Annotated in this window: 42 protein-coding genes and 2 pseudogenes; 9 read left to right on the top strand and 35 right to left on the bottom strand. The window is 61.7% G+C overall.

The features are described 5' to 3' along the window. Window positions 1–362 precede the first annotated feature (362 nt). The 10 genes from ABDB81_RS25970 to ABDB81_RS25925 form a co-directional block, all read right to left on the bottom strand. The gene (locus ABDB81_RS25970; RefSeq protein ID WP_346813976.1) at window positions 363–596 is read right to left on the bottom strand and encodes a type I toxin-antitoxin system ptaRNA1 family toxin; all 234 of its coding nucleotides are present in this window, start codon (window positions 594–596) and stop codon (window positions 363–365) included. Window positions 597–659: 63 nt separating this feature from the next. Continuing rightward, on the bottom strand, window positions 660–917 hold the full coding sequence (locus tag ABDB81_RS25965; RefSeq protein ID WP_346813975.1) for a hypothetical protein: 258 nt from the start codon (window positions 915–917) through the stop codon (window positions 660–662). Between the two features lie 2 nt (window positions 918–919). After that, complete coding sequence (gene trbL / locus ABDB81_RS25960) at window positions 920–2,563, bottom strand: P-type conjugative transfer protein TrbL (protein WP_346813974.1); 1,644 nt, start codon at window positions 2,561–2,563, stop codon at window positions 920–922. Further along, the gene (trbK, locus tag ABDB81_RS25955; protein WP_346813973.1) at window positions 2,560–2,829 is read right to left on the bottom strand and encodes an entry exclusion lipoprotein TrbK; all 270 of its coding nucleotides are present in this window, start codon (window positions 2,827–2,829) and stop codon (window positions 2,560–2,562) included. The genes trbL and trbK overlap by 4 nt, the downstream gene beginning before the upstream one ends. Window positions 2,830–2,844: 15 nt before the next feature. Further along, window positions 2,845–3,630, bottom strand: a complete 786-nt coding sequence (trbJ, locus tag ABDB81_RS25950; RefSeq protein ID WP_346813972.1) for a P-type conjugative transfer protein TrbJ — start codon at window positions 3,628–3,630, stop codon at window positions 2,845–2,847. A 265-nt stretch (window positions 3,631–3,895) separates the two neighbouring features. After that, window positions 3,896–4,267, bottom strand: a complete 372-nt coding sequence (traJ, locus tag ABDB81_RS25945; RefSeq protein WP_346813971.1) for a conjugal transfer transcriptional regulator TraJ — start codon at window positions 4,265–4,267, stop codon at window positions 3,896–3,898. Window positions 4,268–4,588: 321 nt separating this feature from the next. Beyond that, entirely contained in the window at window positions 4,589–4,870 is a 282-nt protein-coding gene (locus ABDB81_RS25940) for a TraK family protein (RefSeq protein ID WP_346813970.1), read from the bottom strand. Between the two features lie 629 nt (window positions 4,871–5,499). After that, the gene (gene repC / locus ABDB81_RS25935; RefSeq protein ID WP_346813969.1) at window positions 5,500–6,369 is read right to left on the bottom strand and encodes a replication protein C, IncQ-type; all 870 of its coding nucleotides are present in this window, start codon (window positions 6,367–6,369) and stop codon (window positions 5,500–5,502) included. Continuing rightward, window positions 6,359–7,234, bottom strand: a complete 876-nt coding sequence (locus ABDB81_RS25930; protein WP_346813968.1) for a helicase RepA family protein — start codon at window positions 7,232–7,234, stop codon at window positions 6,359–6,361. Before ABDB81_RS25930 ends, repC begins: the two co-directional genes overlap by 11 nt. Before the next feature lie 3 nt (window positions 7,235–7,237). Then, window positions 7,238–7,471, bottom strand: coding sequence for a DNA-binding protein (locus tag ABDB81_RS25925; protein ID WP_346813967.1), 234 nt, complete (start codon window positions 7,469–7,471; stop codon window positions 7,238–7,240). A gap of 91 nt (window positions 7,472–7,562) precedes the next feature. Here ABDB81_RS25925 and ABDB81_RS25920 point away from each other — a divergent pair, with 91 nt between their 5' ends. Beyond that, window positions 7,563–8,543 carry a LuxR family transcriptional regulator gene (locus ABDB81_RS25920; protein WP_346813966.1) on the top strand — a complete coding sequence of 327 codons (981 nt, stop codon included), beginning with the start codon at window positions 7,563–7,565 and terminating at the stop codon, window positions 8,541–8,543. 79 nt (window positions 8,544–8,622) lie between these two features. Beyond that, window positions 8,623–8,880 (top strand): AlpA family phage regulatory protein, encoded by a 258-nt coding sequence (locus ABDB81_RS25915; protein ID WP_346813965.1) that lies wholly within the window; start codon window positions 8,623–8,625, stop codon window positions 8,878–8,880. 83 nt (window positions 8,881–8,963) lie between these two features. On the opposite strand, the gene ABDB81_RS25910 is transcribed toward ABDB81_RS25915, so the two are convergent. The 4 genes from ABDB81_RS25910 to guaB all read right to left on the bottom strand — a co-directional run bounded on the left by ABDB81_RS25910 (window position 8,964) and on the right by guaB (window position 14,354). Next, window positions 8,964–10,175, bottom strand: a complete 1,212-nt coding sequence (locus ABDB81_RS25910; protein ID WP_346813964.1) for a tyrosine-type recombinase/integrase — start codon at window positions 10,173–10,175, stop codon at window positions 8,964–8,966. 307 nt (window positions 10,176–10,482) lie between these two features. Beyond that, window positions 10,483–12,102 carry a glutamine-hydrolyzing GMP synthase gene (guaA, locus tag ABDB81_RS25905; RefSeq protein WP_137924620.1) on the bottom strand — a complete coding sequence of 540 codons (1,620 nt, stop codon included), beginning with the start codon at window positions 12,100–12,102 and terminating at the stop codon, window positions 10,483–10,485. Beyond that, the gene (locus tag ABDB81_RS25900; protein ID WP_137924619.1) at window positions 12,077–12,778 is read right to left on the bottom strand and encodes a hypothetical protein; all 702 of its coding nucleotides are present in this window, start codon (window positions 12,776–12,778) and stop codon (window positions 12,077–12,079) included. Before ABDB81_RS25900 ends, guaA begins: the two co-directional genes overlap by 26 nt. A 112-nt stretch (window positions 12,779–12,890) precedes the next feature. Further along, window positions 12,891–14,354: an IMP dehydrogenase gene (guaB, locus tag ABDB81_RS25895; protein WP_137924618.1), complete on the bottom strand. Its 1,464-nt coding sequence runs from the start codon at window positions 14,352–14,354 to the stop codon at window positions 12,891–12,893. A gap of 113 nt (window positions 14,355–14,467) precedes the next feature. On the opposite strand from guaB, the gene ABDB81_RS25890 reads away from it, so the two are divergent. Together ABDB81_RS25890 and ABDB81_RS25885 are read left to right on the top strand one after the other, a co-directional pair. Beyond that, window positions 14,468–15,427, top strand: a complete 960-nt coding sequence (locus ABDB81_RS25890; RefSeq protein WP_160472493.1) for a DMT family transporter — start codon at window positions 14,468–14,470, stop codon at window positions 15,425–15,427. A 97-nt stretch (window positions 15,428–15,524) separates the two neighbouring features. After that, on the top strand, window positions 15,525–16,094 hold the full coding sequence (locus ABDB81_RS25885; RefSeq protein WP_160472494.1) for a DUF4124 domain-containing protein: 570 nt from the start codon (window positions 15,525–15,527) through the stop codon (window positions 16,092–16,094). Window positions 16,095–16,107: 13 nt separating this feature from the next. Here ABDB81_RS25885 and ABDB81_RS25880 read toward each other — a convergent pair whose 3' ends face one another. After that, a complete protein-coding gene (locus ABDB81_RS25880; protein ID WP_137924615.1) occupies window positions 16,108–16,467 on the bottom strand; it encodes an RnfH family protein in 360 nt (119 codons plus the stop codon). Next, a complete protein-coding gene (locus ABDB81_RS25875; protein ID WP_137924614.1) occupies window positions 16,451–16,891 on the bottom strand; it encodes a type II toxin-antitoxin system RatA family toxin in 441 nt (146 codons plus the stop codon). Before ABDB81_RS25875 ends, ABDB81_RS25880 begins: the two co-directional genes overlap by 17 nt. A 189-nt stretch (window positions 16,892–17,080) precedes the next feature. On the opposite strand from ABDB81_RS25875, the pseudogene smpB reads away from it, so the two are divergent. Then, window positions 17,081–17,539, top strand: a pseudogene (gene smpB, locus ABDB81_RS25870) (SsrA-binding protein SmpB); the annotation flags it as partial. A gap of 62 nt (window positions 17,540–17,601) precedes the next feature. On the opposite strand, the gene ABDB81_RS25865 reads toward smpB, so the two are convergent. The 3 genes from ABDB81_RS25865 to ppsA form a co-directional block, all read right to left on the bottom strand. Next, window positions 17,602–18,537, bottom strand: coding sequence for an SPFH domain-containing protein (locus ABDB81_RS25865; RefSeq protein WP_137924612.1), 936 nt, complete (start codon window positions 18,535–18,537; stop codon window positions 17,602–17,604). Between the two features lie 49 nt (window positions 18,538–18,586). Further along, entirely contained in the window at window positions 18,587–19,012 is a 426-nt protein-coding gene (locus tag ABDB81_RS25860) for an NfeD family protein (protein WP_137924611.1), read from the bottom strand. A 172-nt stretch (window positions 19,013–19,184) separates the two neighbouring features. Continuing rightward, window positions 19,185–21,569, bottom strand: coding sequence for a phosphoenolpyruvate synthase (ppsA, locus tag ABDB81_RS25855; protein ID WP_137924610.1), 2,385 nt, complete (start codon window positions 21,567–21,569; stop codon window positions 19,185–19,187). A 259-nt stretch (window positions 21,570–21,828) separates the two neighbouring features. Between ppsA and ABDB81_RS25850 the strand changes: the two genes are divergently transcribed. Next, complete coding sequence (locus tag ABDB81_RS25850) at window positions 21,829–22,758, top strand: pyruvate, water dikinase regulatory protein (protein ID WP_137924675.1); 930 nt, start codon at window positions 21,829–21,831, stop codon at window positions 22,756–22,758. Between the two features lie 89 nt (window positions 22,759–22,847). Here ABDB81_RS25850 and ABDB81_RS25845 read toward each other — a convergent pair whose 3' ends face one another. The 16 genes from ABDB81_RS25845 to rpsB form a co-directional block, all read right to left on the bottom strand. Continuing rightward, window positions 22,848–23,624: an RNA methyltransferase gene (locus ABDB81_RS25845; protein ID WP_346813963.1), complete on the bottom strand. Its 777-nt coding sequence runs from the start codon at window positions 23,622–23,624 to the stop codon at window positions 22,848–22,850. Window positions 23,625–23,632: 8 nt separating this feature from the next. Continuing rightward, window positions 23,633–24,325 (bottom strand): ribonuclease HII, encoded by a 693-nt coding sequence (rnhB, locus tag ABDB81_RS25840; RefSeq protein ID WP_137924608.1) that lies wholly within the window; start codon window positions 24,323–24,325, stop codon window positions 23,633–23,635. Then, window positions 24,325–25,533, bottom strand: a complete 1,209-nt coding sequence (gene lpxB, locus ABDB81_RS25835; protein WP_137924607.1) for a lipid-A-disaccharide synthase — start codon at window positions 25,531–25,533, stop codon at window positions 24,325–24,327. The genes rnhB and lpxB overlap by 1 nt, the downstream gene beginning before the upstream one ends. A 12-nt stretch (window positions 25,534–25,545) precedes the next feature. Then, window positions 25,546–26,349, bottom strand: a complete 804-nt coding sequence (lpxA, locus tag ABDB81_RS25830; protein ID WP_137924606.1) for an acyl-ACP--UDP-N-acetylglucosamine O-acyltransferase — start codon at window positions 26,347–26,349, stop codon at window positions 25,546–25,548. A gap of 43 nt (window positions 26,350–26,392) precedes the next feature. Then, window positions 26,393–26,845 (bottom strand): 3-hydroxyacyl-ACP dehydratase FabZ, encoded by a 453-nt coding sequence (gene fabZ, locus ABDB81_RS25825; RefSeq protein ID WP_137924605.1) that lies wholly within the window; start codon window positions 26,843–26,845, stop codon window positions 26,393–26,395. Further along, window positions 26,842–27,951, bottom strand: coding sequence for a UDP-3-O-(3-hydroxymyristoyl)glucosamine N-acyltransferase (gene lpxD / locus ABDB81_RS25820; protein ID WP_137924604.1), 1,110 nt, complete (start codon window positions 27,949–27,951; stop codon window positions 26,842–26,844). Before lpxD ends, fabZ begins: the two co-directional genes overlap by 4 nt. Window positions 27,952–28,002: 51 nt before the next feature. Beyond that, complete coding sequence (locus ABDB81_RS25815) at window positions 28,003–28,530, bottom strand: OmpH family outer membrane protein (RefSeq protein WP_137924603.1); 528 nt, start codon at window positions 28,528–28,530, stop codon at window positions 28,003–28,005. A gap of 20 nt (window positions 28,531–28,550) precedes the next feature. Then, a complete protein-coding gene (gene bamA, locus ABDB81_RS25810; protein WP_171020362.1) occupies window positions 28,551–30,890 on the bottom strand; it encodes an outer membrane protein assembly factor BamA in 2,340 nt (779 codons plus the stop codon). Window positions 30,891–31,033: 143 nt separating this feature from the next. Further along, window positions 31,034–32,431: an RIP metalloprotease RseP gene (gene rseP, locus ABDB81_RS25805; protein WP_137924601.1), complete on the bottom strand. Its 1,398-nt coding sequence runs from the start codon at window positions 32,429–32,431 to the stop codon at window positions 31,034–31,036. Window positions 32,432–32,472: 41 nt separating this feature from the next. After that, window positions 32,473–33,651, bottom strand: a complete 1,179-nt coding sequence (gene ispC / locus ABDB81_RS25800) for a 1-deoxy-D-xylulose-5-phosphate reductoisomerase (protein ID WP_137924600.1) — start codon at window positions 33,649–33,651, stop codon at window positions 32,473–32,475. A 25-nt stretch (window positions 33,652–33,676) separates the two neighbouring features. Beyond that, on the bottom strand, window positions 33,677–34,498 hold the full coding sequence (locus ABDB81_RS25795) for a phosphatidate cytidylyltransferase (protein ID WP_137924599.1): 822 nt from the start codon (window positions 34,496–34,498) through the stop codon (window positions 33,677–33,679). Between the two features lie 45 nt (window positions 34,499–34,543). Then, a complete protein-coding gene (locus tag ABDB81_RS25790; protein WP_346813962.1) occupies window positions 34,544–35,314 on the bottom strand; it encodes an isoprenyl transferase in 771 nt (256 codons plus the stop codon). A 51-nt stretch (window positions 35,315–35,365) separates the two neighbouring features. Continuing rightward, window positions 35,366–35,926 (bottom strand): ribosome recycling factor, encoded by a 561-nt coding sequence (gene frr / locus ABDB81_RS25785; RefSeq protein WP_137924597.1) that lies wholly within the window; start codon window positions 35,924–35,926, stop codon window positions 35,366–35,368. Between the two features lie 109 nt (window positions 35,927–36,035). After that, entirely contained in the window at window positions 36,036–36,746 is a 711-nt protein-coding gene (gene pyrH, locus ABDB81_RS25780; protein ID WP_137924596.1) for a UMP kinase, read from the bottom strand. 305 nt (window positions 36,747–37,051) lie between these two features. Beyond that, entirely contained in the window at window positions 37,052–37,930 is an 879-nt protein-coding gene (gene tsf, locus ABDB81_RS25775) for a translation elongation factor Ts (protein WP_137924595.1), read from the bottom strand. A gap of 165 nt (window positions 37,931–38,095) precedes the next feature. Beyond that, window positions 38,096–38,839 (bottom strand): 30S ribosomal protein S2, encoded by a 744-nt coding sequence (rpsB, locus tag ABDB81_RS25770; protein ID WP_137924594.1) that lies wholly within the window; start codon window positions 38,837–38,839, stop codon window positions 38,096–38,098. Window positions 38,840–39,184: 345 nt separating this feature from the next. On the opposite strand from rpsB, the gene map reads away from it, so the two are divergent. The 3 genes and pseudogenes from map to ABDB81_RS25755 form a co-directional block, all read left to right on the top strand. Next, entirely contained in the window at window positions 39,185–40,003 is an 819-nt protein-coding gene (map, locus tag ABDB81_RS25765) for a type I methionyl aminopeptidase (protein WP_137924593.1), read from the top strand. 78 nt (window positions 40,004–40,081) lie between these two features. Continuing rightward, window positions 40,082–42,655, top strand: coding sequence for a [protein-PII] uridylyltransferase (locus ABDB81_RS25760; RefSeq protein WP_346813961.1), 2,574 nt, complete (start codon window positions 40,082–40,084; stop codon window positions 42,653–42,655). Window positions 42,656–42,691: 36 nt separating this feature from the next. Next, window positions 42,692–43,135 (top strand): annotated as a pseudogene (locus tag ABDB81_RS25755) (16S rRNA pseudouridylate synthase); the annotation flags it as partial.

Here is a 43,135-nt window from a genome sequence, read left to right as displayed (position 1 = left end):
AAAAGTGGGAGGCCACCATACCCGTTTACAAAGCGAACAGGAAAGTCAATGAAATCAACGGTCTACCCAGACCACCCCCGCGCCAGTGCTAGCTTTGCGTACCGTCACTTATTGCACTGAAAACGAGGAGACCCCAAATAGCGAAGCTGGCCAGCATCGCTATTTCTGGCGGTGCTGCAGGTAGATCTCATCGCCGGAATTGACGATGCGAGATCCACGCCAAGGGAAAGGTGCAGGGCGGCCGTCATCGCTCGATCTGGCGATGCTCGAGCACGCCGGCGCGCATCGTCGCTTCCGGCGATGCAGGCCCGAAAACGACAAGGGCGGCCACCGGCCGCCCTTGCTGCTCTTGGTGCGCGAGGCTACGCGGAGAGTGACTGCCGCACCGCATCCAGGGCCTGGCGGAAGTCGTCCCGCGTGGCCCGGCCCGTCTCGGCCTGGTAGTACAGCACCATGAACATATTGGCGACAGCCTCGGCCATCGGTGAGAGCTGCCGCGCCGCGTCCTGGTCGATCCAGTCCAGGGCCGCGAGCTGCGCAGCCGCATGATGAACTGCCTGGGTTGCGATTGCATTGGTAGGATTCAAGGTTGCCATGATTCACCTCTGTGGTAGGTGGGTTGTGGAAGTGTCGGCCGGCCCCACGCCGGCCGGCGCGCTTTACCGCTGGCCGCTGCTGTAGAAGCCGGCAGCTTCTGCCAGCGGCGTGTTCCTGTTGCTGCCGCTGTAGCTGTTGCTCGATGACCTAGCCGCCGGCCTGGTGGCCTCGATGGCAGAAGGAGCAGAGCGATCAACAAAGGCCGAGACTTCCGCCGCTGCATCAAGCTCGGTTGATTGATCGCCAGGCCGCTCAAACTCCACCGCCTGACGCTGCACCTGGTCGAACGCCAGGCAGTCGAAAAAGCCACTACGCTTCATAGTCACGCCTCCGATTTACCGTGCTCGCGGTTGGCGAACGCGGCCACTTCATCATGCGGGTCGGCAGCGGCCGAATCAGCTCCTGCCAGGTTGTTGCCGCTGAATGTCGGCACCGATTCGGCGGCGGCCTGGTCTTTCTCTGCACTCGCTCTGATAGCCGCCGCGATCTTCCCGCCGGTGGTGTCCGCGATGCGTTCGACAGCGGCATCGCGGATGCTGGCGGCCTTGGCTTTCGCAACCTCGCCGACGCCTTGCATCAGGTTCGCGCCGGCGTCGGCCGTCACGCGGCCCGCTGCGCCAAGCGCCGATGCCAGCATGCCGGGGCTGCCTGGTGCGGCCTGCTGGCCGCCTTGCTGGGTTTTCTTGCTGCCGGCTTCGTCGCCATCCTTCGAGCTGGAACCTCCACCCGATTTATCGGACTGCTGCCCATTGCCGCCACCCGAGCCACTGGCACCGCTGCCCGAGCTGCTGCCGAAACCGGCGGCCTGTGCAAGTGGTGTAGTGGTGCCCGCACCTGAGCTTGACCCGCCACCAAAACCGGCAGCTTGCGCAAACGAGCCTGCATCGCTGCCGGAGTCGGAGCCACCGCCGAGCATGGGCATTCCACCCGACTCGCCGCCGGCGCTCGACCCCGCTTTCTCGAACGCTGCTTTGACCGCTGACATACCGCCGGCGGCCGAGGCTGCACCACCCATCACGGCCGCACCGGCCACGCTTGCCGCACCGACGGCCATGCTCGCCGCGCCCATAGCCGCACCGATGGCAGCACCCGCGCCGAAGTTGCCGATGCCACCCGCGCCACCGATACCCGACCCGGTGATGATGCCGGCGATGAGAGGGGGCACACGATTGACCAGCATGAGCAACGCCACGCAGAAAACCAGCATCACGCCCAGCTCTTCAAAGTTCAGCGTGCCGGTGTTCATCCTGGCGTAGAAGCTGGAAAGCAGGTCGTTCCCGATGCCGACCAGTAGCACCATCGTCATGATCTGCACGGCCACGCCCAGCACGGTCTTGTAGTAGTTGATCGCCATGTCGGACGTCCAACGCGAACCACCGAAGCCGAGGAAGAAAATGCCGGCGTACATCAGCAGCCAGCCCGAGACGAGCAGCAGCAGCATATTCACGGCGACAACTGCCAGCAGGATCAGGATGCCAACGCTCAAGGCCACACCGATGAAGCTATCCACGGGCGACCAGATCGACGAGTTTGTGAACGCCTGCTTCAAGATCATGAAGCCGATATCCACGATGCCCGAGGGTGTCACCGAGGACACCCCGGATGCCTGCTCACCGATCCGGGCCAGTGACTGGATGATCGAGTTGGCAAAGGCCGGGCCGTTGCGCAGCAGCCAGAGGAAGAAGCCGAAGAACAGGATGAACCTGATGAACTCGGCAAAGAACTCGCCAATGTCGGCCTTGCGCAGCGCCATGAAGCCGAACGTGAAAACCAGCGAGATCGTGCCCAACGTCCAGAACAGGAACATCGCGGCATTCATCACCACGGTCTGCCAAGCGGCTGCTCGCGTGGCGAACTCCGTCACCACCTGGTCAAGCATCCCCTGGTTGGTGAGCTGGGCCGATGCGGCGGTGGAGTAGAGCGCGAGGGCGACGCCGATCAGCGCCGCCTTGTGCAGTGCTTTCATGGCTTCGCCTCCTTCTGGTCTTTCGGGTCGGCCAGTTCGAGCCAGTTCATGGGCTTCTCGGTCGGCGCGATGCCGCCGGCGGCCGGTGACCGGCGCGAGCACAGCCCGGCGAATTTCTCGCGCGTGGCCCTGTCCTCGATCTTCCTGATCGCCTCGATCTGGCAATTGGTGTCATTGACCTCTGGCATGGGCGGGATGGCCGGCTTGTTGTCGCAGCCGGCCACCAGCACTACCACGAGGCCGGCAAGCAGCATCGTTTTCTTCATGGTGCAGGGCCTCCGTCAGCGGGTCAGTTCAAGCCAGTTTCTCGGGCTGGCCGTGCGCTCGATCCTAGATTCCCTGGAAGTCGCGCCGGCGGCCTGCTGCTGCGCCTCAAGGTCGGCCTGCGCCTGCATCCTGGCGGTCGCGGCGTTCTGCTGCGCGATCAGCAAGCCACGGATTTGCAGGAGCTGGTTTGCCTGGTTGGCGGCGAGCTGGTTGGCGAAGCCGATGGCCTGCATCTGGCCGGTCGCGCCCTGTGCCGCCGACTGGAGCCGTTCGAGCTGGCGAGCATCGGCGGTCAGGTTGCGCTGCTGTTGCTCCAGACCCTTGAAAAGCGCGTCGTTCGCCTTCTTCTGGCTCTCGCTCGACAGGCGGCGGTTTTGCTCCATCGCGGCGCGCTCGGCATCCGAGCACCCGGCGGCCGAGAAGCACGGCGAGCTGCGGTAGTAGCTCACGTCCTGGAACTTGCCCAGGTAGGCGTCGAGACTGCCGAGCTGGTTCTTGTAGTAGTCCAGCGTGTTGACGGCATTCATCAGCCCGTTGATGGTGGACTGCGCCTGATCCCAGATGTAGGCCGCCGGGGCCATCGTGTTTTGCAGCATGTTCTCGTACTGCTGCAATTGGGTCTGGTACTGCTCAATCTGCTTGAGCGTCTGCGCCACCGACTCGATGGCCGTCATGACGTTCTGCACCAGGTTGCCGCCGTCGATGACGGGAATGCCGGCCTGCGCCGGGGTGATGATGATGCTGCCGGCCAGGACGGCAGCGAGCGCGGTTTTAGCCGCTAAAAAACGGACGTGCTTCATGGTTGCAATCTCCATTCGATGAAAGAAAGGCAATGCCTTGACCAAGCTCGCGCTTGCCCACAGCAAGGTTTCATCGAAGAGCTACGCCACTAGCCAATCGGTATCGCCCTTGGCACTGAGGCCCGGACTTCGGTGTTTCTGTTCTCGGCCCTTATGGGGTGTCCCTGGCCTTATGCGTCCTCCCGAGGGTTGATAACGCTCAGGCCGGTGGCCTGGAAGGGCCTTGTGTCGCGTCCAGCACACAGAAATTTAGCCGCTAAAACTCTCAACGTTCAGCCCTCGGCTGCACTACTGATTTCATAAGCCGGCTCATTTCGTCCTGGGTGGCCTCAATCCGACCCAGCAGGGCAAGGATCGTGGCATCGCCGAAGCGGGCCGTGCGCGGGTCGTCGGTGAGCCATAGTTTGAGCAAGCCGCCCAGGCGGCCAAGGTCGCCATTCACGCGCACCAGCTCGCGCACGTAGTGGTAGTCCATGACGCCCTTGACCTGGTAGCCCTGGCCCACGTCGCGCAGGTAACGCGCAACGCTAATCCCTGCCCTCTTGGCGTTCTCCTCGATCAGCTCGCGCTCTTCGGGAAGGCAGTACACCTTGATGGGCGGGCTGTTCTTCCGCGTGACCTTCTTCTCGTCGTCCATTCGTTCTCCAGCCGGCGGTAGCCGGCAGCCTCGCAGAGCAGGATGCCCCGTTGAGCGCCCCCGGCGCGAATAAGGGGAAGTGAAGAAGGACAACCCGCTTGCGGGTGGGCCTACTTCACCTATCCTGCCCGCCTTACGGCGTTGTTTTTGTCTCGTATGACTCATCGAATTTCGCGCTGTAACCGCACCGTTGCTTCGCAACAGCGCGCCAGCAGCGCGAGAATCGACGGAAATGTCCCATTTCCGCGCGCTTGCAGCGATCCAACAACCGATAACAGTGTTTCAGCCGCGCACTTGCAGCGATTGAACACGGGCCTTTCCTCACTTCGTGCTGCTCTGACTCATGGAGCCAGGTGGCGCATTGGTGATGTGCTGGCGAACGTATTTCAGGAACGTCTCATATCGAAAAGGGATACGGCCGGTTTCGCGCATGTGCTCCCAGATGATCTTGAGCGCGTAGCCGGCCTCCATCGCTTCCTTCACGTCAGCACGTGCTGCCATGAAAGCGACCAGGTAGTCCCTGCGCTTGATTTGCGAGGTCTGCTGCTGGAGAGCGAGCCGTGCGGCCAGCTCGTCGGGATAGCTGCTTTCTGTCGTCGCCATGTCCGTAAACCTCCGTTATCAACTGAACTACTCCGAAGGTTACGGAGTGGCGGCCTACACAACATTCCAATAATTGGCCAAATTGGTTGACATAGAGCCGATGGTACGGACACACCCATCGAAATTGCGATGGCAGCCCGGCATCACGGAAAAGTTGAACGCCAAGAGGGGGAGTACCCCCGAGCCCCCGCGTGGCCCCTCAAGTGTCAACAAACAGTTCGGGCCGCCATCTTGGGAAATGGTGATGGTGGCCAGCCTCGCCAGAAATGACGATGCTGCAGCTCGGTCGGCGCGCGAAAAATGGGCCAGCCTCATGTCGCGGGCGGGTAACGAATGGCACTGTTGTATGTTGTAGCGCGCTACAACATACAACATACAACGCCAGTCATTGACACTTGAGGGGCGCAGCGTTTTAGCCGCTAAAAAGAGCGGTCGGAGCTGACCACCCTTCTGGCGTAAAACTTAAAGACCGAATGGCCGTCCCATCGGCAAGGGCTTGGCGTCGCCCTAAAGGGCGGCGGCAAGTGCCGCGCCTAGTGGATGATCTTGGAAGATCATGGATGGAATTCACGAACTAGCCGTAAACCCGCACCGTTGCTGTGTTTTTCGGTTTTGGCCGGGGAACGTTGCTACGGGTGAAGGGGAGCGTTGCTACGGAGGTTGGGGAACGTTACTACGGGCTTTGGCCTGCCGATTTCCCACTTCCCTGTCGCATACTCGCTCACCTTCCAGCCCACGGCGGCAAGCTCGGCCAGAGCCTTGCGAGCCTTCTGGCGGCGCTTCTTCATGGCCTCGGCGTTCGCCTCGTCCGGCCAGACGTAACCAGAAAGAGTATCCAGCTCCACGCGCCCAGCTTTGCCTGGGTCAATCCAGCCGCATAGACGCTGGTGAATCAAGCGGGCCGGGTCGGTTTGCAATGCCCGTACCTCGGCCATGTCGATGCGGGTATGCGGCCGCCTTCCAAGAATCGCCTCCGTAATCTGAGGGTTCAGCGCGACGAATAGCCGCCCATCTTCCTCATCGAAGTCATGGCTCATCAGGTGAAAAGACTTGTGCCTAATCCCTTTGGTAACCATCACTGTCACGTTTGTCATGCGTAGCAAACACGCCTTTATCGCCCTGATGTTGTCGCCGCCATCAGTCAAACCGATCTCGCCTAGCAGACTGGTCATGCTCTCGCGCACGACAAGCGCATCCTCCCCTGCCGCATCGAACTTCGGTTCAAGAAGTAGACGGAGCTGCTTCGGCAAGTCCGCTGATGGCTCTGGCGTCAGGATGATGCCCTTCGGCCCTCCAAGAGCCACAAGACCTTGCAGCAGCCGCATGTCATCAGCACCAAGAGGCTCGAAGCCGACGAACCGCGCTTGTGCATTCTCGGCGTAGTGATATGTCACATCGAGCTTTAGCTTCTTCCGCTCACCGCGCTTGAGACTGCGGAACAAGCCGGGAACCAAGCAGTGCATTGGATCGTGCCTGGCATGGGTGAGGTCAAAAGCCATCGCCTCGCCTCCGGTCATCGCGCCCCTTCTCATTCCTGCTGACCTCATGCAGCTCCACCGGCACCAGAACGCCGCCAGTCTGCCGCATGTACCAGCGATCAAGCGGCGTGGCGTCGTAGTTCTGCTTGCTGACGCCGAAACGCACGAAGTAGCCGCGGCGCTCATTGCCGATGGGCTGCCGGTCGTGGGTGCGGTCGCTGAGGCGCTTTGCTTCGTCCTCGGTCATGCGGGCGACGTAACCGCACCACCTGGCATTGTCGATCAGTGCGGACGCACCACGCGCGGCCTGCTGCTGGTCGGTCTGCCCTTCGCGGGCGCTTCCCTTGCTGACGTGGTGCAGGTAGAGCACGGATGCGCCCGTGGTAGCCGCAACATGCTCCAGCACGGCCACGAGGTGGGCCATGTTGCCGTTGCTGTTCTCATCGAGGGTGTGAATGCGGCTCAGGGTGTCCAGCACGATCAGTCGCGCCCCTGCACCGTCCTCAATAACGCGGCGCAAGTGGGCCTTTTTCATGATGTCCAGGCGCTTGCCCATGATCGGCTCAAGCACGAGGTTCTCCGCGATGGTTTGACGAGCCGCGTGCCCGAGGTGCTGACCGATGGCGTGAATGCGCCGCACCAGCGCGGGCGGAGGGTCTTCCCCAGCCAGATAGACCACGCGCCCGGTGTGCGCGGGAGCAAGGCCAACGAGGTCGCCACCCGCAACGCTGCATGCGATGCTCATGGCCGCTTCCAGCGCCCAGAAGCTCTTACCCGTGGCCCCTGGGGCGACAAGCGCGCCGACAGTTCCCGCGAGGAAGCCGGGCCATATGAAGTCCAGCACCGGCGGTTCGTGCTCGAACGCCGCCAGTACATCAATCGCCATTCCTCAGTTCCCCGTTCCGTACAGGGACTCGTCGCTCAACGCCTCGGCGATCTGCGAGGTTCGGAAGTAGACCCGCCGGCCGATCTTCAAGCGGGCCTTGTTGATTCGCTGCGTCCAATCGTTCGTCGCGCGCAGGCTGATCCGCAGTCCGTCCGGTGATCGATCCAGGACATTGGCGAGCTGCGCCATGCTCAGCAGCGGGCCGAAGCGTTGCAACAGCGTGTCTTCTATCGTCATTGCGTAAACCTCCGTTATTAACTGAATGGCTACGAAGGTTAGGTGCTATTGGGGGTTGCCTACATCTTATTAGTTGTCCAAAATGGTTGACATGAAGACCGATTCGACCATTGTCATCTGGGAAGGCTGCGATCCCGCTGTCTCGAAGGCCATCGAGCAGTTTGAGGATTGCTGGCGGCCGTATTCCGCTTCCTCGCGGCGCTACCCCATCGTTCGGCTGATACAGGAACTCATTGACCCCGCCGTGGCTGCGTACACGGCGGCGCTGCCGCAACGCTACTTGGGCCATATCCCCGGAGCAGGGACAGGGGTGAGCCTCAGCGGGATCATTCGACTGGTGGGACTTGATGCGATGGTTCGCATGCAGCGGCAGTTGCTGCGCCAGTTCATCAAAACGGAAGACAGGCAGACCCCAAGAGATCAGCGGTTTGTTGCGACACTCGAATCGTTGATCGGGCTTGTATGGGACTGCGCCTGCAAACGGCCGACGAAGTCAAAGGTGCGGGACACCCGATTGAATGGCGAACGCCTCCAGGGGTTCTGCCGGTTCTGCGGATCACTCGCCGAACTGACCTCATTCGCCGGTGGGAACGATGATCCGAAGGCGGACGATCCAGAGGAAAAACTTCGACTTAGCAGCCTGTATTGCCTAGATCACCGGCCTAAATTGCCGAGCGGCGCATGGAACCCTGTCTACAGACAAGCAAGGCGATCCCTGGCGCAATTCGACCTCGAACTGGCGAGGCTCAGCCAGCAATGCGCGAAGCCGGCCACTTCCCAAGTGAAATCGGGCGATCAACTGGTTGACAGCTACTTCTTCCACTACGTCGCGGGCCAGACCTTACAACCAGCGGACAAGGCAGAGTTGCGCAATCAAGCGCGCCTAATGGTGGACTCGAAGCTATCGGACCGTAAGAAGCAGATGCTGATGCTCCAGTGGTCTGGATTCAATCAGTCGGAGATTGCGCGAAAGCTAGGCATCGAGCGCCAGGCGGTATCGAAGGCGCTGGCGTCGATCCCCGCAATGTTCCACTTGCGTGCAAAATCGCGCTCTCGGCGTCAACCTAATTGACCAACTAATAGGACGAAACAATCCGCATTGCCAGGCACTATCAGGCACATGTTCGCAAGTGACTGAAAGAGGCCAGGGGATGCAGGCAACGACAAGTAAGACGCTCATCAATCGCAAGAAACTGCTGGCGATGATCCCGCTGTCTGAGCGCACGATTTTCAACATGGAGCAACGCGGGGAGTTCCCGCGCCGGATCGCACTCACCAGCCGAAACGTCGCCTGGGACTTGACCGAGGTCGAGGAATGGATTGAGGCGCGCAAGGCGTCGGGCACTCAGGCCATGCGCCCCGGATTCACTCCGTCGCCAGTGGCAGGCGGTGCTGTTGCCGCTTTTTAGCGGCTAAAACGCTGCGCCCCTCAAGTGTCAATGAAGCCCGAGGCGACGCCTCGATGCGCGGGCGGCGACTGCCTACCCTGCCTTCAACTGACCGATCCCTTCGGCCGTTTCAGCGTCCATTCGTCGATCATGTCCGCCCAGTCCTGCAACATCGCCGTGCGCTGCTCGCGATACTCGGCCTTGTTGTAGACGGCCCTGACGCCCTTCTGTTCGTGGGCAAGGCACTTCTCGATCCAATCGGTGTTGTAGCCAGCTTCGTGCAGCAACGTGCTGGCCGTTCGCCGCAAGTCATGTGGGCCGAACTTGGCGAGTGACTTCCCTTCCTTCTGCGCCAGTCGATACGTCAGCGTCAGTACCTGGTTGAGCGTGGCGCTGCTCATGGGTAAGTCCGAGTCATACCGCGATGGCAGCACGTAGTCCGATCCACCCGCGAACGTTTTCAGGGCAATGAAGATGTCTAGCGCCTGTCGGGACAGGAACACCAGGTGCGGATTGCGCCGCTTCATCCGCTCCTTCGGGATCGTCCAAAGCGCATCACTGAAATTGATCTCGTTCCAGGTCGCATTGGTCAGCTCGCTCTTGCGCACCATCGTCAGCAACAGCAGCTTGGCCGCCGCCCGGATGGATGGCGTCGTGCCGATGCGCTCCATGTACTGGTACATCAAGCCGATTTCGTCGGGCGTCAGCGCACGGTCGCGCGGCTCGAATTTGGCAATGGACGTTGGGCGCACCAGTTCTGCCGGGTTCTCGACCTTCTGGCCGCGCTCGATGGCCCAGCGATAGACCTGCAACACCACTTCGCGGGCATGCACCGCAGTTGCCGGTGCGCCTCGCTCCACGATAGCATCGGTCAGCGCGCGCAAGTCCTCGTGGGTAATCTCCACCAGCTTCTGATTGCCGAATTTCGGCTTCAGCTCGCGCTCGTAGACTGAGCGGCGCATGTCGCGGGTGGAATCGGCCATCTGGTAGCCGCGCAGCCACTTTTCCGCCCAAGCCCCGAACGTCTCCGCGTCCTTGACACGGGCCTTGTCCCGCGCCTTCTCCTTGGCTGGCGACTTCCCGGCCGCGATCATCTTCTTGGCCTCGCCCAGCCGCTCGCGGGCTTCCGCCAGGCTGATGCCCCCAACACCGTAGCGGCCGAAAGTGATGGTCTCCTGCCGGCCGTGGATTGAGTAGTTGTAGCGGAATGAGATCGCCCCGGCGGGCGTGACGGCCACATAGAGGCCATCGCGGTCATTTTCCTTGTAGAGCTTTTCCCTCGGCTTGAGGTTGCGCAGCTTGGTATCGGTCAGCATGGTTCTCGCCCTGGTTTGGCTCAAATACCATGATCTAGAATCATCCCCATCCTGGCGTAAAAACACAATGAAATCATTGTGTTACGTCATGTTGATACCATGAGCACCAGAAGGGTAGCTACATGGTATCGATGGAACCTCATGGCATCGGAGCATTTAATGCCATTCATCATGCCATGAAAAAACAGTGCTTGGCGATACCGAAGATTGCCAGACAGTGCCAGACAAAATCACAAAAAAGCCCGCAACGACGCGGGCTTAGGTGTGTTCTGGTGCTACTAGGTGCCAGCCGATGCCAAACGCCCAATCACTCCCACTCGATCGTCGCAGGCGGCTTGCCCGATACGTCGTACACCACGCGATTCAGGCCACGCACCTCGTTGATGATGCGATTCGAGCAACGGCCCAGCAGCGCGTACGGCAGGTGTGCCCAGTGGGCGGTCATGAAGTCAGTGGTCTGCACGGCGCGCAGGGCGACCACGTAGTCGTACGTGCGGCCATCCCCCATCACGCCAACTGACTTCACCGGCAGGAACACCGCGAAAGCCTGGCTGGTCAGGTCATACCAGCTCTTGCCTACCTGGTTCGGCTCGCACATGCCCGCGGCGGCGTCCTGTTCCGTGGCGATGGTCTTGCGCAGCTCCTCGATGAAGATGGCATCGGCACGACGCAACAGGTCGGCGTAGTCGCGCTTGACTTCGCCGAGGATCCGCACGCCCAGGCCCGGCCCCGGGAACGGATGGCGGTAGACCATCTCGGGCGGCAGGCCCAATGCCACGCCAAGTTCGCGGACTTCGTCCTTGAACAGGTCGCGCAACGGCTCCAGCAGCTTCAGGCCCAGCGTTTCCGGCAGGCCACCCACGTTGTGGTGGCTCTTGATCGTGGTGGCCTTCTTGGTCTTGGTGCCGCCCGATTCCACCACGTCCGGGTAGATCGTGCCCTGCGCCAGCCACTTGGCATTGCTCAGCTTCTTGGCCTCGGCCTGGAAAACTTCCACGAACTCGCGGCCGATGATCTTGCGCTTCTGCTCGGGATCGGTCACGCCGGTCAGATGACCGAGGAACTGCTCGGAAGCATCGACGTGAATCACCTTGGCGTGCAGGCGCCCGGCAAACATGTCCATCACCATCTTGCCTTCGTCCAGGCGCAGCAGGCCATGGTCGACGAACACGCAGGTCAGTTGATCGCCGATGGCGCGATGAATCAGCGCAGCGGCCACCGACGAATCCACGCCACCGGACAGGCCCAGGATCACCTCTTCGTCACCCACCTGCTCGCGAATCTTCTGCACAGCTTCCGTGATGTGATCGCGCATGACCCAGTCCGCCTTCGCGCCACTGACCTTGAGCACGAAGCGCTCGATCATCTCGCGGCCCTTCACGGTGTGCGTGACTTCCGGGTGGAACTGCACGCCGTAGTAGCCGCGAGCCTCGTCAGCCATGCCAGCAATCGGGCAGCTCGGCGTCGAGGCCATCAGCTTGAAGCCCTCGGGCAACGCCGTCACCTTGTCACCGTGGCTCATCCAGACCTTCAGCATGCCGTGGCCTTCCGGCGTGGCAAAGTCCTCGACCCCGTTCAACAGGTTCGTATGGCCATGGGCGCGCACCTCGGCGTAACCGAACTCGCGCGAATCGCTCCACTCCACCTTGCCGCCCAGTTGCACGGCCATGGTCTGCATGCCGTAGCAAATGCCCAGCACGGGCACGCCGAGATCCCAGACGGCTTGCGGTGCGCGCAGCTGATGGTCTTCGTACGTGCTGGCGTGGCTACCCGACAGAATGACGCCCTTTGGCGCGAATTCGCGGACAAACTCGTCGGTCACGTCGTTGGGATGAATTTCGCAATAGACATGCGCTTCGCGGACGCGGCGCGCGATCAGCTGCGTGACTTGCGAACCGAAATCAAGAATGAGGATTTTGTCGTGCATGATGTGCAGTTGGCGTTGCTTCCGGATCTTCGTCGGGCATCACTTCGGTGCCCGGACCGTAGCCAGGCGGCGGTGTGATGATCGGCTCGCGCCGGTATTCGGGGGATGCGGGGGACGTGGCCGCGCGTGTCGGACGCGGGGCGCCACGGTCGTACACGTCGGTCACGTCGCTTACGTCAGTCACGTCGCGGGCGTCGCGGACATCGGTGGCGTTGTTCGGATAATAAACCTCGGCGGGCCGCACTTCGCGCGCCGCCCTTGCCTGTTCGGCGAGTTCCCGCTCACGCAGCCGTACCTTCTTCGCAGCCGGGATCTGCACGATGGCGAAAAACAGCAGCATGGCGGCCATCGTCAGCAGCCATACCTTGCCCGCACCCTGTACGGGCATGTCCAGAAACAGCGTCCAGACCGCAATAAGGATCGCGCTGACCAGATTCACCCAGCCCACCGTACGCGCCACCGGCACCGTCAGATGACCGTTGATTGCGGCCGAGAACAGCAGCCAGGACATGCCGATCGTAGCAGCGCCCAGCAACTGGCCAAACAGCGCCGGCTCCGGCACAGGCAACTGCAAGGCGGCATAGAGCGTGGTGAACGGCGACATCAGCAACAGCATGCCGAGCAGCAGGTCGAGCAATGCGTCAAAAAACAGGACGGCTCGCAGCAATACCTTCATGAACAGGCGCTCCTTCTTGCGGCGCGGCCGCGTGGCCCCGTCAACATCGACGTAGCCAGCGCGGCCGTGGTGCCCCGGGGCCGGCATATCCGGCCAGGGGCTTGGGACTCGGTCAGTCGATACGGTAGTTCGGGGCTTCCTTGGTGATCTGCACATCGTGGACGTGCGACTCACGCATGCCCGCGGCGGTGATCTGGACGAACTCGGCGCTCTCGTGCCAATTCGGGATCGAGCTGGCTCCGCAATAGCCCATCGAGGCGCGGATACCACCAGTCAGTTGGTGGATGATCGCCTGCACCGGACCCTTGTAGGCCACGCGACCCTCGATGCCTTCCGGCACGAGCTTGTCGACGTTCGCAGTGTTGTCTTCCTGGAAGTAGCGGTCTGCCGCGCCATCCTTCATGGCACCCACCGAACCCATGCCGCGGTAGCTCTTGAACGAGCGCCCCTGGAACAGGAACTCCTCGCCCGGCGCTTCCTCGGTACCCGAGAACATGCCGCCCATCATCACGGTGTGTGCACCGGCTGCGAGGGCCTTGGCCACATCGCCCGAATAACGGATACCGCCGTCGGCGATCAGCGGCACGCCCGTGCCCTTGAGCGCTTCGGCAACGTTCGACACGGCGGTAATTTGCGGCACACCCACACCGGCCACGATACGCGTGGTGCAGATCGACCCCGGGCCGATACCGACCTTTACGCCATCTGCACCATGCTCGACCAGCGCCAGCGCGGCTGCACCGGTGGCGATATTGCCGCCGACCACTTCAACTTGCGGGAAATTCTGCTTGACCCAGCGCACGCGATCCAGCACACCCTGGCTATGACCGTGCGCAGTATCTACGACGATGACATCGACGCCGGCCTTGACCAGCAGTTCCACGCGTTCGTCATTATCGGGACCCACGCCCACTGCGGCGCCTACGCGCAGTTGGCCATGCGCATCCTTGCTGGCCAGCGGGTTGTCCACGGCCTTCTGAATATCCTTCACCGTGATCAGGCCGCGCAGCTCGAATGCACCGTTGACGACCAGCACACGCTCCAGGCGGTGGCGGTTCATCAGACGCTTGGCTTCCTCGAGCGGTGCACCTTCGGCCACGGTCACGAGTTTCTCGCGCGGGGTCATCTTGGCGCGCACCGGGGCGTCGAGTTCTTCCTCGAAGCGCAGGTCGCGGTTGGTAATGATGCCGACTACGGTCTTGCCCTCGAGCACCGGGAAACCCGAAATGCCATGCTGCTGCGACAGTGCGATCACATCGCGCACCTTCATGTCGGGCGAAATGGTGATCGGATCACGCAGCACACCCGATTCGTAGCGCTTCACGCGCGCCACTTCACGAGCCTGGTCAGCGGGCTTCAGGTTCTTGTGGACGATACCGATACCGCCGGCCTGGGCCATGGCAATGGCGAGGCGAGCCTCCGTCACTGTATCCATGGCGGCGGACAGCAGCGGAATATTGAGTTCGATCGAACGGGTCAGTCGGGTGCGGAGGGAAACATCCCGGGGCAGGACGGCCGAATAGGCCGGGACGAGCAGCACGTCATCGAATGTGAGTGCTTTCTGGACAAGACGCATAGCGAATCCTCTAGGCGCAAAAGCAGATTATACAGGAATGCAGGATTTGCTGATGCGTTCCTGCAATGCGTTTGCTATTCTCGGCCTCCTTTTTCAACGGCGCATCGGAGACCATGGGAATCGGCGTATTGTGCGGCCTCCTGGCCGGGGCCTTCTGGGGCATGGTCTTCATTGCACCCAAGCTGCTGCCCGCATTCTCTCCATGGGAATTGGCAATCGGCCGCTATCTCGCTTACGGGATCGTGGCCTGCGTTGCCGCCCTACCGCTGATGCGTCGCATTGCCCGCAAGCTTACGCGCGCCGACTGCATCGCCCTGCTGCGTCAGGCGTTCACGGGCAATCTTCTCTACTACGTGCTGCTTGCGTTTGGCGTGCAACTGGCAGGCGTCGGCCCGACTTCACTGATCATCGGCATCCTGCCGATTTCGGTCACGCTCATGGGCCGGCGCGATCATGGCGCCGTGCCGCTTGGCAGACTGGCTCTTCCGCTATTGGTGGTGGCCGCAGGCATCGCCTGCATCAACATCGACCTCTTCACTGGCGGCGACGGCGCGCAGGGTGCCGTCGCGGGTGCGCTGGCCCGCCCGGCCTGGCAGAAGCTGGCCGGCGTTGTCTGCGCGGCGGGGGCGTTGATCTGCTGGACGCTATACGCCGTGGACAACGCACGCTACTTGCAGCGCAATCCACAGTTCAGCGGAAATGAATGGTCCGCGCTGTATGGGTTGTCTACCGGACTTGTCTCATTGATTCTGGCTGTGGTGGGCTGGCTGGCCTTCGCCGACCATCTGACAGCGCCCGGCAGCGGTCGGGAATGGCAGTGGTTCTGGACGGTCAACGCTGCCGTTGCGCTTGGCGCGTCGCTTATTGGCAACAATCTCTGGAACATCTCGAGCCGCAGATTGCCATTGACGCTATCGGGTCAGATGATCGTATTCGAGACGCTTTTCGCGCTGGCGTACGGTTTTGTGTTCGATCACCGCTGGCCGCGACCACTGGAAATCGCCGCCATCGCTTTGCTGATGGTGGGTGTGGCATGGTCGGTCCGCTTGCACGCGACGGACAAGGCTCAGTAGACTAGCGCAATGCCGCACGGGTCACATCGCTGTCAACCCCACCGGCGCATGATGTCCATCACTCTTGCAACCTGCCTGACCTGCTCACGACTTCGCCATGAAACGATCCGTGCTGTATCCGCTGATTGCTGCAACGCTCGCTGCGCTTGTGCCGGGCACCGCCATCTCGCAATGGCAATGGACGGATGCCAACGGGCGCACCGTCTACAGCGACGTGCCGCCCCCGCTGTCTGTGCCGGCAAGCGCGATCAAGGCTGCGCCCGGGCGCTTTGCCGGGGCCTACCGGCCGGTCGAAGCCGAGGGCTCTGCCACCGAGATCCAGAACGACGGCAGAACGGCAGCGAAAGCCGCAAAGCCCGGCGAGCCGCGTATGCAGTCCGTGAGCACCAAGAGCAAGGGCGAGAAATCGGGAGACGCTGACGAAGCGTTCCGCGAGCGTCGCGATGCGCGGATCAAGGCTGATTTGGAAGCTGCGACGAAGGAACGCCAGGATCTGGCACGTCAGGAGAAATGCCAGGAAATGCGCAACTATGCGACGGGCCTCAGCCAGGGCGTCCGCGTATCACGATCCGGTCCGGACGGTGCGCCACAGCGACTCAATGACGAGGAGCGCTCCGCCGAAATCGCCCGGATGAACGAGTCGCTGAGCCAGCACTGCACGAGCTAGGCCCCCGGCAACATCAGTCGCCCGCCCCGCCGCGCAGCCATTTCTGGCCTTCCCGAATGCCAGTGGCTGTGGCACGGGTTTTCTGCACACGCTTGCGGCGCGCCTGCTTGGGATCAGCCGTCAAGGCACGATAGACTTCGACACGATCTCCCTCGCGCACCGGGGTGTCAATGGTCTTGAGCTTGCCGAAAATGCCCACGCGCATCGTGGTGGGATCCACTTCCGGACACGTGGCGATCAGTCCGCTGGACTGAACGGCCTGCATGATCGTAGTGCCTGCGGGCACCGCCACGGATTCGAGGAATACCGTATCGGGCCGCGCGTAGCAGACCGAGAGACGTACGGTGCCGCCGGGCTCAGGACTTGTCGGCATACACTACCTCGGCACGCTTGACGAAGGCATCGACGAAGGTATTGGCGATGACGCTGAAGGCCGGCCCGATGATCTTTTCGAGCAGAACGCTCGAAAACTCATAGTGAAGGTGAAACTCGACCTTGCAGGCATCGGCTCGCAGGGGCGTAAATCGCCAGCAGCCATTAAAGGTCTTGAAAGGACCGTCTGCGAACGTCATATCGATACGCGTCGGCCGCTCCTGGGTATTGCGCGTATGGAAATACTGCTTGATGCCACTGAAATGGATGTTGATCTTGGCATCGAGCAAGGTCTCGGTCTGTTCGAAGACCTCCACTCCGCCACACCAGGGCAGGAATTTTGGATAATCTTCCACGCGCGTGACCAGGTCGTACATCTGTTCGGCGGAGAAACCGAGCAGTACGGATTTATGGACGTCTGCCATGTATTCGGATCGCAGGCCCCGCGAAACTGGGCTGGGGCCGGGTGGTTTGCTAGAATCCCGATTTTAGCCGACAGCCGCCAACACGGCACGCCCGGCTTGGCCTGCGCACCACACCGCTGGTTCGACAACCGGCCACACACCAGATAACCGGCCACCTGACAGACCAGGCGGCCCGCAAAGGATTCCACCACCCGCATGACGATCGCTGACAACAAGAAAGCCTTTTTCGACTACTTCATCGAAGAGCGCTATGAGGCCGGGATCGTGCTGGAAGGCTGGGAGGTCAAGGCAATCCGCGCAAACCGCGTCCAGATCAAGGAAGGTTACGTCGTAGTCCGCGACGCCGAAATGTTCCTGATTGGCGCCCACATCAGCCCGCTGCAGAGCGCCTCCACCCACGTCACGCCCGACCCCGTCCGGACGCGCAAGCTACTACTCAAGGCCGAAGAGATCAAGAAACTGATCGGCAAGGTGGAGCAACGCGGTTACACCCTTGTCCCGCTGAATCTCCATTACACGCGTGGCCGGGTGAAGTGCGAAATCGGCCTCGCCAAGGGCAAGAAACAGTTCGACAAGCGCGAAACCGAGAAGAATCGCGACTGGGAACGCGAAAAGGCCCGCATCATGAAGGGCGGCACCAAGGAGTAGGTCCGCAGTTGCGGCAAAAAAAACGGAGGCCAAGGCCTCCGTTTTCTATGGTGCACAGGACTTCAGATCTTCGTCCCACCCTGCGACTTCACGATCTGCAATGCGGTCGCAACCATGCTGCTCATATCGCCCAGGTTACCGGGAACAATCAGCGTATTGCCCTGCTTGGCGAGGTTCGCGAAGGCTGCCACATATTCCTCGGCCACCTTCAGGTTCATGGCCTCCACCCCACCTTCGCTCCGAATGGCATGGCCGATCTTTGCAATCGCCTGAGCATTGGCCTCCGCCACTGCCAGAATGGCGTTCGCCTCGCCCTGCGCCTGGTTGATAGCAGCCTGCCTTTCCCCTTCGGACTTCTGAATGGCTGCCTCTCGGGCACCGGACGCCAGGTTGATCTGCTCCTGGCGCTTACCTTCCGATGCTGCGATCAACGCTCGCTTCTCGCGTTCAGCCGTGATCTGGGCCTGCATCGCATGCAGGATCTCCTTGGGCGGCGTCAGATCCTTGATCTCGTACCGCAGTACCTTCACCCCCCAGTTTGCTGCAGCCTCATCGAGCGCATTGACCACGCTGTGGTTGATGAAATCGCGCTCTTCGAACGTCTTGTCGAGTTCCAGCCGGCCAATCACGGAACGCAGCGTCGTCTGCGACAACTGCGTAATCGCCACCACAAAGTTGCTGGAACCGTACGACGCCTTCATCGGGTCCGTCACCTGGAAGTACAAGACCCCGTCGACTTGCAACTGCGTGTTGTCCTTGGTGATACACACCTGGCTCGGCACATCGAGCGGGATTTCCTTGAGGATGTGTTTGTAGGCAACGCGATCGACAAAAGGCACCACGATCGACAGGCCCGGCGTCAGGGTCGCATGGTAACGGCCCAGTCGTTCCAGTACCCAAGCGTGCTGCTGCGGCACGATCTTGATGGATTTTGCGATCAGCACGATCGCACCAACAAGCAGAATCAGCGGAAAAAGGCCAAGCTGGAAAGCAGACATCAACAAAACTCCCGTCAAAGAAAAAAGCCGGCACCCATGGCCGTGAGATCTACCGTGGCGACACGATCAACGTAGTGCCCCGTACTTCCACGATCCGATATCGTCCCGGCGTCGGAACACTCCCCGGCGCCAGTTCCACGGTCCAGTCAGCGCCGCGGTATGGCACCCGGGCTCGACCGAAGCCATCCCAGGCGCCTACATCCAGTTCCTGCCCAATATCCAGGTTGACGTTTGGATCGGTGCCCGGCTCCCTGCGCCGCAAGCGGCCATAGCGCGTACGTCGCAGCGCCGCTATCGCAATGACCGCAACGACGGCAGCCACTACGGTCTGCAGTGGCACGTCCAGGCCCAACATGGCAGCAACACCCCCTGCCACAACTCCGGAAGCAATCATCAGCAGATAGAACGTGCCTGTGGCCATTTCCGCGATGATCAGAATCACCGCAGCAGCAAACCAAACGTAATACGGCGTCATCCCGCTCCTTTCCATTTCACAAAACGCCAACCCGAAAAACAAAAACCCCCGCCAAACGCCTTCGGCGTCTGCGGGGGCAGTAGGAACACCTGCCGCAGGGCCGGTGCCGCACGACGCCGGTTCAGGACCGGCGCCAATTTGTTGTCATGTCGCTATTGTGACGTGTAATGCCTCACGAAGCCAGCTGCTTCCAGGTTTCGACCACAGAATCAGGATTCAGCGAGATGGACTTGATGCCTTCCTGGGCCAGCCATGCCGCGAAGTCCGGGTGATCCGAAGGACCCTGACCGCAAATACCGACATACTTGTCCAGGCGCAGCGCCGTGGAGATGGCGCGTTGCAGCATGAAGCGCACGGCCGGATCGCGTTCGTCGAAATCCTTGGCCAGCAATTCCATGCCCGAGTCGCGGTCCAGGCCCAGCGTGAGCTGCGTCAGGTCGTTCGAGCCAATCGAGAAACCATCGAAGAACTGCAGGAATTCCTCGGCAAGAATCGCGTTCGACGGCACCTCGCACATCATGATGATACGCAGGCCGTTCTCGCCGCGCTTGAGACCGTGCTTGGCGAGCAGGTTGATCACGCGCTCGGCCTGGCCCAGCGTGCGCACGAACGGCACCATGATCTCGACGTTGGTCAGACCCATTTCGTCGCGCACGCGCTTCATGGCCTTGCATTCCATCTCGAACGCTTCCGCGAAGTCTTCCGAGATGTAACGCGACGCGCCACGGAAACCCAACATCGGGTTCTCTTCATCCGGTTCGTAGCGCGACCCACCGATCAGCTTCTTGTACTCGTTCGACTTGAAGTCCGACAGACGCACGATCACAGGCTTCGGATAAAACGCTGCGCCGATCGTGGCCATGCCTTCGGCCAGCTTGTCGACGTAGAACGCGCGCGGACTCGCGTGGCCACGTGCCACCGACTCCACGGCCTTCTTCAGGTCGGCATCGACTTGCGGATAGTCGAGGATCGCCTTCGGATGGACGCCGATGTTGTTGTTGATGATGAATTCCAGGCGGGCCAGACCCACACCTTCATTCGGGATCTGTGCGAAATCGAAGGCCAACTGCGGGTTGCCGACGTTCATCATGATCTTGGTCGCGATTTGCGGCATCTCGCCGCGCTGGACCTCGGTCACCTCGGTTTCGAGCAGACCATCGTAGATCCGGCCTTCGTCGCCTTCTGCGCAGGAAACGGTCACGAGGGTGCCGTCCTTCAGCAGATCGGTCGCGTCGCCGCAACCCACCACGGCCGGCACGCCCAGTTCACGCGCGATGATCGCGGCGTGGCACGTACGGCCGCCACGGTTCGTGACGATTGCCGCGGCGCGCTTCATCACCGGTTCCCAATTCGGGTCGGTCATGTCGGCCACCAGCACGTCGCCCGGCTGCACGCGTTCCATTTCGGACGGATCGTTGATGACGCGCACCGGACCCGTGCCGATCTTCTGGCCAATCGCGCGACCGCTCGTCAGCACGGCGGACGTGCCCTTGAGCTTGAAGCGTTGCTCGGCCTTGCCAGCCGACTGGCTCTTCACCGTTTCCGGACGCGCCTGCAGGATGTAGATCTTGCCATCCTTGCCGTCCTTGCCCCACTCGATGTCCATCGGGCGGCCATAGTGCTTCTCGATGGTCATCGCGTAGCGCGCCAGCTCGCTGACATCTTCGTCGGTGATCGAGTAGCGGTTGCGCAGTTCGGGCGGTACGTCCACGGTCTTCACGCGGCCAGCTTCGCCGGGCTTCGTGAACTCCATCTTGATCAGCTTCGAGCCAATCGAGCGGCGGATGATCGGGTAGTGGCCGGCTTGCAAGGTCGGCTTGAAGACATAGAACTCGTCCGGATTCACGGCGCCCTGCACCACCGTTTCACCCAGGCCGTAGCTCGACGTGATGAAGACCACGTCCGGGAAACCGGATTCGGTGTCGATCGTGAACATCACGCCCGAGGCGGCCAGATCCGAGCGGACCATGCGCTGGATACCAGCCGACAGCGCCACGACGTCGTGGGCAAAGCCCTTGTGCACGCGGTAGGAGATCGCACGGTCGTTGTACAGCGACGCAAATACGTGCCTGACCTTGTCCAGCACGTCATCGATACCGCTGACGTTCAGGTACGACTCCTGCTGACCGGCAAACGATGCGTCGGGCAGGTCTTCGGCCGTGGCCGACGAGCGCACGGCGAACGACGCCTCGGCACCTTCGCGCGCCGATACGCGCGCGTAGTGCTCGCGGATCTCGGCGTCGAGACGGGGCTGGAACGGTGCAGATGCCACCCAGCCGCGGATTTCCGCGCCAGCTTCGGCCAGCGCCTTGACGTCATCGACGTCAAGCGTCTTCAGACGTTCCGAGATACGCGCGGTGAGATTGTTGTGTTCGAGAAAATCGCGAAAGGCCAGGGACGTGGTCGCGAAGCCGCCGGGTACGCGTACGCCGGCGTTGGCGAGTTGCGAGATCATTTCGCCGAGCGACGAATTCTTGCCGCCGACGATCTCGACATCCTGCATGCGCAGTTCTTCAAACGGCAGCACGTAGGCGCCGTTATCTACCTGGTTGGTCATAAAAGCCTCAAAACAAAGTAAGAAATCTTTTGCACCGACCGGTATGTTGTTGATGTTCTGTCCCCGGCGGATCGCTTGGCTGAGCAATTCCGGCTGCAATCGGCAACTTCCGATGCTGCACCGCACATTGTCGACAATCGGGCCCCGGATCGTTGCCTGATCGACGTTGGCGGAATTGCTTAGCCAAAAGATCGCCGCTATTCTACCGTGCCGCATCGCACTTTCGCGCGGCGGCCGTCTCAAAAATAATTGTCCAGACATGTCCCTGCCTGACGCGCCTGACGCATCGCAACCCGCCTCCGCCCCAGCCACTGACACCGCGCCGGCTGCCAGCGCTGTGCAGCCCGCAGCCCCCGCGACAGCGGATCGCCCTGCTGTACGTACGGTCTTTATCGTTTCCGATGGTACCGGCATTACGGCCGAAACGTTCAGCCACTCGATTCTCGCGCAGTTCGAGATGCGCTTCCGCAAGGTGCGGATGCCGTTTGTGGACACGCCGGAAAAGGCACATATCGCTGTCAGCAAGATCAACGAGGCCTTCTACAACGAGGGCGTACCGCCCATCGTCTTCACCACGCTGGTCAACTCCGACTCGAACAAGGCGATACGCCGCGCCAAGGGCATGATTCTTGACATGTTCCAGACCTTTATCGAGCCTCTCGAGAAGGAACTGGGGCTGAAATCCACCCACGCGATTGGCCGGTTCCATCAGAATGCCGACACCGAGGCCTACAAGAACCGCATCGAGGCGATCAATTTTTCGCTTGCCCATGACGACGGCCAGTCCCACAAGAACCTGGCAGAAGCTGATGTCATCCTGGTGGGCGTTTCCCGTAGCGGCAAGACCCCTACCAGCCTGTACCTGGCCATGCAATATGGCCTCAAGGCCGCGAACTACCCGCTGATTCCGGACGATTTCGAACGAGGCAGGCTTCCCTCCGCGCTCTATGCCTTCAAGGCCAAGATCTTCGGCTTGTCCATCGATCCACAGCGACTGACCGAAATTCGCAACGAACGGCGCCCGGGTAGCAAGTACGCGGCTGTGGAAAACTGCCGCTATGAAGTCAACGAGGCGGAAGCCATGATGCGCCGCGAGGGCATCAAATGGCTGTCGTCAACGCACAAGTCGATTGAAGAGATTGCGACAACGATTTTGCAGGAGATCAAAGTCGACCGCGATAACTACTGATTTGCGGGCATCTTTGAGAATCGTCCAATAGGCATACGGCAGTCATGAGGGCAGGATGAAGTCATCGTCCAAGCACAGCAAGTAGCAACTCAGCGCCGTTGCCGCACCGCTTCAAACAGGCATATTGCCGTGGCGGCAGCTACGTTCAGAGACTCCAGCCCACCTGGCTGTGGAATACCGACCGTGCGGGTAACCCGCTCCATCCACTCCGCGCTCACTCCTGCCCCTTCATTGCCGACAATCCAGCCAACGGGTTGGCGCAGATCGGTATCGAAAACGGCAGCATCGGCGTGGGAAGACGTCGCGAACAGTGGGACTGACAAGCGGCTGGCAAGCATGTCCAGCGTGCAGTGCTCGACGATATTGAGATGGAAGTTGGCACCCATACCAGCCCGCAGCGTCTTGATCGACCAGGCAAAGGCACAGCCGGTGGTCAGGAATGCATGAGCGATTCCCGCTGCAGCGGCACTTCGCAGGATGGATCCGACATTACCCGCATCTTGTACGCCATCGAGGATGACGCAATCTGTATCGATTGTTGCCGGCAGATGGCCCGCAGGCGTCTCGATGACAAACAGTAGATCGATACCGTTGGCCACGCTGCTGATCTGCGCAAACAACGTATCTGCAAGCATGACGACGCGCTCCGGCTCGATGCGCTCCAGCAGAGAGCGCACTTCGGAATGATCGTAGTGACGCTCGCTCACGACGCAACTGACCGGCTGCCCAAGCGCGGCGACATAGGCATCGGCCAGATGAACACCGTCCAGTACCGACTGGCCGGCCTTCCGGCGCTGATGCGTGGAGCCGACCAGGGCCTTCAGGTGCTTGAACAGCGCGTTATCGCGCGAAGTGACGTGCTTCAAGGAAAATCTCAGAAAGGCGGCGTTTCGTCGGTAACGGTATGGGCCACGGTGGCCGCCCGCTCACGTTCGAGTGCCTGCCGAACGGGCGCAAAGGAGCGCCGGTGATGAGGCGTTGCACCATGCTTGTCCAGCGCGGCAAAATGCTGTGGCGTCGGATAACCAAAATGGCTGTCGAATCCGTACTCCGGATACTTGGCGTGCAGTTCGAGCAGATTGCGATCGCGTGCCACTTTCGCCAGGATCGATGCAGCGGAAATCGCGCGAACCTTGGCGTCTCCCTTGACAATCGCCTCGACGGGGAACGGCACCTCGGGGCAACGATTTCCGTCGACCTGCACAAGATCGGGAATCACTCCGCTGGCGGCCAAGCCCTGCACGGCCCGTCGCATGGCGAGCATCGACGCGTGCAGGATGTTGATCGAGTCGATTTCCTCGACAGTGGCGAATGCGATATGCCAGCCCAGCGCATGCTCGCAAATCCGTTCGAAAAGCGATTCCCGCTTTGCTGCAGTCAGGATCTTGGAATCTGCCAGCCCACGAACCTGACGCGCGGGATTCAGGACAACCGCCGCAGCGTAGACCGGGCCCGCCAACGGGCCCCGACCGGCCTCGTCCACGCCACACAAACGCTGCACAACCGCTACCGTCTGTGTCAGATCCAGTCCGATTTGCGTGGAAGTGCCTGCCTTGGGCCGGGCCATCAGCGCACTCCCCGACTGTGCATCAGGTCGACTACCACTCCCGAAGCCAGATTCGCCGTGTCGCGCTTCAGCGTGTGATGCATTGCGGTGAAGTGTTCGCGCAGGAAGGCCACGTTGCCCTCGTCATTGAGTTGGAGCAGCGTTTCTCGTGCCAGCGCATCCGGCGTGGCATCGTCCTGCAACAGTTCGGGCACGACGAAACGTCCTGACAGAATATTAGGCAGTCCCACGTACGGCAGATAGCCTTGCCGTTTCATGATCTGCGCGGTCAGCCAGGGCACCTTGTAGGAGATAACCATCGGCTTCTTGTACAGGGCTGCTTCCAACGTGGCCGTGCCACTGGCCAGCAACACTACATCCGACGCCTCCATTGCCAGATGCGACTGACCATCCACAACTTGAATATCCAGCTCGGGATGCTGGTTGTGAAGACCTTCGATAATGTCGCGCAGTGCAGGACTGGCTGCCGGCACGACAAACGCCAGGTTACCGTCCATGCGATGCATCCGTGCCATGGCCTCGAAAAATGTCGCGCCAAGATTGCGGACTTCCGATTGGCGGCTGCCCGGCAGCACCGCGACGATGCGCTTGCCGGCCGGCAGGCCCAGCTTCTCGCGCGCGCCAGCCACATCCGGCACCATCGGGATGACGTCGGCAAGCGGATGGCCGACGTAAGTCGCCGGAATCCCCGCCTTGGCGTAAATCTCGGGCTCGAAAGGGAACAAGCAGAGGATGTGATCCACCGCGCGGGCGATAGTGCGGATACGACCGCCTCGCCACGCCCAGATCGAGGGACTCACGAAATGCACGACCGGAATGCCAGCGCGACGCAGTGGCACCTCGAGCCCGAAATTGAAATCGGGCGCATCCACACCGATAAAACACAGCGGGGGCTGGGCAATCAACTGTTCGCGAATCGCGCGACGCGTGGCAAGAATCTCTCGCAGCGAGCCCAGCACTTCCACGTAGCCGTTGACCGACAGCGTATCCATCGGCCAGTGCGAGACGAACCCTTGCGCCATCATGCGCCGCCCGCCGATGCCTGCATAGCTGACTGACTCGCCGAGCCGGGCTTGCAACCCCTCGAGCAACAGCGATGCGAGCAGATCGCCCGACGCCTCGCCGGCGACCATGGCAATCGTGCCTCGCTTGTTCCTATCCGCAGCCCCTTCGACGGGAAGCGCGGCCTGTACGGCAGCCTCGACCATGTGCAGCCGGAATCAGCGAACGATGCCGCGCTGGGTGGCGGCGAGGAACTCCACGAACGACTTCAGCGGCGCAGCGGTTGCGGCATCCGTTTGCCCGAGCATCGCGGTGATTTCATTACGCGCATCGTCGAAGCTCAGATCTGATTTGTACAGCAGCTTGTATGCCTGGCGCAGCGAGGCAATCTGTGCGGCGTCGAAACCACGACGACGCAAACCTTCCACGTTGACACCGTGCGGCGTGGCCTTGTTGCCGTTCTTGTCGCTGGCCGCGATCACGAACGGCGGCACGTCCTGAACGAGCGCCGAAGCGCCACCGAGCATGGCGTGCGCGCCGATGCGGACAAACTGGTGGACTCCGCTCATGCCGCCGAGAATTGCCCAGTCACCCACTTCCACGTGGCCGGCAATCTGGGCATTGCTCGAGAACACCGTATGGTTGCCCACACGGCAGTCATGCGCGATGTGGACATAGGCCATGATCCAGTTGTCATTGCCGAGGCTGGTCAAGCCACGATCCTGCACGGTTCCGGTATGGATCGTCGTGAATTCGCGGATGGTGTTGCGATCGCCGATATCGAGCCGGGTCGGCTCGTTGGCGTACTTCATGTCCTGCGGGACGCCGCCCACCGAGGCATACGGGCCGATGCGGTTGTCCGCGCCGATGGTCGTATGACCCTCGACCGTGGTGTGCGCGCCAACCCGTGTACCGCTGCCGATGCGTACATTGGGTCCGATGATGGAAAATGGGCCGACTTCGACATCGGCAGCCAGTTCAGCCTTCGGATCGACCAGTGCGGTAGGATGGATTTGCGTCATACGTCGTGTCCTGTTCTTGCGGTTGTGCCCGGAGTCGGGTCAATCAGGCGTCGGCCTGCTTGACCGTACACATCAGCTCGGCCTCGCAGGCAACTTCACCGTCCACAGTGGCGTTGGCCTTGAACTTCCAGATGCCGCGAATGTAGCGTTCCACGGTCACATTCAGGTGGAGTTGATCGCCGGGGTACACCACGCGCTTGAAGCGCGCGCCATCGATGCCGACGAAGTAGTACAGCGAACCTTCCTTGCGCTCCATGTCCGCGCCAAACGTCAGCAGCCCGGCCGACTGGGCCAGCGCCTCCAGGATCATGACCCCGGGCATGACCGGTTGTTCCGGGAAATGTCCCATGAAGTACGGCTCGTTGATCGTCACGTTCTTCAGGGTCTTGATGCGCTTCTGCGGCTCGAACTCGAGCACCCGGTCGACCAGCAGGATCGGGTAGCGATGCGGCAGCAGCTTCAGGATCTTGCGGATATCGATATCGGAGGCTGTCATGATGATCTCTCTTCGTCTTGTTTGTTGCTATTGGACCCGGCCGGCGTGCCGCGCAGGCGGCGTTCCAGCTGTACCACGCGTTCGCGCAGCTTCGACAAGCCGCGTACGATGGCGGCATTGCGTTCCCATTCACCATGCGAAGTAAACGGAAACACGCTGGTGAAATGCCCACCGGGTTTTGTAATCGATTTGGTAATCGAGGTGCCGCCGGACACGGTGGTCCGGTCAGCGATATTCAGATGGCCGGAAAAATTCGCTGCGCCGCCGATCACGCAGAACTTGCCGATCCGGGTGCTACCCGAAACGGCCGCCGTACCCGCAATCACGGTATGCGCGCCCACATGCACGTTGTGCGCGATCTGTACCTGATTATCGATCTTGCACCCGTCCTCGATCACCGTGTCGGCCATGGCGCCACGATCGACGCACGTATTTGCGCCGATCTCAACGTCATTGCCCAGTATCGCGCGTCCAACCTGCGGAATCTTGACGTACTCCACTCCAGCCGGACCGATATCGGGCGCAAAGCCGAAACCATCCGCGCCAATGACCGCCCCGCTATGCAGGATATTGCGCGCGCCCACTACGCAACGATGATAGACAGAAACGTTGGCATAGATGAGCGTATCTTCGCCAATCTCGGCGCCTGCGCCGATAAAGGCATTTGCCAGGATACGCACCCGTTCGCCAAGTCGGGCACCAGCCTCGATCACGACATTCGGGCCGATAAAGCACGATGCCGGGACCACTGCGTCTGACGCCACCGTCGCGCGCGGATCGATACCCAATCGCGGGTCCGCATTGGCCGCACGGTCGAACCGTTGCGCAACGCGGGCGAAACAAACGTAGGGATTGCGTGCGACCAGCCAGTTACGGCCTTCGGCATGGCCTTCCGCATGGATGCGGTCCAGATCCGTCTGTGAAACGATCACGGCACCGGCCTTCGACGCGAGCGCCTGGGCCTGGTAAAGCGGATTGGACAGGAACGACAGGTCGCCGGAACCGGCCTGGTCGAGCGGCGCGAGACCGCTCACGGGCAGGTCGGGATCACCCACAACCTGCGCGCCGTATTCGGTGGCGAGCTGACCCAGTGTGGGTGTCTGCATGGCGGTACTTCCTTGAAAAACGAAAACGGTGATCGACGCGGGCGACGCTGCTTACTTCGCGCCGGCGTTCAGCGCCTTCATCACGTCATCCGTGATATCGATGCGAGGATTCACGTAGACCGCTTCCTGGACGATCAGGTCGTACTTGCGCTGCTCGGCCAGTGAACGAATCACGCGGTTCGCACGTTCCAGCACCTGCGCCAGTTCCTCGTTACGGCGCTGGTTCAGGTCTTCACGAAACTCGCGCTGCTTGCGCTGGAACTCGCGATCCAGATCGGCCACTTCGCGCTGACGACGCTGACGGTCTGCGTCTGCGAGTACGGCGGTGTCCTTGTCGAGCTTGTCGGCCATGCCCTTGATCTTCTGGGCCATGTCCTGCAGTTCGCGATCGCGCTTCGAGAATTCCTGCTCGAGCTTGACCTGTGCAACCTTTGCCGGCTGCGAATCACGCAGGATACGCTCGGAGTTCACCGCGGCAATGCGGGTTTCCTGCGCCATTGCCGGCGCCGCCGCGCAAAGGGCCACTGCGGCCAGAGCAGCCGCGCTCAGGGATTTCATCAGTGGAGTGTGGAGTTTCATCAAGCAAATCCTTCTGGGGATCAGAACGCGGTACCGATCTGGAACTGGAACCGCTGAACCTTGTCGGTCTCGTCCTTCTTCAGCGGGAAGCCCATGCTGACCTTGAGCGGACCAATCGGCGACAGCCAGGACAAACCAAAGCCGGTAGAGTACTTCAGGTCGCTGAAGGTAATCGGGGCGCCTTCCTGATAGACGTTACCAAAGTCGAAGAACGTGAACAGCCGCAGCGTGCGGTCGACACCCGAACCGGGCAGCGGGAACACGAATTCCACGTTACCGATCAGCTTCGACGCACCACCCACCGGGTTGCCGTTCTGGTCCTTCGGACCCAGCGTGCTGGTCTGGTAACCACGCACCGAACCGATACCGCCAGCGTAGAAGTACTTGAACACCGGGAACGGCGTATCGCCGTAGCCGTGACCATAGGCCACTTCACCGTTGAAAGCCAGTGTGAATGCTTTCGACAGCGGGTAAAAATACTGCTGCTGGAAGCTGGCGCGATAGTACTGGGTATCGCCGCCCGGCACACCGACTTCGAGGTTGGCCTGGGTATAGGGTCCCTTCGTCGGGATCAGTGCGCTGTCGCGACGGTCGCGGGCCCAGCCAATCGTGAACGGGAAGTTATTGATCGGATCGCCGCTGTTCTTGCCGATCTTCTGCAGCCAGGCCGCATATTGGCTAGGCGTGTTCGACGACGTATAGACCTGGGTCCGCTCGTAGCCGATACCGAAGAACACCGTATCGTTCTCGGAGAACGGCACGCCGAACTTGAAGCCACCACCGGCCGAGACGATCTTGTAGTCCTGGTCGCCCGTGTAGTACAGCGGACGCGACGTACGGTAGTAAATATCGGTCGAGCGGCTAATGCCGTCCACCGTGAAGTACGGGTCATACTGCGTCAGCGCGATCGTACGGAACGACTTCGCCGTGTTCACGTCGAGGCCAAGGCTGGTACCCGAACCGAACACGTTGTCCTGACGCAGGCCAGCTTGCAGCACGAGCTTGTCGGTCGACGAAAAACCCAAGCCCAGGCTGATCTGGCCAGTCGGCTTTTCGGTCACGTTCACGTTCACGTCGACCTGGTCGGGCGCACCCGCCACGTCTTCCGTGGTGATATTCGTGTCCGTGAAATAGCCGGTCCGGTTGATACGAGCCTGCGACTGCTGCAGCTTCTCGCTATCGAACCACGAGCTTTCCATCTGGCGCATTTCGCGACGCACCACCTCGTCCCGCGTCTTGCTGTTGCCCACCACGTTCACGCGGCGCACATAGACACGGCGGCCCGGGTCGACCATCAGGGTCAGCGCAACTTCACGCTTTTCCTTGTCGATCTGCGGCTGCGGGTTGATCGTCGTGAAGGCATAGCCATAGGTACCCAGCAGGTCCGTGATGGCCTTCGTGCTGGCGGTCAGCTTCTCGGACGAGAAGATGTCGCCCTTCTTGAGCTTCAGCAGCTTCTCCATCTCGTCCTGCTTGCCGAGCAGTTCGCCAGCGAGACGGATATCGGAGACCTTGAACTGCTCCCCTTCGCTGATATTCAGCGTCAGGTAAATATCCTTCTTGTCCGGGGTAATCGACACCTGGGTCGATTCGATCTGGAATTCCAGATAACCGCGGTTCAGGTAGAAAGAGCGCAGCGCTTCCAGATCGGCCGTAAGCTTTTGCTTCGAGTACAGATCGTTCTTCGTGTACCACGACAGCCAGTTCGGCGTGGACAGCTGCATTTCATCGCGCAGCGTACCTTCCTTGAAAGCCTTGTTGCCGACAATATTGATCTGGCGGATCTTGGCGACCGGACCCTCTTCCACGTTGAACACCACGGACACGCGATTGCGGTCAACGGGGGTCACGGTGGTCTGAACGTCGGCAGCATAGTAGCCGCGCGCCACGTACTGGCGCTTCAGCTCCTGCTCGGCCTTGTCGATCAGCGCCTTGTCGTAGTAACGCGCTTCGGCCACGCCAACGGCACGCAACGAGCGGCGCAGCGTGTCCTTGTCGAATTCCTTGATGCCGACGAATTCAAGCTGGGAAATCGCCGGACGTTCCTCGACCTGCACGACCAGCACGCCGTCTTCGGCGCGGATCTGCACGTCCTTGAAGAAACCGGTATTGTAGAGCGCACGAATTGCGTCGGCGCCCTTGTCGTCGGTAAATGTTTCACCAACGCGGACAGGCAGATAGCCAAATACGGTACCCGGTTCCACGCGCTGCAAGCCTTCAACGCGGATATCCCTGACCACGAACGGATCTGCGGCCCAGCCCGCCGGGCTCCACGCAGCAATAATGGCACTCGTCAGCAAGCCCAGCGAGATGCGCTTATTTCTGATCAAAGTCGATCCCCTCTTCCTCATCGATTTCATGCAGGGTATTGGCTCCAGTGCCGGCTCCAGCGTTGTTGGTACACCAGTGCAACTACGCCGGCACAACTGATCCTCTCCGGTGGAGAAACTCCTCCCGGAAAAACGACCGCCCCCGGCCGACAGGCGTTTCCAGCTGCGCGAATCTAGCCGCGCGCGAGAAACAGTCGGCTGACGTCATTAAATAATGCGAGTGAAGTCAGGAGCAGGATGCACGCGATGCCAACCTTCTGCAGCATCGCTTGCCAGTGGTCTGGTACAGGCTTGCCAGTCAAAAATTCCACGCAATAATACAGCAAATGCCCCCCATCCAGCACCGGAATAGGTAACAAATTCAGTACACCAAGACTGACACTGACCAAGGCCAGAAAACTGACGAAAGGCTGCCAACCCATGTTCGCGGCCCGGCCGGCGTAGTCCGCAACCGTCAGCGGACCGCTCAGATTCTGCAACGACGCCTGCCCGACCAGCATCTTGCCGAGCAGCTTGAGCGACAGCGTACTGGTACTCCAGACCTGGTCTGCGGCGCGGGCAAGCGCCTGAGTGACCGGGTAACGCACCACCTCGGTCTGCACCGCCTGGTTCAACGCTGCACCGAGCTTGCCGACCATGGCTGCCGGCTGCCCGTCCGCAGCAGGCTTGCCCCCGGGCGCGGCATCCAGCTTCACGACCAGATCGGACCGCTGCCCGTTACGCTCGATACCCAGTGTCACGTCCTGCCCCGGGCGGGCGCGGACGCCACGAATCAGTTCGCCGGCCTGGGTCAATGGTTGGCCCTGCCACGTCGTGATCGTGTCGCCGGCCTGAAGGCCAGCCCGCTGGGCGGCTGAATCCGGCACAATTTCCGTAACCTTGACCGGTCCGCCCTTGAGCGCCAGTCCCAGCGTGGCCAGTGGATCCTGCTCCGGATTGCCACCCGTATCGGGTAGGCGCCCAAGCTGGATATCGCGCTCGGTGCCATCGGTGCCGCGTACATGCAATACCGCGCGGGCGTCACCGAAACCCTGGGAGAACACTGCCATGCGCAGGTCATTCCACGACTGCACGGTCTCGGTTGCGCCGTTCGCCGTCAACGACAGCACACGGTCGCCATCGCGCACGCCGGCCTGTGCGGCCACGGTGGCGTCGGCTGGCGCTGCCAGCACCGGCAACGGTTCGCGCATGCCGCCCGCGAACAGCACGACATACAGCGCGATAGCCAGCGCAAAGTTGGCCAGCGGCCCGGCGGCCACGATCACGAACCGCTTGCCTACCGACTGACGATTGAACGCACGCGACAACTCGGCGGCGTCGATGGGCGGATCGGTTTCCGGATCGCGCTCACGCTCGTCAAGCATCTTGACATAGCCGCCCAGCGGAATCATCGCCAGCGTCCACTCGGTCTTGTCCCGTCCCTTGCTGACCCAACGTGCCAGCGGCCGCCCGAAACCAATGGAGAAACGCAGGACCTTTACGCCGCAGGCACGCGCAGCCAGGTAGTGCCCCATCTCATGGACAAAGATCAGGACACAGAGGGCGACAACGAATGCGATGACGGTTTGCATGGTAAATCACCCTTTTTCAGATCCGGCTGCGCCGTGATCGATCAATGCGTGGCCAGTTGTGTGAGCAGTGCCGTCGCTGCCCGGCGCGCTTCGGCGTCGGCGGCGAGCACATCGTCCAGCCTGTCAGCGGAGCCTTGCACGGGCTGATCAAGCACCCCATCGACTACGCGAGCGATATCGGTAAAGCGGATATCTCCGGCCAGGAACGCGTCGACAGCGACCTCGTTCGCGGCGTTGAGCACTGCTGGCGCCAGGCCACCGGCGCGCAGTGCATCGAAGGCGAGGCCCAGACACGGAAAACGCTCGAGATCAGGCGTCTCGAAATGCAGTCCGCCGGCAAGGGTGAGGTCCAGTGGCGTGACACCCGAATCGATCCGCTCCGGATACGCCATGCCGTAGGCGATCGGCGTGCGCATGTCTGGATTACCCAACTGCGCGAGAACCGAACCATCCGCGTAGGCCACCATCGAATGCACGATGCTCTGCGGATGGATCAGTACCTCGATCTTGTCCGCAGGCGCACCGAACAACCAGTGCGCCTCAATGACTTCGAGGCCCTTGTTCATCATCGTGGCCGAATCGACCGAGATCTTGCGCCCCATCACCCACTTCGGATGCGCACAAGCCTGGTCGGGCGTGATGTCATGCAGCGTGGACGGGTCGCGCGTGCGGAACGGGCCACCCGAAGCCGTCAGCAAAACCTTGGACACGCCCATGCCATAACGGGGATCGCTCGTCGGCAGACACTGGAAGATCGCGTTGTGTTCGCTGTCGATCGGCAGCAGCGTGGCGCCGTGTTCGCGCACGGCATCCATGAAGATGCTACCCGACATCACAAGCGATTCCTTGTTCGCCAGCAGCACGCGCTTGCCCGATCGGGCGGCAGCCAGCGAGGAGCGCAGCCCCGCCGCTCCCACGATTGCCGCCATCACGGCGTCGGTGCCGGCGTCGGAGGCAATCGATTCGAGCGCTTCGGGCCCGTGCTCGACCTGGGTATCGAGACCCGCGCTGCGCAACAGAGATTCCAGTTCGCGCGCCGCCTCGGGTGAACCCACTACCGCACGCGCCGGACGGAATTCCTTGCAGGCAGCGGCCAGCTTGTCCACCTGACGATGGGCGCTGAGCGCATGCACCGTGTACCGGTCCGGATGACGGCGCACGACATCGAGCGTGCTTTCGCCAATGGAACCCGTGGCGCCCAGAATCGTAATGCGTTGCATAGAACCCGTGAAACTCAAAGTTTGATCAGACCCACGATAGCAGCAGCGCCGCCAGCGGGAACACCGGAATCAGGGCGTCGATGCGATCCAGCACGCCCCCATGGCCGGGAAGCAGACGACTGCTATCTTTCATGCCCACCTGCCGCTTGAGCAGCGATTCGAATAGATCGCCGACCACACTGGCAGCCACAAGCAGCGTGGTCAGCACAGCCAGCAGACCCAGGCCACCCTTGTCGGCGATCGTCGAATACCAGGTCGGCGCAAACGCATGGCTAGCTGCCAGCCCCAGTGCCACGGCCATTGCCAACAACCAGCCGCCAATCGCTCCTTCCCAGGATTTGCCGGGACTGATGGTCGGTGCCAGCTTGCGACGGCCAATTGCCTTGCCCACGAAATATGCGCCGATATCTGCCGCCCAGACCAGCACGGCGGCCGTGAGCAACACGCCCACTCCGGCAAAGCGCAGCCCCATCGTCGCATGCCCGAAAGCCGGCAGCATGATCAGGCCGAGTACCGCACCCAGCACGGTGAATCCCGGAGAAGCCTTGCGCACGCCACGCGCCAGCAGCACCAGCGCAACGCCCCAGGCTACCAGCGACGCCTTGAGCAGCCACTCGACGGACCCTGTATCCGCGGTCAGGAAGGCGCCAAGCAGCACCGCCAGGCACGCCATCGCATACGCATACGGCCATGGCCCACGCAGCCCGATCAGCCGCCCGAACTCCCACCCGGCAAGCGCAACGATCACCACGACGAGCGCGCCGAGCGCAACGGGTGGCGCCAGGAACAGGATGGGCAGGATCAACAACAACAGGCATACGGCGGTGATGACGCGGGTAAGAAGCATGCGGCTGCGGTTTCCCGTTGTTGTGAAAGATGGTTCGGACCGGTATCAGGCCGTGCCGGACAGACCCGGCGCCACCAGCTGCGCGCTGGTCCTGCCGAAACGACGCTCGCGCTGACGGTACGAGGCAAAAGCCTTGTCGAGCTCGGCGGCGTCAAAATCTGGCCAGAAGGTATCGGTGAAGTACAGCTCGGAATACGCGAGCTGCCAAAGCAGGAAATTGCTGATGCGCTGCTCGCCACCGGTGCGAATGAACAGGTCCGGCTCCGGTGCATAGGCCATGGCCAGGTGCGGTGCCAGCACGGACTCGTCGATCGTTTCGGTATCGAGCATGGGCGAGCGTGCCAGCATCTTGCGCATTGCCTGGAGCAGATCCCAGCGTCCGCCGTAGTTGGCGGCGATGGTCACGGTCAGGCCGGTGTTAGATGCCGTGCGGGCTTCGGCGTCCTTGATGAGTTGCCGGATGCGCGGGCTGAACCGGTCCAGGTCACCCACGACCCGCAGGCGGATATTGTTGGCATGCATCTTGACCACTTCGCGGCGCAGAGCGGTCATGAACAAGCGCATCAGGAAGGACACCTCGTCGGCGGGACGGCGCCAGTTCTCTGAACTGAATGCAAACAGCGTCAGGAACTGCACACCACGCGAGGCACATGCCTGCACGATGTCGCGCACCGTATCCAGCCCGCGCGTATGGCCAGCCACGCGCGGCAGATGACGCTGCGTCGCCCAGCGACCGTTGCCATCCATGATGATGGCAACGTGGCGAGGCACATAAGTAGTATCGGGAACGCCGAGCGTCGAACTGATATGCTGCATGGATGCGTGGACGATGCGGAACGATCCCGGCGCCCAGGCGCCGGGACGGCCTTACACCGTCATGATTTCCTTCTCTTTCTCGGTCACGAGCTTGTCGATTTCGCCGACGTACCTGTCCGTCAGCTTCTGGACTTCTTCGGTGCCACGACGTTCGTCGTCTTCCGAAATCGTCTTGTCCTTGACGAGCTTCTTGAATTGCTCGTTGGCGTCGCGGCGCAGGTTGCGCACGGCCACCTTGGCGCCCTCGGCCTCGCTCTTCACCACCTTGATCAGTTCCTTCCGGCGCTCTTCGGTCAGGGCTGGCATCGGCACGCGAATCACGTCACCCATCGTGGCGGGGTTCAGGCCCAGGTCCGCATCGCGGATAGCCTTCTCGACGGCCTGGACCATCTTCTTTTCCCACGGCTGCACGGTAATGGTGCGCGCATCGCCCAGACCAACGTTGGCCACCTGGCTGATGGGCACGGGCGAGCCGTAGTAATCCACCTGCACGTGATCGAGCAGGCCGGTGTGCGCGCGGCCGGTGCGGATCTTCGCCAGATCGGTCCTGAAAGCTTCGATGGACTTCTGCATCTTCTGCTCGGCGCTCTTCTTTGTGTCGGCGACGGTCATGTTTACCTCCGGGAAACTACCAGACAGGATCCCGCCCAGGCGGGATCGAAAATGAAACATTCTACTCTGAGGTCGGGCCGAATCCGTATTCTGACGCGGCCCCGACTGCTCAAACGTGTACTAGCGTACCTTCGTCGTCACCCAGGATCACGCGCTTGAGCGCTCCCGGCTTGACGATCGAGAACACCTTGATGGGCAGCTTCTGGTCACGGCACAACGCGAAGGCGGTAGCGTCCATGACCTGCAGGTTGCGGGAGATGGCCTCATCGAACGTAATCGTGGCGTAGCGCGTGGCGCTCGGATCCTTCTTGGGGTCCGCCGTGTAGACGCCGTCCACCTTGGTGGCCTTCAGCACGATCTCGGCGCCGATTTCCGAGCCTCGCAGCGCTGCTGCCGTGTCAGTCGTGAAGAAGGGATTGCCCGTGCCAGCGGCAAAGATCACGACCTTGCCCTCTTCGAGCTGACGGATGGCGCGCGGACGGATGTACGGTTCGACCACCTGATCCATGCGCAGTGCGGACTGCACACGGCCTTCGATGTTGGCGTGGCGCATGGCATCCTGCAGCGCCAGCGCATTCATCATCGTGGCCAGCATGCCCATGTAGTCGGCCGTGGCCCGGTCCATGCCGGCTGCACCCCCGGCCACGCCGCGGAAGATGTTGCCGCCGCCGATGACGACGGCGACCTGGACACCCAGCTTCACGATTTCGGCAATGTCATTGACCATGCCCTCGATGGTGGCACGGTTGATGCCGAATGCATCGTCGCCCATGAGGGCTTCGCCGGACAGTTTCAGAAGGACGCGCTTGTAGGCTGGCATGGTCACCCTCGGGCTGGTTCTTGATCGCTCGTTTGAACGGATGGATGGGCGCGGGCGGCACAAGGCTTCTGCGCACCGGCCGCGCATGAATTTGGAAAAACTGGACAACTGGATAGCCGGTTTTCGCGGTCATCTGCCGGCAACGTCCTTTAAAAAGACGCGCAGAGGCCGGTGACCGCGAAAACTGACTGTACGGCGCACATCGCGTGCCGTACTTGTGCAGAGGGGCACCTTGCGGCGCCCCTCGGCATTATACGGTGACCGGGCCAACCTCCCGGAGGAGAAACGGCTCGATCACCTGGACATCAACCCTTCTGGGCGGCAGCCACCTGGGCGGCCACTTCAGCAGCGAAGTCGTCCTGCTTCTTCTCGATGCCTTCACCCACCACGTACAGGGTGAAACCCTTTACGCTGGTGTTGTTGGCCTTCAGCATCTGTTCCACGGTCTGCTTGTCGTTCTTCACGAACGGCTGGTTCAGCAGCGAAACTTCCTTCAGGTACTTCTGAACCGAACCCTCGACCATCTTGGAGACGATCTCGGCCGGCTTGCCCGATTCGGCAGCCTTCTGCTCGGCGATGCTGCGCTCCTTGGCGATCAGCTCGGCGGGCACTTGCTCCGACGACAGCGAGACCGGCTTCATGGCGGCCACGTGCATGGCCACATCCTTGGCCGACACTTCGTCGCCGTCGAACTCGACCATCACGCCGATGCGCGTACCGTGCAGGTACGAAGCCAGCTTGCCGCCATTGGCGTAGCGCACGAAGCGACGGACCGTCATGTTCTCGCCGATCTTGCCGATCAGGGCGGCGCGCACGGCATCAACCGTCGAGCCGTCCATTTCCAGAGCCAGCAGGGCTGCCACGTCGGCCGGGTTCTGCTTGGCCACCAGTTCGGCAACCTTGGCACCGAAGCCCAGGAAGTCGTCGTTCTTCGACACGAAGTCGGTTTCGCAGTTCAGTTCGACCAGCGCACCCGTGGTGCCGTCGATAAACGTCGTCACGATGCCTTCGGCGGTCACGCGCGAAGCAGCCTTGCTGGCCTTGTTGCCCAGCTTGACGCGCAGCAGCTCTTCAGCCTTGTCCAGGTCGCCGTCGGCTTCCGTCAGGGCCTTCTTGCATTCCATCATCGGCGCGTCGGTCTTTGCGCGCAGTTCTGCAACCATGCTTGCGGTAATAGCCGCCATTTGTCACTCCTTGATTGGTTGGCTTCATCCGGGGCGAATCGTATCCGCGGCGGATGACAACTGAAATCTGTTTGCAAAAAGGGGGCGCCCGAGTGCCCCCTTTTTTGTTGCCGCACAGCAGGCGCCGGTGGCCGGTGTATCCCGGCCTCAGGCGCGAGCGGGCAATCAGCCTTCCTGGACTTCGACGAATTCGTCGTCGCCGCGAGCGGCTTCCACCACTTCCTGAACCGCGTTGGCGCGGCCTTCCAGGATGGCGTCAGCCACGCCGCGCACGTACAGGGCCACAGCCTTGCTCGAGTCGTCGTTGCCCGGGATCACGTAGTCGATGCCTTCCGGCGTGTGGTTCGTGTCAACCACGCCGATCACGGGGATGCCCAGCTTGTTGGCTTCCGTCACGGCGATCTTGTGGTAGCCGACGTCGACCACGAAGATGGCGTCAGGCACGCCGCCCATGTCCTTGATGCCGCCGATGGACTTTTGCAGCTTGTCCATTTCGCGCTCGAACATCAGCGCTTCCTTCTTGCTCATGGTTTCCAGCGCGCCAGCTTCCTTGGCGGCTTCCATGTCCTTCAGGCGCTTGATCGAGATCTTGACGGTCTTGAAGTTCGTCATCATGCCGCCGAGCCAGCGGGCGTCGACGTAGGGCATGCCAGCGCGGCCAGCTTCTTCAGCCAGAATTTCGCGCGATTGACGCTTGGTACCCACGAAAAGCACGGTGCCGCGGTTTGCTGCCAGTTGGCGCACGTACTTCAGCGCGTCCTGGAACATCGGCAGGGTCTTTTCGAGGTTGATAATATGGATCTTGTTGCGGTGACCGAAGATATAGGGGGCCATCTTCGGGTTCCAGAAGCGGGTTTGGTGGCCAAAGTGGCAACCGGCTTCCAGCATTTCGCGCATGGTCACGGACATGTGAGGTACTCCAAAAGGGTTGGTTTCTGAAGTCCGCCCCGACATTCCTGAAAAGGAACACCCCGGATGGGCGGACCAGCGATTTACTAAAAGAATCTTTGCTACAAGAATTCCTGACCGGCAGACCGTTTCCGGTGACTCACCAAGTAAGCCCGCGATTGTAGCAACAAAGTGGCGATCCGCTCAAGCCCCCCAGGCATGACCGCAAAGCGCCCCCCACACCACGCCGCCACGGGAACACACCCACCAATTCCCTGCTTTCCGCGCACGAAGGTGAGATAATCCCGATTTGCGAACATTCCGACGCGGCCGGTGGCTGGGTCATCACATTTCAGGCGAAGCAGCATGAGTATCCATATCAACACCGCCGAAGACATCGCCCAGATGCGCGTGGCTTGCCGCCTTGCCTCCGAAGTCCTCGACTACATCACACCCTTCGTGAAGCCCGGCGTCACGACCGGCGAAATCGACAAGCTCTGCCATGCATACATGCGTGACGTGCAGGGCACGGTGCCAGCGCCGTTGAACTACGCGCCCCCGGGCTATCCGCCTTTCCCGGGCGCGATCTGCACGTCGGTCAATGACGTGATCTGCCACGGCATCCCCGGTGACCGCGTGCTCAAGAGCGGCGACGCGGTGAACCTGGACATCACGGTCATCACGAAGGAAGGTTACTACGGCGACACGAGCCGCATGTTCGTGGTCGGCGAAGCATCTATCCTGGCGAAGCGGCTGGCCCAGATCACCTACGAATGCATGTGGAAGGGTATCCAGCAGGTACGCAATGGTGCGCGCCTTGGCGACATCGGCCATGCGATCCAGGTGCATGCCGAAGGTGCTGGCTACAGCGTCGTGCGCGAGTACTGCGGCCACGGCATTGGCAAGGTGTTCCACTCGGACCCGCAGATCCTGCACTATGGCCGTCCCGGTACGGGCATGGAGATCAAGACCGGCATGATCTTCACGATCGAGCCGATGATCAACGCCGGCAAGCGCGATATCCGCACGATGCCGGACCAGTGGACCGTCAAGACGCGCGACCGCAGTCTGTCTGCGCAATGGGAACATACGATCCTCGTCACGGAAACCGGCTACGAGGTGCTGACGAAATCCGAAGGCACGCCGCTGCCGCCCGCGTTCATCACGGAAACCGTCGCAGCCTGATCCGCAACAATCGCCAGGGCGCCCACCGAGGCGCCCTTTCTTCTTCCAGCCGTGCCCACGCCCCTCCTCCAACCTCCCATGGACACCACGCCGGAACTGCTGCTGTGCCAGCGCATTCGCGACCGCCTCAAGGCTGACAAGCAGGCATTGTTCGCGGAGTTCGACGCAAACAATCAGGTCGCGCCGCTGGTCACGCGACTGCGCCGTGCCGTCGATGCCGCGTTGATCGAAGCATGGACGGGTCTCGGGTTGCCTGACGATACCGCGCTGATCGCCGTGGGGGGCTATGGCCGCGGCGAGCTCTTCCCGCATTCGGACGTCGATGTCCTGCTGTTGCTGCGCGACGAGCCGGACTCCGACACGGCCACGCGGCTCGAGCGCTTTATCGGACTGTGCTGGGATCTTGGTCTCGAAATCGGCTCGGCGGTACGGACGGTCGACGATTGCATCCGTGAGTCGGAAGCCGACATCACCATCCGCACGTCGCTGCTCGAAGCTCGCCTGCTGACCGGCAACAGGGCGCTCTTCAGGGAAATGCAGGCGCGCTACCTGGCCGACATGGATGCGGGCGACTTCTTCCAGGCCAAGCTGCTGGAGCTACGCCAGCGCCATGCCAAGTACCAGGACACGCCTTACGCACTTGAGCCGAACTGCAAGGAAAGCCCGGGCGGCCTGCGCGACCTGCAGGTGATCCTGTGGATGACCAAGGCGGCTGGCCTGGGCGATAGCTGGAAGGAACTGTTCGAACGTGGCTTGTTGACCGAGCGCGAATCGCAGGAGCTGGCACGCAACGAACGTCTGCTCCGCACCATCCGCGCACGGCTGCACCTGCTGGCGGGACGACGCCAGGACGTGCTCGTCTTCGACCTGCAGACGGCACTGGCCGAATCGTTCGGCTATCGGCAGACCACCGCCAAGCGCGCCAGCGAGCAGTTGATGCGCCGCTATTACTGGGCAGCCAAGGCAGTGACGCAACTCAACAGCGTGCTGCTGCTGAATATCGAGGCCATGCTGTTCCCGAGCGAGTCTAAGGTCACGCGAGTGATCAACGATCGATTCGTGGAACGCCAGGGCATGCTGGAGATCACCAGCGACGATCTCTACGAGAAGAATCCGCACGCAATCCTGGAGACGTTCCTGCTGTACGAGCGCACGCCGGGCGTGAAGGGCCTGACGCCACGCACGCTGCGCGGGCTCTACAACGCGCGTACGGTCATGGATGCAAGCTGGCGCAATGATCCCGAGAACCGCCGGCTCTTTCTGGCCATCATCCAGGAGCCGCAGGGCATCACGCACGCACTGCGGCTGATGAACCAGACCAGCGTGCTGGGTCGCTACCTGATCAACTTCCGTCGCATCGTCGGACAGATGCAGCACGACCTGTTTCACGTCTACACGGTGGATCAGCACATCCTGATGGTCGTGCGCAACATGCGCCGGTTCGCCATCGTGGAGCACACGCACGAATTCCCCTTCTGCAGCCAGTTGATGGCGAGCTTCGATCGCCCATGGGTGCTGTGGACGGCCGCGCTGTTCCACGACATCGCCAAGGGACGCGGCGGCGATCACTCGAAGCTGGGCACGGTGGATGCGCGTCGCTTCTGCAAGCAGCACGGCATCTCGCGCGAGGACACGGACCTGATTGCGTGGCTGGTCGAACATCACCTGACGATGAGCCATGTGGCCCAGAAACAGGACCTGACCGACCCCGACGTGGTCAAGGCATTCGCCCAGGTGGTGGGCAACGAGCGCTACCTGACGGCGCTGTACCTGCTGACCGTGGCCGATATCCGCGGCACGAGCCCGAAGGTGTGGAATGCCTGGAAGGGCAAGCTGCTGGAAGACCTGTACCGCATCACGCTGCGCGTGCTCGGCGGCGCGCGGATCGATCCGCATTCCCTGTGGGCGCAGAAGCGCGACGACACGATCGCCCAGCTCCGGCTGAACGCGTTCGACCCGGAGCAGGCCAAGCCGCTCTGGGACAAGCTCGACATGTCGTTTTTCATGCGTCACGACGCGCGCGACATCGCCTGGCTCACGCGGCACCTGTACAACAAGGTGAACAGCCCCGATCCGGTGGTCAAGGCGCGCGTCTCGCCGGCCGGCGAGGGTCTGCAGGTGGTGGTCTACGTGAAGGACCAGCCCGATCTGTTCGCGCGCATCTGCGGATACTTCGAGCGCAAGGCATTCTCGATCCAGGATGCCAAGATCGAGACCACGCGCGACGGATATGCGCTGGACACGTTCCAGATCACGGACCCCGGTCTCGATGGCGACTATCGTGACATCCTCGCGCTGGTGGAGCACGAACTCGCCGAGCGCGTGCGGCTGGAGTGCCCGCTGCCCGAAACCACCCAGGGACGTCTGTCGCGCCAGTCGCGCAGCTTTCCGATCAAGCCGCGCGTGGACCTGCGTCCCGACGAGCGCGGCCAGTACTACCTGCTGTCGGTGTCCGCCAACGACCGCACCGGCCTGTTGTACGCCCTGGCTGGCGTACTGGCCAAACATCGCGTGTCCGTGCATTCGGCGCGCATCAATACGCTCGGCGAACGCGTGGAAGACGTGTTCCTGGTCGATGGCTCGCGCCTGACCGCCGACAACCGATTGCAGATTCAGCTTGAACAGGATTTGCTCGACGCACTGGACATCTGATCCTCCGATGTCCCGCGCGCGAGCGTTTGGAACGATATGACCGATAGCAACTCCCCTCCCCGCAAGACGCTGGGTATCAAGACCCCCTCCTCCACCTCGGACGCGCCGCGCAAGGCGACCCGTCCCGTGCGCGTGTCCGACCTGAACCGCAAGCGCGTGCAGGATGTGGTCACCGGCATCAAGCAGGCAAAGGAGCGCGCTTCCGAAAAGGGCAAGCGCAAGGCACCGGCCGAGGGCATGCAGCGCGCCGAACGCGCGGAGCGCCCGGCACGCCCTGCCCGGCCGCGTCCGGCCGATGGCGAACGCGCACCGCGCCGCTTCGGCGACGAGGATCGCGCGCAACGTCCGCGTCGTTTCGATGATGAAAGCCGTGCTGAACGTCCGCGCCGCTTTGAAGGCGAGAACCGCACCGAGCGTCCGCGACGCTTCGAAGGCGAGAATCGTCCGGAACGTCCGCGTCGTTTTGAAGGTGAGAACCGG

This window comes from Cupriavidus sp. DL-D2, assembly GCF_039710735.1.
GTDB lineage: Bacteria > Pseudomonadota > Gammaproteobacteria > Burkholderiales > Burkholderiaceae > Cupriavidus.
Note: the sequence above shows the minus strand (reverse complement) of the source record. Positions and strands in the feature narration are given on the sequence as shown.

What these genes read in the sequence shown, in the direction of transcription:
- ABDB81_RS25970 (WP_346813976.1), bottom strand. Translation starts at nt 596, where the DNA reads ATGGCAACCTTGAATCCTACCAATGCAATCGCAACCCAGGCAGTTCAT.
- ABDB81_RS25965 (WP_346813975.1), bottom strand. Translation starts at nt 917, where the DNA reads ATGAAGCGTAGTGGCTTTTTCGACTGCCTGGCGTTCGACCAGGTGCAG.
- trbL (WP_346813974.1), bottom strand. Translation starts at nt 2,563, where the DNA reads ATGAAAGCACTGCACAAGGCGGCGCTGATCGGCGTCGCCCTCGCGCTC.
- trbK (WP_346813973.1), bottom strand. Translation starts at nt 2,829, where the DNA reads ATGAAGAAAACGATGCTGCTTGCCGGCCTCGTGGTAGTGCTGGTGGCC.
- trbJ (WP_346813972.1), bottom strand. Translation starts at nt 3,630, where the DNA reads ATGAAGCACGTCCGTTTTTTAGCGGCTAAAACCGCGCTCGCTGCCGTC.
- traJ (WP_346813971.1), bottom strand. Translation starts at nt 4,267, where the DNA reads ATGGACGACGAGAAGAAGGTCACGCGGAAGAACAGCCCGCCCATCAAG.
- ABDB81_RS25940 (WP_346813970.1), bottom strand. Translation starts at nt 4,870, where the DNA reads ATGGCGACGACAGAAAGCAGCTATCCCGACGAGCTGGCCGCACGGCTC.
- repC (WP_346813969.1), bottom strand. Translation starts at nt 6,369, where the DNA reads ATGGCTTTTGACCTCACCCATGCCAGGCACGATCCAATGCACTGCTTG.
- ABDB81_RS25930 (WP_346813968.1), bottom strand. Translation starts at nt 7,234, where the DNA reads ATGGCGATTGATGTACTGGCGGCGTTCGAGCACGAACCGCCGGTGCTG.
- ABDB81_RS25925 (WP_346813967.1), bottom strand. Translation starts at nt 7,471, where the DNA reads ATGACGATAGAAGACACGCTGTTGCAACGCTTCGGCCCGCTGCTGAGC.
- ABDB81_RS25920 (WP_346813966.1), top strand. Translation starts at nt 7,563, where the DNA reads ATGAAGACCGATTCGACCATTGTCATCTGGGAAGGCTGCGATCCCGCT.
- ABDB81_RS25915 (WP_346813965.1), top strand. Translation starts at nt 8,623, where the DNA reads ATGCAGGCAACGACAAGTAAGACGCTCATCAATCGCAAGAAACTGCTG.
- ABDB81_RS25910 (WP_346813964.1), bottom strand. Translation starts at nt 10,175, where the DNA reads ATGCTGACCGATACCAAGCTGCGCAACCTCAAGCCGAGGGAAAAGCTC.
- guaA (WP_137924620.1), bottom strand. Translation starts at nt 12,102, where the DNA reads ATGCACGACAAAATCCTCATTCTTGATTTCGGTTCGCAAGTCACGCAG.
- ABDB81_RS25900 (WP_137924619.1), bottom strand. Translation starts at nt 12,778, where the DNA reads ATGAAGGTATTGCTGCGAGCCGTCCTGTTTTTTGACGCATTGCTCGAC.
- guaB (WP_137924618.1), bottom strand. Translation starts at nt 14,354, where the DNA reads ATGCGTCTTGTCCAGAAAGCACTCACATTCGATGACGTGCTGCTCGTC.
- ABDB81_RS25890 (WP_160472493.1), top strand. Translation starts at nt 14,468, where the DNA reads ATGGGAATCGGCGTATTGTGCGGCCTCCTGGCCGGGGCCTTCTGGGGC.
- ABDB81_RS25885 (WP_160472494.1), top strand. Translation starts at nt 15,525, where the DNA reads ATGAAACGATCCGTGCTGTATCCGCTGATTGCTGCAACGCTCGCTGCG.
- ABDB81_RS25880 (WP_137924615.1), bottom strand. Translation starts at nt 16,467, where the DNA reads ATGCCGACAAGTCCTGAGCCCGGCGGCACCGTACGTCTCTCGGTCTGC.
- ABDB81_RS25875 (WP_137924614.1), bottom strand. Translation starts at nt 16,891, where the DNA reads ATGGCAGACGTCCATAAATCCGTACTGCTCGGTTTCTCCGCCGAACAG.
- ABDB81_RS25865 (WP_137924612.1), bottom strand. Translation starts at nt 18,537, where the DNA reads ATGTCTGCTTTCCAGCTTGGCCTTTTTCCGCTGATTCTGCTTGTTGGT.
- ABDB81_RS25860 (WP_137924611.1), bottom strand. Translation starts at nt 19,012, where the DNA reads ATGACGCCGTATTACGTTTGGTTTGCTGCTGCGGTGATTCTGATCATC.
- ppsA (WP_137924610.1), bottom strand. Translation starts at nt 21,569, where the DNA reads ATGACCAACCAGGTAGATAACGGCGCCTACGTGCTGCCGTTTGAAGAA.
- ABDB81_RS25850 (WP_137924675.1), top strand. Translation starts at nt 21,829, where the DNA reads ATGTCCCTGCCTGACGCGCCTGACGCATCGCAACCCGCCTCCGCCCCA.
- rnhB (WP_137924608.1), bottom strand. Translation starts at nt 24,325, where the DNA reads ATGGCCCGGCCCAAGGCAGGCACTTCCACGCAAATCGGACTGGATCTG.
- lpxB (WP_137924607.1), bottom strand. Translation starts at nt 25,533, where the DNA reads ATGGTCGAGGCTGCCGTACAGGCCGCGCTTCCCGTCGAAGGGGCTGCG.
- lpxA (WP_137924606.1), bottom strand. Translation starts at nt 26,349, where the DNA reads ATGACGCAAATCCATCCTACCGCACTGGTCGATCCGAAGGCTGAACTG.
- fabZ (WP_137924605.1), bottom strand. Translation starts at nt 26,845, where the DNA reads ATGACAGCCTCCGATATCGATATCCGCAAGATCCTGAAGCTGCTGCCG.
- lpxD (WP_137924604.1), bottom strand. Translation starts at nt 27,951, where the DNA reads ATGCAGACACCCACACTGGGTCAGCTCGCCACCGAATACGGCGCGCAG.
- ABDB81_RS25815 (WP_137924603.1), bottom strand. Translation starts at nt 28,530, where the DNA reads ATGAAACTCCACACTCCACTGATGAAATCCCTGAGCGCGGCTGCTCTG.
- bamA (WP_171020362.1), bottom strand. Translation starts at nt 30,890, where the DNA reads ATGAAATCGATGAGGAAGAGGGGATCGACTTTGATCAGAAATAAGCGC.
- rseP (WP_137924601.1), bottom strand. Translation starts at nt 32,431, where the DNA reads ATGCAAACCGTCATCGCATTCGTTGTCGCCCTCTGTGTCCTGATCTTT.
- ispC (WP_137924600.1), bottom strand. Translation starts at nt 33,651, where the DNA reads ATGCAACGCATTACGATTCTGGGCGCCACGGGTTCCATTGGCGAAAGC.
- ABDB81_RS25795 (WP_137924599.1), bottom strand. Translation starts at nt 34,498, where the DNA reads ATGCTTCTTACCCGCGTCATCACCGCCGTATGCCTGTTGTTGTTGATC.
- ABDB81_RS25790 (WP_346813962.1), bottom strand. Translation starts at nt 35,314, where the DNA reads ATGCAGCATATCAGTTCGACGCTCGGCGTTCCCGATACTACTTATGTG.
- frr (WP_137924597.1), bottom strand. Translation starts at nt 35,926, where the DNA reads ATGACCGTCGCCGACACAAAGAAGAGCGCCGAGCAGAAGATGCAGAAG.
- pyrH (WP_137924596.1), bottom strand. Translation starts at nt 36,746, where the DNA reads ATGCCAGCCTACAAGCGCGTCCTTCTGAAACTGTCCGGCGAAGCCCTC.
- tsf (WP_137924595.1), bottom strand. Translation starts at nt 37,930, where the DNA reads ATGGCGGCTATTACCGCAAGCATGGTTGCAGAACTGCGCGCAAAGACC.
- rpsB (WP_137924594.1), bottom strand. Translation starts at nt 38,839, where the DNA reads ATGTCCGTGACCATGCGCGAAATGCTGGAAGCCGGTTGCCACTTTGGC.
- map (WP_137924593.1), top strand. Translation starts at nt 39,185, where the DNA reads ATGAGTATCCATATCAACACCGCCGAAGACATCGCCCAGATGCGCGTG.
- ABDB81_RS25760 (WP_346813961.1), top strand. Translation starts at nt 40,082, where the DNA reads ATGGACACCACGCCGGAACTGCTGCTGTGCCAGCGCATTCGCGACCGC.